Origin of the sequence: Duncaniella muricolitica, assembly GCF_910574735.1 — a bacterium.
Taxonomy (GTDB): Bacteria; Bacteroidota; Bacteroidia; order Bacteroidales; family Muribaculaceae; genus Duncaniella; species Duncaniella muricolitica.
This window is the reverse complement of the sequence record NZ_CAJTCF010000009.1, coordinates 1-57,671: the sequence shown is the minus strand read 5'-3', so window position 1 is coordinate 57,671 and position 57,671 is coordinate 1. Positions and strand designations below refer to the sequence as shown.

Sequence of the window (57,671 nt, the reverse complement as noted above, 5' to 3'; positions counted from 1 at the left end):
AGCGCGCCCATAAGCGACGTCTTGCCCGTGCCCGCGTAACCGTTGAGTATAAACACTCCGTCACCGGCCACCGAGCAGAAACGAGCCAGCGCGCCTATCAGCAACTCCTGCTGACGGTTAGGCGCGTAACTAAGATTACCTCTCACATCGGCCGCAAACTCTCCTACTGTCATATGTGGTAAAATATTGCACAAATTTACACTTTTTTCTTAACTTTGCCCCCATAATTCATCCAATCATCAATACAACAAACAACAACACACTCTACCTATGTCTACATACACAGCATCAGACCCGCGCAAGGTCACGACACGACGACTCATCGAGATGAAAGCCAAGGGCGAAAAGATAGCTATGCTCACAGCCTATGACTACTCCATGGCCACCCTCATCGACCAGGCCGGCATGGACGCCATACTCGTGGGCGACTCTGCCTCAAACGTTATGGTGGGCAACACCACAACCCTCCCCATGACTCTCGACCAGATGATATATCACGCCAAAAGCGTGACCAACGGTGTGAAACGCGCACTCGTGGTGTGCGACCTCCCCTTCGGCACCTATCAGGGCAACTCCATCGAGGCTCTCTCGTCGGCTATACGCATCATGAAGGAGAGCAACGCCGAGGCTGTAAAGCTCGAGGGCGGCGAGGAGATTATAGAGAGCGTGCGACGCATACTCTCGGCCGGCATACCCGTCATGGGTCACCTCGGCCTCACCCCGCAGTCAATCAATAAATTCGGCACCTACAACGTGCGCGCACGCGAGGAGGCCGAGGCGGCCAAACTCATAGCCGACGCCAAACTGCTCGAGGAGGCCGGATGCTTTGCCATCGTGCTCGAGAAGATACCCGCCCAGCTCGCCACACGTGTGTCGGCCGAGCTGACCATCCCCACCATCGGCATCGGAGCCGGCAACGGATGTGACGGTCAGGTGCTCGTGATGCACGACATGCTCGGCATCAACCAAGGCTTCTCGCCCCGCTTCCTGCGCCGCTACGCCGACCTCGCCACCACCATCACCGACGCCGTAGGCTCATACATAACCGATGTAAAATCGTCTGACTTCCCCAACGAAAAGGAGTCTTACTGACCCACACTCATCCGAACCTACTCCAAATGGAATACAATAGAAAACCCAATCCCTTCCTGACCTTCTTGTCATCCTCGGCCGGAGACATATGCCTGTATTTCTTCGTCCTCAACATCACCTCAGGACTGACATTTCTATTGTATTCCCCCTCTTTCATGACAGGCGCGACCGTCGCCGCCTTAGGGATGCTTGTCGCCTGGCTGTCATCCGTGATATGCAGGGCGGTGTCGGGCTGCCGGCCTGTCTACAGGTTGACGGTCATCGCATTGGCCATCCTGTTTAACATCGCGATTGTCCTTGACTATTTCATGATAATAAATTTTCATGGCATATTCAATCAGGACGCTGTCGATGTGATCACCGACACCAATCCCGACGAAAGCAGCGGCTTCATACGCAGCTATCTTTCCCCGTCCAAACTGCTCCTCTGGGTATCGGCAATAGCCGCATATAATATATTGGTGTGGAAGGCATGCCGTATATGCGGCAGATCAGTCATCGTCAAAAGAGCCATACTTCTCACCGTGTTTGCGGCCATTGCCATCTCGGGCTATTGCGCGCTTCACTATGTGAGATACGGCAGCGGCATGTCGGTCCCCCAGTGCAACACTCTGGTCCGGGCCACATATGCACTCCATATCGCCAACAGAAATCTGGCTGTCCATAATGACATCTTAGCCCGATGCAAGTCAGCGGAAGCAAGCTCTTTGACAGACGTCCGGCCCGACATAGTTGTCATAATAGGCGAGAGCCATTCGGTATATCACTCTCAGCTATACGGCTACCGGCTATCTACCGAGCCCCGCATGCATGAGCTGTCACTTGACAGCGGCATGACTGTGTTTCGCGATGCTGTCTCTCCGTGGGATCTGACCATAAGGGCCATGCAGTCAGTTTTTTCGGTCGCAGGAGCCCAACACGGGCTCACCGCCGCCCCGCTGTTTCCGGCACTGTTCAAAGCAGCCGGCTACCACACCGTAATGCATGACAACCAATATCTGGTGAGCGGCGGAGTGTCGGTTCTAGCCGACAGCAATCTGTCAGAAGCAATGTTTGACGAGCGCAACGACCGCAAATTCAGATATGACTCCGAGATGTTGTCATGCCTGACCCCGTCGGCTCACCCGTCACTGTATGTGATACACCTGCAGGGACAACACTACACTTATGCCGACCGATACCCCGAAGAGCAGCGCGTATTCTCTGAAAAAGATTATCCTTCTGACATCCTGCCTGAAAAGCGTAAAGTCATGGCTCATTACGACAACGCGACCCACATGACCGACCGCAACCTCAGGAGCATCATCGACAAATTTCATGACAGAGACTGCGCCGTCATATATTTCTCCGACCATGGAGAGGAGATATATGAATATGACGACATGGGACACGGCTTTGCCGCCGAAAGCAAAAACCCGGAAATCCAACTGCGGGTGCCATTATGGATATGGCTGTCGCCCGCCTACCGGGCCAATCGCCCCGAGATAGCCGGCAATGTATCATCCTCAGCCCTCAGACCGGTGACTACCAACGATATCAGCCACGTAATCCTTGAACTGGGCCGGATACAATCACCGTTTTACAATCCCCGCAGGAGCTTCATCTCACCCGACTATGACGAAGACAAGAAACGCATCGTGCTTAACACTCTTGACTTTGACAAGATAAAGCCACGAAAGGATGCAGCTCCCGTCTGCGACATGCCAATCTCACCCTGACATGAAAATACTGTATTGCATAAACACTATCGGAGTCATTGGCGGCACCGAACGCGTGACAATAGTCAAAGCCAACGCCCTTGCCGACATCGACGGCATGGAGATCGGGATATGCTTTACCGACAGGGGAGATTATCCCCATACAGTACATCCCCTGAGCCCGAAAGTAAAGATATTTGACCTCGGCACTCCCTACTGGGAGCTGGACTCGTTATGGAAGGTAGCCACGGGGTATCTCCGTAAAGTCTATGACGGACATCGTGCTCTTAGCAAAGTCATCGACAATTTTCAGCCCGACATACTCGTCACCACCGGCGGTAATGAACGCCATTTCGTGACACTGACTTCACGCAAAGTCCCCTATCCGACAATATTCGGAGACCACAGGCTACGCAAAATACGCGAATTTCATTTCGCCAGCACATACGAACTGCTCGAGGCCACCGGCCCCGTATCATGGGTTAAAGCGCAGGCCAACCGTCTGATTCAGAAACATATCGTCTCACGGTTCTTTGACAAGACCTATCTTCTGACCCGTCGTGACCTCGACACCAACTTCAAGGGCTGTCCCCGTTATGACAGCATGCCCAATCCGTCGACCTATCCGCCTGTCGGACATATGTCTGACTCAAAAGGCCCCATAGTGCTCGCCATAGGACGCATATCTTACCAGAAAAATTTTGAAAGCCTCATACGCGTATGGTCAGCAGTCGAGCCGCAGGCCCGGGGCTGGACTCTTAAAATACTCGGAGGGCCCGACCACGCTGCACGCCGGCTGTATGAATATGCCCTGTCAAAAGGGTGCCGGCATGTGGAGTGTCCCGGATGGTGCGACAACATCCCGGCCGAACTCTCCAAAGCCTCGATACTGTGCATGACAAGCCGCTTTGAAGGTATGCCCCTCGTGTTGCTCGAAGCCATGAACGCAGGAGTCGCCCCGATAACGTTTGATTACGAATTTGGCCCCTCCGACATCATCACCGACGGGGTCAACGGCCTGCTTGTCACAAACAGAGATGAAAACGAGATGGCCGACAAGCTGCTCGACCTCATCAAAAACGACGACATGCGTCACTCCATAGGCTCGGCAGCCATGGAGCGCATCAGCGACTACTCGGCCCAATCGATAGCCCGCCGATGGATTGAAAAATTCAACAGCCTATCGTAGACGGTTTCTCATCGTTTTTAAGACGTCTGTAAGCATCAACCATTGAGACAGGAGTACAATTGACGATATCAGCCCCTATCGAACGGGCATAACGCGCCATTATTTCATGTCCTCTGAACAATTTTAATTTATTCTCCAGATATTCACTCACTGTGAACGTACGCAAATCCTCCTCCTTTACATTATCTCTAATCATATATAAAGGTTTCAGATTCTTGTCAGAGCCATAGTAATGGCTATCCTTAAAACACAGTCTATTGTCATCATCAACTGCCAGATTATCAAAATACGTATGGTCAATACCATACATATTTATCCTTTTATAACCGATAACCAGAGCTGCATACAACGAGTATAACACAACGCTGCCAAACTCGCCATTACCCCAACCTTTGTTGTAACTCCAGTTTCTCCATTTTTCCAGGCCTTGATAACTTATTGAATGAACACCTATTACTTTTATATTACCATTATTCCCAAGTATCCCGAGAAAATCTGACTTCAAGTAATTTCGCGGTACAAACAAAATCATCGGCCATGTAACATTGTCGGCAAGAGCAGTCATGACGGCCCGTCCTCGGTCTTTATAGACCGAGTCACAAAAAAATATACCGTCACTAAGACTATAGTATTTAGGCTTTAAAACTGTAAAATGAGAATCATGTACAAAAAAATTGGAAGCAAAATAATCTACATCCGAATATATGGCCTTGCCCTCGTCATATTCTTGAAGGAAACTATTAAATGACGGACCGGCACCTAACACATAAGCCCTCATGTTTTCATTCGGTTGTTTTATATTTTTGAAGGGGTTGTCAAGCCCCTCTCGTATTTTCAACCATACGATATACAGGACAGTTCTGAATGCGCCGGAAAGCACACCTGTACACATTAATATCAATGATACGATTCTTATCATAAATCTCTGATTAATCCGGCTTCTATCCTTTGCTGATTCGCGGCAATATGTATGGCAGAAAGATGTGACGATAGGCGCGGCGCAGAAGGGGGAAGAGCAGAGGGGTGGAAAAAATGAGATTGACATACGTGTCAAATCTGAATTTTACCTTCAACGGCATCACTCCCGCATCCTCGAGACGTCGGCCAAGGGCAGCAAACTCGCTTCGTGTCATGTCGGACGACAGTATGCGCGACGTGAACGGCACCATCTCGCAATGTATCAGTGTCTCAAGACCGCCGGTCATCGCAGGGTAATCGGCTACCGCGGCGGCCGCGCCTGTAAGAAGCCGCTCATATCCGGCCACGGCCTCCCTCATACGACGCGGGCTGCGATTGCCGATGGCCGAGCCGGGCCTTATCACATAACGATATAAAGAGCAGTCGGTCAGAAGGATGCCTGGATTTTTCAGTGCGAAGTCAAGGTTGAATTTTATATCCTCTCCGATGCGCATCTCCGTGTCAAACTCCATGTCGGCTATCACCGATCTCCTGTATAGTCCGACCACTATGAGCGAGAGATATTTATTGCCTTGATAGAGAAGTCTGACATCGCCGTCAAACACTACTTTGCCCGACGGGTCGTTATGCTCCACAAACCGACGCCGGGCCACGTCGTCGAGTGTCACTGAGTAAAAGCCCAGATAGTCGACCCGCCGGCCGCCGGCAAGGAAATTGTCGCGCAAAAAGGCATAGCCGCCGGCTATCATATAGTCGTCAGCATCCATGAAGTGGACATATTCGCCACGGGCCATGCGTATGCCGAGATTGCGGGCCGAGGATACACCGCCGTTTGACTTGTGAAACACACGTATCAACGACTGACAGCGGGCCGCATACTCGTCACATATCTCTCCCGAGCCGTCGGTCGAGCCGTCGTCAACGAGCAATATCTCATGCTCGCCCTCGCGCAATCCCTGCTCCAGAAGCGAGTCGAGACACGCACGGAGATACTTACCCACGTTATATACAGGTACTATCGTAGTCACTAAAGGCATAACAGTAATATGTCAGGTTGAGAAACAGGCTGTGATGAAGAGAGGTCGGAGAGAGGGGGACGGAAGCGGGCGGTTCCCGTCTATTCGTCGAGAAGATCGGGACGCAGGAGACGCGTGCGGGCGAGGGCCTGCTCGTGCTTCCAGTCGTCTATCCTGGCCTTGTGACCCGAGAGGAGCACGTCGGGCACACGCCATCCGTTATATTCGGCCGGACGGGTATATACGGGGGGCGCGAGAAGATTGTCCTGAAACGAGTCGCTCAGCGCGCTCTGCTCGTCACCGATGGCTCCGGGTATCAGACGCACCACCGCGTCGGCTATCACCACGGCCGGAATCTCGCCGCCGGTGAGCACATAGTCGCCGATGGAAATCTCTTTGGTTATCAGATGCTCGCGTATGCGGTAGTCGACCCCTTTGTAGTGTCCGCAGAGTATGATTATGTTCTCACACAGCGAGAGCGAGTTGGCCATAGGCTGGTCGAAGGTCTCGCCGTCGGGCGAAGTGAATATCACCTCGTCATAGTCGCGCTGCTCCTTGAGATGGGCTATGGCACGGTCGACAGGTCCGATCTGCATCACCATTCCGGCCTCGCCCCCAAAGGGATAGTCGTCGACCTTACGGTGCTTGTTGGTGGTGTATTCGCGGAGATTGTGCACGACTATCTCCACAAGCCCCTTGTCCTGCGCGCGCTTGAGTATCGAGCAGTTGAGAGGCGAATCAATCATTTCGGGAAGTACGGTAAGTATATCTATTCGCATAATGCAACGGAAGTTTTTTAGTGGGGTGTTTCTGGCAAAACGAGTGGTAAAAACGGGGGGATTTATATTCTCAGTTTCCACGCCGGCGGATAGAGCAAATTGGTGCGGTTGCCGAGGTTTTTGACCAGTCCGAGCGGACAGCCGTCATAGTCGAGCACAACAAATCCGCGCGGAGCAGTTTCGGGCAGAGACGGCGACTCGCCACGCAGATAACGCAGAGCCGTCGCCCTGTCTATATCAACGTGCGGGAAAGCCGATTTATTGAACGCCCGCGACATTACCAGCCCGTGGGCCGGAGCATAGTCGCGCCCCTTGAGTGTGGCCACATGCACGCCGTCGTGTATCACATCCGTGACACGACGCACACGCTCCAGCTCCGGCATCCACCGCGCCGGGAAAGCGTTGACCCTGTCACCGTCGGCATAGAGCTGATAGGCCGACGGCATGTCGAGCCAGCCCGACAGTTCGGACGGCACCTTTACGACTGACTGAGCTCCGCCTTTGCTTTTCTTGTCTTTGCGGCCCTTCTTGTCCTTACGGCCGGGTGAGGTCTCCATGAAGTCGCCTGAAAGGCTTCCGCCCGTCATCTCGCAGTCGCGAGTCTTGCGTATCACGGACACAAAGAGTCCTTCGCCCCGCGTGCGGCCGGGCACGAAACGATAGGCATGTATGTCAGGTTGGCCTATGGCCGGCGTGATGCCCCAGCCCTCGCCGACAGGTATCTCCACACTCTCGCCCCCCAGTTCGCCGATGATGCGCGCCACGTTGCGCTCGTCTTCCTCGAGATTGAAGGTGCATGTGCTGTAGACCATCACGCCACCGGGGCGCAGGGTCTCCCACAGGTTGCACACTATCTCCCATTGCAGGGCGGCGCAGTCGCGCACCAGTCCTTCGCTCCACTGGGCCACGGCATCCTCGTCCTTGCGCATCATGCCTTCGCCCGAGCAGGGCACGTCAGCCACCACGAGGTCAAACATCTCGCCGAGACGGGCGAGCGAGGCCGTGTCGCCGCGGGTGACTATCACCGACGGACAGCCCCACTTGACTATATTTTCCTTGAGCACGGCCGCGCGCGAGGGCACATATTCGTTGGCCACTACCAGCGACCCTTCGGGCAGGGCGTCAATCACAGCCGTGGTCTTGCCTCCCGGGGCGGCACATGCGTCGAGCGCGGCCACGGGACCTGTCCATTCACGGCTCAGGCTTCTGACCACATGGCCGACAAACATCGAGCCGGCCTCCTGGACGTAATAACGCCCCTGGTGCCAGCAGGGATCGAGAGAGAACACAGGCCGCTCGCCGAGATAACGGCCGTCCTCACACCATGGCACAATCTCGGCCGAATCGACAGCCGACGGCTTATGACGGTTGACACGCACCGACACCTCGGGCGACCCTTCTGCGAGGGCCGCCGCCGCATCGCCCAGACCTATGTCTGAAAGCATCTTTACAAATCCTTCGGGCAGCAAGATAATGATTGGTTTTTTGGGGTGGATATTCGATTTCGGATTTCTATCGGCCTCTTCAGTCCCGGAGATTTTCTTCATATTGCTTCAGGGCCTCGCGCCACTCGTCGGTGATGCGCACCGAGGTCATGGTCTTGGCATCGAAGCCCGACATGATGGTGCGGCAGCGACAGCGCACACGGCCGTCGGCGGGCGAATACACCCGCTGCTCGAGCGTGAGGCTCTTGTCGCCTATCGAGATCACTGCGGTCTCTACTTCAAGCTCGTCATCAAAAAACGAGGGTGCGCAGAAGTCGCAGTTGACATTCACTATCACGACTCCGATATTGCCCCAGCGAAATTTATCGCCCAGCACGGCCTGGAAATAACGGGCCTTGGCAAGATCCATAAATGTGAAATACACGCTGTTGTTCAAGTGTCCGAGCATGTCGATGTCGTTGAAGCGCATCTGCACGGGCATATGGTGGCGGAAATGCTTTATGCCGCCTTCGCAATAATCACTCATAGTTTTTTACTCGGCCTGCGGCCGAAGGTTATATGGTTATGAGGTTATAAGGTGATGCAGAGAGGGAAATCCGACGGACGGATTTTCCGGCCCATACATTTTTATAACCTCCGGTAATTCGGCCTGCGGCCGAAGGTTATATGGTTATGAGGTTATAAGGTGATGCAGGAAGGAATTTTTATAACCTCTCTAATGAAATACTATCTCAGTGACCACCTCGACACCTACCTGACGGTTGATGGCCTGGATGAGACGGTCGCGCACAAACCCGAGCTCGTTTTTGAGCGGGGCCGAGGTGAGATAGACGTGCAGCACTCCGTGGTCGACATAGCGGCGCGTGGTGTAACGGTTGATGGAGGGTCCCACCACATCGGCCCATGCCGCCGAGGCCCGCTGCTCGTTGAGCGAGTCGGTCAATCCGGCCCTGTCCATGGCCTCGTCGATGATGGCCGCGATATGCTTGGGATAGGTACGCTTCATAGCTGTGAGAAGCCTCCACTCTCCACATTCCACAGGCGGTAGTCGCCACCCGTGCGCCCGACTATCTCGTCGAGGTGCTCGCGGTTGGTGTCGGTAATGAATATCTGGCCGAAACCGTCGCCGGTGACCAGCGTCATTATCCTCTCCACGCGTCCGGCGTCGAGCTTGTCGAAGATGTCGTCGAGCAGCAGCAGCGGACGCATGCCGGTGGTCTCGCGCAGAAAATCATACTGGGCCAGACGCAACGCTATAGTATAGGTCTTGCACTGACCTTGCGAACCGGTGCGCCGCATGGGCATACCGTCGAGCGTCATCTCTATGTCGTCGCGATGCACACCCACCGAGGTGTGCTTCACTATTTCGTCATGGCGTCGCGCCTCGTCCATCAACGTCGCCAGGGTCACACCCTCGCGCTGGAGATGGCTCACATAGCGCAGTCCGGGAGCCTCTGCCCCCTCGCCTGCAATAGCCGCATAATAGCGCGCGAAAATCCGTGTCAGAGCCTCGACCCATGAGGCACGCGCACGGTAGATATAGTCCGCACTCATCTCCATCATGGTCTCGACAGCCCCATAGAGAGCCGGGTCGACACAGCCGTCGCGCAACAGACGGTTGCGCTGCTCGAGCCCCTTGTTATATCGTATGAGAGCATCGAGATAGCGCGTATCGCTCTGCGACACCACCATATCCATCCATCGGCGGCGTTCCTCACCGCTCTCGCGTATGAGGTCGATGTCCTGCGGAGCCACCATCACCAGAGGGAAAGCCCCGATGTGGCCGCTCAGACGTGAATATTCCTTGCCGCCGCGTTTGAGGCTCTTGCGCTTGCCCGCTGCCAGGCCCATCGACAACTCTTCGTCGACATCCTTGCGCACATAGCGGCCCTTGACCAGAGCCCAGTCCTCGCCGCGGCGCAGCAGCATCGCATCGTTCACTCCGGTGAAACTCTTGCAGAAGCTCAGCATATACACCGCGTCGAGCAGATTGCTCTTGCCCATGCCGTTATTACCTAAGAAACAATTCACCTTGCCCGACAGTTCGAGCCGGGCCTCGGTGATATTCTTGAAATTATTTACAGTCAGTTCGCAAAGACGCATTATGGACTATTACATTTGGAATGCAAATGTACAAAAATTTCCCGATAATTCTCCCCGCTATATTATAAATAGGTATCCACCCTCCACCAAGCCACGGGATAGTAAAGGCAGGGGAGATGTGAACATGACACCTTATTGTATTTTCTGTGCCCTATTCCATTTATCTGTCCATAGCCCGAAACGACACCGTCTCATACATTTTCCTCAATGTCTTTAAGCTACTCTTTGCAATAATCCACATTAGTTTTTGCATACCCCTATGTTTCAATGACTTTACAAATGTATCAAATACATTAGATTTCATCAAACCACCAGTTTTGCAAACACATTTTAACAATAAGCGTGGTTTTTTTACATGCTTTAAGCCTACCTTTGACCACGAAACCTTCCCAAAAACCTTCCAGAAATCATTATCAACCCTAAACTTATCATGAACAAAAGTTTACTATTCCTATTATTTCTACTGACTACAACCCTGACATCCTCGGCGGCGCGTGTCTCTGTCGGATTTTCCGGATATGCCGACGGCATGCAATTTGACGTTACATCCGGCACAGGCACGACCGCTACCGTAGGACAAATCGACGGAATCCCCGGCAAAGTCCTCATCGTCGACGTAAAAGACTGGAACCAAGTGCCCGAAGTGACCGTCAATCTCCCCGAAGGGATCACACTTGCACAGTGTTCATCGTTATCGGCCAGAATTTACATCCCCTCATATGACAACGGAGGCTGGCCCAACTACAAAAACATGCGTGTGTACATCAACGACACGCAAGTCTACACCGACCGCAATGAGGACGGCAGCGAAGCCTATCCATTCATCGGCAACACCGACCAATGGGTCACCAAGAGCTACGACACATCGGCTCTCGAACTCACTGATGAGATGAAGGCCCTCAACTCGTTCAAGCTCGGCATAGGCATCAACAACATGCCCGACGGAGGAGGCAGATACATCTATTATGTCAACGAGTTTACCGTCTCCTACGATCTCAATCGCGAACCGCCGGTGATACCCGCCGAGGGAGCCTACTACACAGGCCAATACCGCAACCTCTTCGCCGAGGCCGGATATGACGAAGAAACGGTGCAAAAACGTTTCGACGACCTCTGGGCCACGTACTTTGAAGGAGATGATGACAACGAACGTCTCTATTATCCCGTCAATGGCGGCGACATGGCCTACATACTTGATGTCAACAATAACGACGTGCGCTCCGAAGGCATGTCATACGGCATGATGATATGTGTCCAGCTTGATAAGCAGAAAGAGTTTAACGCCTTGTGGAAATGGGCCAAGACCTACATGCAGCACCCTGAGAGCGATAAGGAAAAGTGGGGTTACTTTGCATGGCAGTGTGGCCGTGACGGCTCGCAGAAGGACGGCAACACCGCCTCCGACGGTGAGGAATACTTCATCATGTCGCTCATGTTTGCCTCCAACCGTTGGGGCGACGGAGAGGGCATATTCAATTACAGCAAAGAGGCCAACCGCATACTTGACGTGGCCGTCAACCGACCCAAAGAGCCCGCCTGGAGCGACTATCAGCCGATCTTTGACAACAAGGAGAAGCAGGTTGTGTTTGTACCCTTTGCCCGCTCGGCCGTGTTTACCGACCCCTCCTACCACCTGCCCGCCTTCTACGAACTGTGGAGCATGTGGGCCGACAAGGACAACTACTTCTACACCGAACTCGCAGCCAAGAGCCGCGAGATGTGGCCTAAATTTGCCGACCCCAACACCGGCCTCATGCCCGACTATGCCGAGTTTGACGGACGACCCAAGCATGAAGGCGAGCACGGCAACTTCTGCTTTGACGCCTGGCGTTGCGCCATGAATATGGCCATCGACTTCGCATGGTTCAAGCCTCAGGGAGTAGACTATCCCGAGCTCCTCGGCCGCCAGCAGAAATTTTTCATCTCCAAGGGTGTGGACAGCTACCACAATCAGTATCAGCTCAACGGCACCGAACACCAGTATTACGGCGGAGCCAAGGAGCACTCGCCCGGTCTCGTAGGCTGCAATGCCTCGGGCACACTCGCCTCCTCAAGCCGCGACGCCTGGAAATTTATCGACAACTTTGTCGACACCGCCATCCCCACAGGCCGTTACCGCTACTATGACGGCTGTCTCTACTACCTCAACTGGCTCAACTGCGCCGGCCGCTACCGCATCTACGGTCCCGACAACAACACTACAGGCATCGAGCCGATCATAGCCGACCGCACGGCCGTAAGCGTCAGCATAGCCGGCAACCGTATCAATGTCAACGGAGCCGACAGCGGAGCATACACTGTCACTGCACTCCCCTCAGGCATCATCATGGCATCAGGCGAATACACCGACGGCTCGATTCCCTTCTCAGGTCTTGCCCATGGCCTCTATATAATCAGCATAACGTCAGGCAACAACATCAGCGCGACCATAAAAATAAAATATTAATCCTAACACAGTGAAGATTATGAAAAAGATTTACTTTCTGCTCTCGACGGCCTTACTGGCCATCCCGACATTTGTGGCTCAGGCCGCATCGACCAACGGCACTGTCACCGACGGATGGCTCATGGTCGAAGACTTCCAGAACGCCAAGCCCGGCGACACAGTGACCGTTTATGACATATACAACAATCCGGCCGAAGGTACAGGCGAAGTGACATCCGCCCCGGCCGACAGCGACAACCTTGTCGCTGTGTTCAGAGGCGGTAACTACAACACCGTCCTGGAAATCCCCGTCACACTCCCTGCCGGAAAAACAATCTCAGACTACAAATCTATTGCTTTCGATCTGTACAGATACAGCGATGACGACAACTATAAACAGATGTATATAGGCATCGACAACAGCGAAATCTATATTGACACAGATTATATCGAACAGGCACCCGAGACCACATGGACCGTGAAATCATATGACATAACTGCTGTGACTACATCCGGAAACGCCATATTGTTGCATATCGGCATCAAAAGCAATAATGCCCACTATGCTATCGACAATCTGCGTCTTGAGATGAAAGATACAAACACCCCCGTAGAGCCCGGTGACTATTATGAGACAGCCAACGGCAATGTGACCGACGGAGTGCTCATGCTCAACGACTTCCAGCACCACGGCGCGACAGATGTCACCCTCACGGCATGGAACCGCTGGGGCGGCGAAGCTGCCGGTGAAGTAAAGACCGCAGCCGACCCGACCGATGCCAAAAACATCGTGGCCCGGTTCTCAGGCACAAGCGACTACAACACCGTCCATGAAATCAACGTGACCCTCCCTGCGGGCAAGACTCTTGCCGACTATACGGCCATCAAGTTTGACCTCTACCGCTATGCCGATGACGCCAACTACAAAAGAATGCGCGTACAGGCCGACGACCATGTGATATTTTACATGGATGAGGGCGGATATGAAGAACAGGCTCCCGAGGGCACCTGGACCGAGAAATCATATGCTATTGACAAGACCAACACCGTGGGCAACAGTTTCAAACTGCGTCTCGGCATAGAGAGCGACGCGCCCAACTATCTCATCGACAACGTGCGTCTCGTCGATGAAACCACTACTGGAATCACCGACATCACCATCGCCGACAACGGCGTGAGCGTCATCCCCTCTGCCGGCGGCATCTCCATAACAAGCGAGGCCCGCACCGAAGCCCGCATCTACGCCATCGACGGCAAGCTCGTATGCAGCACTGTCGTTGACGGCTCAACCGAAATAAACCTTGTGAAAGGCGTATATATAGTAGCTATTGACACTTACATAGTGAAAATGATTGTTAATTAATCAGATAGTAGCCGATTGACGCGTCAGGGCAACCAACGCGATAGCAGACCGCCACGTTGCCCTGACGTTTTTTGATTTCTTTGGACTTAACCTTCATATCGACATTAATAATGAAACCCAAAAACACATTTAGCCTCCGACACCCGATGACAGCCGGCGTGCTTATGGCACTGGTCCTCTCGGCCTGTCAGAGCGACAGGCTAGAGGTGCCCGACAGGCAGGAACTTTACAACCGCGAGTTTATCAAAAAGTTTGGCATATCGTCACTCGACCACGAATGGAATATCGCAGTGCGCATACATGCCGACATCGAGAGTTCGCTGCTTACCAAAGCCTCCACCGTCAACGTCTATACTTCCTGGCCGGGCAATCCGGCCTGTGCCGTTGTAGCCTCATATGAAGCAGGCTTGGCCTCATCGATAGAATTTGACTATCCACAGGGTCTCAAAAAAGCCTACGTGCAGATACTCGATGACAAGGGCAAGGCCATCTATGCCCAATACACTCCAATCAACAACGGCCGCATGGCAATAGGCTCACGCGGCTCACGCACCGAAGCTACGACCGCGCCGGTATATGCCTGGGACATAGGCGAGAACCGCGGTCTCGGCTCCATGCCCGTCGACCGTGACTACAACTCTGACTTCTGGGGCAAATTCATCACCAATGACGGCAACCCGCTCGGCATCAAAGATGTCAATGTCAAATATAAAGAATACTCCCCGCTGACAGTCAAGGAGGGTGCCGACGGAGACGGCAATCCGGAAATCAAGGCTGAAAACGGATACACATTCGGGCCGGAATGGAACGTCAACGCACACATCGACGGAGGTCTGCCCTCCGACATGGTGAGCAACTCCGCGGTTTTTGAGCTGACATATTCCACACCTGCCGACCTCGATGCCGATGTCAAGTCACAGATGAAGTGGTCGGACTACAACTGGACAGGCTATCAGTTTACAGGCGCGGACGGACTTATACTCGATCCTACCGGCGGTGAAAAAAGGACTGTCGAAATCACAGCCAGAGGCATCAACAACCTCAAGGGCAACCTAATACGCATACAGGGTGTAAATTATACCATCTACAGCCTGCGGTTCAAAGGTGCAACCAACAATGTCGCATACATCAACAACATCTTCAAGCTATACGGACTCGCCGAAAGTCCTGTAACCGATTTTGAGAGTTATCGTCAAAGCTATCTCAAGCCCGAGAATGCAAGCGAGGATCAGGCCTACTCGGCCGGCGATCTCGTGCCGTTTGTAGGCAGCACCGGTGTATTCCATGAAGAAATCAACAAGGGCGACGGGCAGTGTAACCTCGAGAAATATCGTGACAGACTGCACATTGACGACCGCATGGACTTCATCGTAGCCGAAGACCGGTCGGAGGTATCCGTCGACTACCTGTTTGGCAGCACCAGTTACTATAACTCGTTTGGTTATTTCTACTACACCGACGCCGAGGCCAACCTTCCCGAAGAGCAGCGTATAGCCTTGCTGCTCAAGAAGCCCAAGTTCATACTTATGTATGACGCGTGCCCCTTCTCCAACCTGTTGTCGACTAATCCCAGAGATGGATACACCGATTGGGACCGGCTCTCCAACGGCCTTGTGGCCGGCACTGCGTCCAACGGTGACGCTCTCGGCATTATCCGCCCGGGGCAAGGTCATGAGGAGGGTAAAAACAATACCTGGGACTGGAATATGTGCAAGCGGTTTGCCGACTATGTAACATATGCTGAACAGAATCCCGACGATACAGGCAACATTGCGGAATTCCGCTCGGCAAAATATCGCCTGGTGTATTACGCTCCCGACCAGTTTGACAGCCACAACGAGCTGAAACCCGGAGCCACGGGAAGTTATAAATTCCCTCTTGGCACACACATAGCGTTCTTTGTCATCACAAGCGGCCAATACATCTTTGAGAAAGGCCTGGATACATCCATGAAGATTGACAACCGCCGCATACAGTTCTCCGTGCCACTCATGAATAAATATATGGGCAACACCATGAACCACGGCCACTCCCACCGACCCATCGGCGGACAATTTGATTCAGAGATGACCACCGGCGGAGGCTCGCCCGAACCATGGACGCCATTTGTGGCTTATCAGTGGAACGGTGAGACAATCATGGGCGTCGAGGACGGATATGCCGAGACCGAAAACGGTCTCAACGGCAGCGACCATGACATGAACGACATGCTGCTGAGAGTCAACGGTAGCTTTGTCGATGATCTCGAGGAACTGAAGCCCGATGATAAACCGGCGGCGCAGGGCTGGATCATAGCCTGTGAAGACCTTGGCGGCAGCCTTGACTTTGACTTCAACGACGTGGTGTTCGGCATAAGCCATGTAGCCGGTGAGACCACCGCACGTGTCACAGCTCTCGCAGCCGGCGGCACGCTTCCGGTGTTCATCCAATCAAAATACCCGATGACCGGCTCGCCCGACAACCCCGACTCTGACGGCTACTACACACTGAAGCCCGAAGGCAGCGACGGAGAGTTTCACAGATGGTGGAATCCCGACAACAGCCACTCGACTCCTATCAATGCTTTCGCGTGGGGCGGAGCCGGCAAGTATGTGACCATAGATGTGCCCGAAAACTTCACCCTCTCCGACAAGGCTGAGCTTCCCGGAGCGGAGGGCAACATGGGCGGCTTCAGAGTTATCGTCCATCAGCCCGACGGCAAGACCTCAGCCATAACGGCCCCCGACCCCGACAAAGGCACACTGACTCCGCAGATGTTCCTCGCTCCGAGAGCCTGGCTGTGGCCCCGCGAGACACAAAGCATCGACGGAGTATATGGTGGCTTTATCCCATGGTATGAAAAATGGTGGGAGACCCGCGACGGAGCCAATGCCTCTAACGTAGTGCTGCACACCTGGCGTCCCATACATGACTGAAAGTTTCCAAATAATTATATTCCTTACCTATATCCTGAGCCGGTGACCGGCCGATATAGAAGTCGCATCCTTTAAAAGCGACATCCAAGCCCCGCGGTATGGCAACAATCCGCGGGGCTTTCATGCTTCAAACATGGAATACCGTCTGACCTATAGGGATTGTCTCGGCAATTTTTACTAATTTTACAGCATAAATCAGTAATCTTATCCGACACACCATGAAACGTGTTCTTGCCGTCACCCTGTCAGCATGCATAGCAACAATCAATGCCTCGGGCGAGGCATTTACCGACACACCTTATGACGAGACGTGGGACAGGCTACTCCGCATCGCCAACATCGCCTATTGCCGCGGCATCAACGAGTTTGCCGTCTGCGCCTCATCCTATCAGCCGTGGGACGACCGCAAATATGACGACTCGGCCAGCAGCCATCCCTATGTGTTTCACCGCCACCATCCCGAATGGGGCAACACTGGCCGCTTCTGGGACTATCAGGCACGATGTGCCGCCCTGCTCCGCAAAGGCTCGCCAGTGGTCGATCTCTGCGTCTACATCGGGGATGACGCTCCGCTGAAAACTTTCAGCTACAAACTTCCCGAGATACCCGAGGGATATAATTTTGACGTATGCACATCCGACGCGCTTCTAAACCGCATGTCGGCTGCCAACAGACTCATCAACGTGACAGGAGGCATGAGCTACAAGGCCATTATCGTGCAGGACAGGACTCGCATCTCGCCTCAGGCCGAGAACAAACTCCTACAACTCAGTGAGCAGGGCGCGACCGTCATATGGTGCAACAAGGGCGAGACTACGGAGGACGCACTGGCAAAGGCCGCAATCGCTCCCGACATACATATAGCCAGCGACAATCTTCCCGACAGCAAAGTATTGTTTTTCCACCGCACGACCCCCGACGAGGAGATTTACTTTGTCTACAATCACAGCGAATCGGCCTACAGCAAGGAATCGCGCGTGCGTGCCCGGTTCAAGACTCTTGAATACTGGCGACCCGCCACTCTGGAGCGAGAGACTATCGCAACCGATGATAACGGGACATTCTCTTTAAATCTCTCGCCCTACGAAAGCACGTTCATCATCGCCCGCCGACGCTGAGCAAGAGGCCGGAGCAAGTATATGACATAGTGCCAGACATCAAAATCCGGAATTTATCTGTTATATTAATATAAAATATTACGATGGCAAAAATCAACCCGCGTCAAAAAAAGACACAGATCAACAAGGTGACACTGATGGATTTCAGTGCCACACACTTCAAAGGCATAAGGTTTGAAAGCGACTCATTCTACACATCGCTCTCCAACAGACTGTATGACATAATACAACAGGCGATTGGCGGCAGCATGGCTCCGGAATACATCAAACGTCTGGCCATCAACCTGGCCTGCTATGTCGAGGACCTTGTGTCGGGCTGCGGTGTATGGTCAGCCTTCACTTCGCTTCACGAGAAGAAATATGGCAGAAAGCTACCGTTTTTCAATCTTGACAAACCGGCCATCCCCGTCCCCTATGACGATGAACTGCCTTCGCTGCATGCCGTGCAGTTTCTCATCTGGTACACGCTCAACGGTGCGAAACCCGACACCGTGATGAGTCCGCTCAATCCTGCATTGTCCATGCTGTCGATACGACTTATGCCCGAACTCACCGACGCCTATGAGAATGCACCCGACTCACCCGCCCGTCCGGCCATCATGCCCGAGGAAGAGGCGGGTGTGCCCCTGTTCTTTCAGATACGCAATCTTTGCTCCTGGCTCTGCACCCGCTGCTATCTGACAAGGGTCAACGACATGCAGTCAGTGTCAGCGGATTACAAAGCATTTATAAGCCATCTGCTCGACAATATCAAATCTCCCGACAAAAAAGGCCAGACGGAATATGCCGTAGAGTCGTTCGTGCCTATGAACGCCCACATCGGACCACTCGCCATTCCGGCCTATGAATGGCTCGCCGAGATTGTAGACCTCTATCACGAGGAGGAAGAAGAACAATATCTGCCGCTGCTGCGCGAGATAAAGTCACTCCCCTATCAGTATTACAAATACAAGAAAGTCGACACACAGACAGCCATATTGGTCAGCCTCGAAGGCCAAGAGATGTCAATGTCGGCAACAACTCTTCCGGGCGAAAAATTCTCGTCTGAAGTCAAAGAGGGCATGTCGGCATTGATGTCGCTGGTGTGGTTTGACGGGGCCTGGGTCATGAACAGCATCGGCCTTCAGGCTCTCCCTGAGGAGGCATATGACACGGCTCTGAAAAATTACCGGGAGAAACAGGATAATGACAACAACACGTATCATTATCTGATGAAGAATCTTAAAAACAAACGCCTCGGAGTGTATGCCGACTATAAGGAATATATGGCCAAAGCCTATCCCGACAAGCCGCGCAATGAAAATATCCCTCCGGAAATCATCCGGGATCTCGAGGAGTGTGACAACATGGTGTATTTCATCAACTCGGACGGCACCACAACAATATTGCCGGGATGGGCAACATGCATAAAGCTACGCGGCAACAAGTTTTATGACAAAGCCGAGGCCACAGACGACGGCATCTCGCTCATATGCAACCAAAGCATGACCACCCCCGAGATGCGCCAATATATGATTGACAACAAAATGCTTGCCGACGCGGCGATGAAATCGGTAATATCTGAAACCGCCGGGCGACGGCTGTTTCAGGAAAACATCCGCTTCTTCAACGACTACTACTCGCGCGATTCAATGAAATATTTCATCCTCTGACCCTTACAGCCGTCAGAATGTGAACCTTATAACTCAGGCCGGCGTTATCTCTAAAGGAGATTGCCGACGGCCTGAGCGGCATAAATGTGTCGCATTGACAGCCGATAGCACAGGTTTTTTAACTTTTTTAATTAAAAATAACCTGCAACCTTGACAAAATCGCTTACCTTTGTAGTTTGTTAGCATCTCCTCAACGTTTTACTATAAATATGACTAACTTTATTTAAATCATGGACAATAAAGAACTTGACCGCATCAGCTATGCTCTCGGACTGAGCATGGGCAACAACTTCCGCGCAAGCGGCATACAGACAATCAACGTCGAGGATTTTGCCGACGGTGTCGCAGCCGTATTTTACGGAGCCGAACCCAAGATGACCTATGACGAAGCCAAGGCCGAGATTCAGAAATTTTTCGAGGGCATGGAAGCCAAGCAGAAAGCCGAAGCCGAGAAGATGGCCGAAATCAATGCCCAAGCCGGCAAGGCCTATCTCGAAGAGAACGGCAAGCGTGCCGAGGTCAAGACCACACCCTCGGGCCTGCAGTATGAAGTGCTCGTAGAGGGCGACGGCCCCACCCCCAAGTCGACCGACCGCGTAGAGGTGCACTACACAGGCAAACTCATCGACGGCACCGTGTTTGACAGCTCTGTCGACCGCGGCGTTCCCGCCACCTTCGGCGTCACCCAGGTAATCCCCGGATGGGTCGAGGCACTCCAGCTCATGAAAGCCGGTTCGAAGTGGCGTCTCCACATCCCCTCACAGCTTGCCTACGGCCCCAACGGAGCCGGCGGCGTCATCGGCCCCAACGCCACCCTTATCTTTGACGTGGAGCTTATCAAGGTGCTCTGATCGGAAAACATCATTAACACAAAATACACTTAACCACACAATGAAAAAAATCTTAGCTGTCTGCGGTCTCACCGCAGCATTGCTCGGAGCCAGCTCATGTAGCAACAGTGGCTCGACCGGCGCGGCCGACCAGGGCTTTGCCGACTCACTCTCCACCTATCTCGGTGCGACCAACGGCATGCGTCTCGCAAGCGAATACAACACCATCCCCGAAGACCAGAAGCAGGCCCTGAGAAAGGATGACATCCTGCGCGGTCTGAAGCAGGTGATCATGACCGACACCACCCAGCAGGGCTATCTGACCGGCCTGTCGTTCGGTCTGCAGCTCGCAGGTCAGCTCTACCGCTACGAGCAGGCCGGCATCTCGGTTGACCGTGCTAAAATATATGAGGCATATGCCAAGGCCTTCAACACCGACTCGGTAAGCATCGAGGAGATGCGCGAGGCCCAGACCACATTCCAGATGCTCGCCCAGCAGGCTCAGCAGAAGATGATGGAATACTACCAGGCTCAGGAAGAGGCTGCCAAGGCCGCCAAGGAAAACTCTCCCGAGGCCAAGGAAAACAAGGAGAAGGGTGCCGCCTACATCCAGGACGCTATCAAGAACGACCCCTCCATCAAGACCACCGAGTCAGGTCTGGCCTATAAGGTAATCAACGAGGGCACCGGCGAAGCTATCGGCCGAACCGGCAGCGCGGTTGTGAAATACAAGGGCCAGCTCATTGACGGCACCGTATTTGACAGCAACGACGAAGGCGCAACCCTCAGCCCACGTGGCACAGTGCCCGGCTTTGCCGAAGGTCTCGCCATGATGAAGAAGGGTGCCAAGTATGTGCTCTATATCCCCGGCGAACTCGCTTACGGTGTTGACGGACAGCCCCAGGCCGGCATCGGCCCCAACGCCACTCTCGTATTTGAGGTGGAGGCTGTTGAAGTTACCCCCGGCAAGTAATTCTTAGAGTTAAGAAAGTAATAAGTTAAAAAAGTCAAGATAATAGTGTGGAGGACAATATCACCTCAACTATTATCTTGACTTTTTTAACTTATTACTTTTTTAACTATAGGATTATAATGAGCTCAGAGCGTGGAGCTGCTCGAGGATATCGAGGCGGGAGAGCGTGCGGCGGGCGGCCAGTGTAGAGGCAAAATCATGGGCCACAGCCTGGACTCCGCGATGGGCAAACACACGGCGCAGATAATTGTAACTCTTGTCAAAGAGACGGTCTATCTCGTCATCCTCAAGCGCGCATGCTACGGCTCCTTCCTCATGGGCCAGAGCCTTGAGCTCGAGAGTGAGATTGGCCGGCACATCATGGCCGGAATGCACCATGTGGCGACACATCACATTGGAGATGAGCATGGCCACTCCGAGATTGAAATTCTTGACCAGTTGTGTCCAGGCCGCTTTGGCCGAAACCCCGGGATTGCCGGCAAAAAAGAAATCGGGCGAGAGCGTGAGTATGTCGGCCGGCTCCGCATCAAGATCTATTGAGTATAGAATGTCGTCACCGTCATAGACCACAAGGCCTATAGCCATACCGGCAGCACCATAGGCGCGGTCGGAATCGTCGGCATATCGAAATTTTTCCATATATGTAGTATCTTCTAAGTCTTTATATACTAAAATATAACGCGTGCGACTGACTATTAGTTGACCACCATAATCTTTGCAACTACATCGCCTGCCGATGTCGAGGAGTAGGACGAGTCGCCCTGACTGGAGGACGCAAGCACATAGTAGACACCGCTGCGCACACGCGAGCCGTTCATAGAACAGCCGTCCCACAGGGCCGTGCCTCCCTCCGACGTGGTCTGATAGACGAGATTCATCGACGAGTCAACTATCTTGACCAGCGAGTTTTCCATAAGTCCGGCTATCGTAATCCATCCCGAATAGTCGGGCGTCACAGGATTGGGATAGGCATAGACCTCGGAATAGTCATCCTTGGTCGGGCCCGATGAAGAAGAGTATTCATAGAGGCCGGCAAGAGTGCCGACAAATATCGAGTTGCCTGTCGGGTCGGCATGAAGGGCGGTGATGGTGTTGGAGGGAAGCGGAGAGTTGGTGGTGGTGAAATGCGAGATTATATGGTCGCCGTCCTCACTGACCAGAAAGAGGCCCGAAGCGGCTGTAGCTATCCACTTGCGGTTGGAGTTGTCGACGGCCATGGCTACAATCTTATCGCTCTCCAGGAGATAGTCGGCCAGACCGGAACCGTCGTTGCGCGGCACCTTGATACGGTTGATGCGAAAGTCGCTGTCGCATGCCTTGGACGGATTGGTAATCGAAATAACTCCCGAGGTAGAGCCCATCCATACATGTCCGCGCTTATCCTCGATCATGCAGGTCCATAGCATTGGCTTGAACGACTTACCGTCCTGGTCGATAGGTTCGCTGTTGACCAAGGCAATGTCGTCGGACACATTACCGGGAGTGCCTCGCCGGTCGACGGCCAGAAATCCGCGGTTATTATCACTGTCTATTGCAAACAGCATGGACGAGCGACGGCAAAAAAGCAGTTTGATGTCGCGCGAATGGATAAAATCGGCATAATCGGGCACAATCCAGTCATCGCTCTTGAGCCCGCTCAGATCGGCGGCTCTCCGCTTGGCGGCCGGAAGCATGATTATTGATTTGTCAGGAAGCGCGGTCATCGAAGCGACCCAGAGATTGCCTTCACTGTCGATAGTTACAGCCATGGTGCCCCAATAATAGTTTCCATAGAGTTTCATCGGAGCGTTGTTTCCGTCAATCTTCAAGACCACCTTGTCGCCCTCCACGACATAGAGACCCTCGTTGCCGCTGCCGATAAAGAGACGCTCGGGATAGTCTGGGTCTTCGGCTATCTGGGTCGGAGAATATATGTAATCTCCGCCACGGTTAATGGCATTGTTGCCCGGACTCGTATTGCCTGTAGCTCCGGTAGGATTTATGTTTGACACCACCCCTTTACCGACCATGTTAAGATACAGACGCTTGGTGTAGAACTCACTGCTCCCGACAGGGTGAATCTGGTTCATACCGAGATTGGCTATGTAGAAGCGCGAGGGGTCATTGGAGGGAAACATGTTGCACACCTCATTGAAGGTGATGGCATCGGACGGCACCGACTTGTCGCGCAACACGGTCACACTACCGTCGGAAGCCACAGAGTAGTTGCCGAGGCCGCTCTCGTCGGCAAGCCATATAGACGATAGTCCGTCATATGCGGCAAACAGATTGCCCTTGAACTCGGCGGGGAGCGACATATCGACAGTCACCGAGTTATACCCGGTGAAATGACATATGCGGCCTTCGTCCGAGATAAAGCATGCCACCCCATCTTTATCGGTTGTAATAGCCGACAGCTTATAGTCACGTGTGTCGCTGTCCTGTATCATGACCGAACCGTCATCCCTGACCTCAATAGTCCCGGCGTGATTATAGCGTATGGTGGCAAAGAGCGTGCGCTCCTCGTTCATAGGCACCGCCTGTCTGAACAGGTCATAATATTCGGCTGTCACCCTGTAATTATCATAATTGTTGATGGGGCGGCCGCGTTCGATACACATAAGTTTGTATTTCCATTCGACATGGGCCGAGGGTGCGAGCAATATGTGACGCGGAGTGACAATGACTGTGCTTATGTCACGGTTATATATACCCGACTCCCTTACCTCCAGACGGTCAAGGTCATAGATAACGAGGCCGAAAGCTGTGGCAACAAACATGTCGTTGCCGTCAAACACGATGTCGTTGAGGCTCTTCTCCACATTGGCTGTCGCGTCCTTAATCTCCGGAAGGTTCACTCTCGAGCCGTCAGGCAATATCATGTCGATGTTGCCGTTGCTGTAAGCCACGGCAAGCATGTCGCGCTCTGAGTTATAACGGACAAACCTGATGGTGAAGTCCGACAGCTCCTTGCCTCCTTCATAAAACCGTGTCTCGTCGTCTTTCTTGTCGTAGTAATAAAGACATCCGCCGGTGACATACCACACCCCCTTGCCTGTGTCTATCAGGTCGGAAAACTCTCCGTGCACGGGATACTGCCGCCAACTGCCGGTGGCAATCTGGGCATGCACAGGCAGTAATGCCATAAGAGACAACAATATATATATTATTCGCTGTTTCATCATAGTCAGTCCATCGTGTCGAGATATTTCATAAGTGCAGCCGTGGCCCGTCCGCGGTGGCTGATGGCGTTTTTGGCATCGGCACTCATCATGGCAAACGACAGTTGGCCCCCTTCGGGCCGAAACACGGGGTCGTAGCCAAATCCGCCCTCACCCTGGGGCTCGGTAAGTATCTCACCTTCCACTCTACCCTCAAAGGTCAGTTCACAGCCGTTGAGTATCAGCGCGATGACTGTGACAAAGCGTGCGGAGCGGTCTGTGACGCCCTTCATATTGTCAAGCAGCAGACGCATGTTTGCCACACTGTCGTGGCCCGGGCCGGCATAGCGGGCCGAATAGACACCCGGCGCGCCGCCAAGCGCATCGACTATAAGCCCCGTATCATCAGCAAAGCAGTCATAGCCGTAATGCTCCTTGACATAGCGAGCCTTCTGAAGAGCGTTGCCTGCAAGAGTGTCGGCCGTCTCGGGGATGTCGTCATGACATCCGATGTCAGACAGCGACAATATGTGAAATCTCTCCCCGACGATGCGACGCAGCTCGGAGAGTTTATGCTGATTGTTGGTGGCAAATACTATTTCCTGCATAGAGTGTTGGATAATGCGTTAATAGATATAACGTTCTTATAGGCGATTTATTGAATAGCACGGCAATTATCAGTCTCTGCAATCGGGTGACACCATGATTCGCAGCGGAATGTCGCCCAACACTGCGGCAAGGTCGGTAAAAGAGCTGTAAAAGCTGCCGAGAATCCTGCTTGTCGACGCGAGAGCCCACAGGTCGGCCGTGGCATGCATCATCCCACGCAGTGTGTCGCGGCTCACATTGTCGTCGCCACATATGATTTTGTCGCCAAACCGGCCGGTGAGTTCTCTCATGACTCCCGCATCGTCGGTGGCGAGAAAAAAACGTGTCAGCGGCTCTTGCCGCAATATCCGCTCCATCTCACCGACAAACAGGTAGAGCGGACTGTCCTCGATTGACCTCACATTGTCGGTGCGGCGTATGTGCACCCCTACCGTATGGGCGTCAAACCGTGACGTGCGGCTTTCTATAATCCTTGCCACAGCCTGAGAGGGCTTGAACATCATACGCATGCGCTCTGCATCGTACCCACCTATCGAAAGGCCCGAAATAATGAGTATATTGCCTTTCATAGAGCATATTTCCTGCCGCAGAGCCTCGTCACGGCCGCAATATCTGATGAGATTGGACGTGTCGGAATACACCGCCTTATAGGCGAGGGTCTGATAGAGGGCTGACGCATACAGATTTTTTTTTCGCGGCATCTCCCACTTCAGAGCATACTCGACATCCGACGGCTCATAGAGCGTTATATCGTCAGGCAGAGGACAGAACAGCTCGTTGAAGGGGGCCCGCAATTCGTCATTGCTGTGCCATATGACTCTGAGCCGGCGATTGGATGCCGACGCCAGCCTGCATGCGGTGGCTATGGCCCGCATGCGGTTACACAACCCGCCTATGGCGTTGATGTCTAAGTGATCTGTCATATAATGCAAAATTACAGCTAAAAATATATATGACAAAGACGCGTAACGACAAAAGTCACACAAGAAGCATGGTTTTTAACATGTCTCTCGTGTGACTTTTGTCGTTACACGCCTCTTGGAGGAAGTGGCGGATGTCAGCCGGAAGTGGCTTTGATATATTCTCCGTGATATTGGTCAAGGATGTGGCGGATGGCGGTGCCGATGCTGAGATAGGCGTCGCGGTCGAGGTTGGCCAGCGAGGCGCGCACCGACCACTTGGGGCCGTCAAAACCGTCTCCGTTAAGAAGCACGATGGCCGTCTGGTTGGCCATACGTATCACAAAGTCAATCGGCTCGTAGTTTTTATCGAGATAATCGGCAAACTCCTCGCCATAAAACTTTTTGGCCCACACCATGAGGTCAATTTCGCTGTAATAGCCGGCACGGTTGGGGTCAGGCAGCAGGGTGAAGCCGGTTGTGCTCCAGAGGTCGTGCAGACGGCGGTGTATTATCTCTATGAGTTTGGGCTGCAGCTCGTCGGCATGCAGATAGGCCATGGCCGAGAAGAGAGCCATCTGCACCTGCTGGGGTGTGGAGAGTCCGGCCGTGTGGTTGAGCCCCACGAGGCGCGAGTCGGCCACGAGACGGTCGATAAACTTCAGCCCCGAGGGGTCGAGCGTCAGTGAGCTGTAACGGCGGGCGAGGATGGCTTTCTTGTCGTCGGGAAGCTCGGCAAGCAGGTCGTCAAAGACATTGTTGCCCTGACGGAGAGCCATGGCTGCGACTCGCCAGCCCGTAGCTCCGAAATATTTGGAGTAGGAATAGAGGCAGAGCGTGTTGTAGGGGAGCACATACATCAGCGAGCGAAATCCCTTGATAAAGGTGCCGTAGACATCGTCGGTGATAATCATGAGCCGCGGGTTGTCTTTCTTCACCACTTCCACGAGCCGCTCGAGCACCTGGGTGGAGAGACACACGCTCGGCGGATTGGAGGGATTGGTGATGCACACGGCCTTGACAGCGGGGTCGCGCAGCTTGTCGATCTCCTCGGGCGGGAACTGCCAGTCATGATAGCCATACTGCTTCACCTTGTTGGCACTCACGGTGACGACTTCGAGACCAAACTCGTCGAGACGCGGTATCTCGAGATAGGGCGTGAAGCAGGGGGTGAGAAGTGCTATCTTGTCGCCCCGCTGCATGAGGAAGTTGGCCTGGAGAGTGTTGAACACATAACACATTCCTGCCGTGGAGCCCTCGGTGGCAAAGAGGTCATAGATGGTGGTGTCATCGCCTCCGCCCATGGCCCAGCGCAGATAGTCGCGGGTGATGAGCTCGGTATACTTCAATATGCGCGGAGGGGTGGGATAATGGTCGCCAAGTATGCCGTCGACCAGCTCAAAGACGAGTTCGTCGGGGTCGGCCTTGTGGGGCTCGCCGGTCATGTAAGTGTAATAGTGGCGCAACACGTGCGAGCCCTTGTCGTCGGCATGGGCGTCGAGAAAATCAAGAAAACGTCGGGCCACACCGTCCTGTAAGGGCGACGAGGCTATGCCGATGGGCTCGTCATACATGCGTCTCTCCGACTCGCTGACAGCAAACTGTCCGAGAAGAAAGAAAGCCTTTCGCGGAAACGACAGGAGCCAGTTGGGATTGCCGCGGCCGGCGTTGAGAAATGTGGCCGTGGAGCATCGGGCATCCTTTTGGGCAAGACTTATGAGTGTGCCTTTGATTTCAAACGGACTCATCTCTGAGAGCTTACGCTCAAAGTTACGGTCCTCGGGATTTACGGGTAATGACATATGAAAAAAAATTCGATAACCGTTAGACTTTAACTTTCTAACAGTCATCGAATGTTGAATGTTTATGCCTCGGGGGATACAAATGTTTTGCAAATAATCCGCAAACCTATTGTCCACCCTTTTGTATCCTTATCCCTCACTGCTGCTTCACCAGCCCGACATAGTCGGCATATCCGGCCGCAGCCATCTCGTCGAGCGGGATGAAACGCAGGGCTGCCGAGTTGATACAGTAACGCAGTCCGCCGTCGTCCTGCGGTCCGTCGGTAAAGACATGGCCAAGATGCGAGCCCGAAGAGGCCGAACGCACCTCGGTGCGCACCCGTCCGTAGGAAGTGTCAAGGTGACGGTCTATGAGAGCGTCATCGATAGGACGCGAGAAGGCCGGCCAGCCGCAGCCCGAGTTGTATTTTCTTGTGGAGACAAACAGCGGAGTGCCGTCGACGATGTCGACATATATGCCCGGACGAAACTCGTTGTCATACTCGTTGACATAAGGCTGCTCGGTGGCCGCATGCTGCGTGACCTCCCACTGGAGCGGTGTAAGACGCGCCTTGAGAGCCTCCTTGCCGGCGGCCCCGGCGCGTGGTTTCATCTCGCGAGCCTCCTTGAAAAGGGCCGGGTCGACGTGACAATAGCCGTCGGGGTGCTTGTAGAGATAGTCCTGATGATACTCCTCGGCCGTATAGAAGTTGTGCAGCTGACCTGTCTCCACAGCAAGCGGCTGAGTGTTGCGCCGCTGTATGGTGGCCATCTGGGCATCTATGACAGGGCGGTCGGCCGGGTCGGTGTAATAGATACCGGTGCGGTATTGCGTGCCTGAGTCGCCCCCTTGCCGGTTGAGCGACAGCGGATCAATGCTTCTGAAATAGAGACACAGCAGGTCGGTGAGGCCTACGATAGCATCATCATAAGTCACTTCGACAGTCTCGGCGGCCTGAGTGCGGCCGGTGCAGACCTCTTCATAGGTCGGTGAGGCCACGACACTGTTGGCATAGCCCGCACGGGCCGACTGCACTCCGGGCACGAGCGAAAAGAGATGGGCTGTGCCCCAGAAACATCCTCCGGCAAGATATATGGTCTTAATCATAAACTGATATTTTTATTGCCGGCAAATATAACTAAAAACCTCCGTGAAACAAAAGAAAAACGGATGATAAGAGAGTATTTAACAACACCCTCTTATCATCCGTTTTATCCGTTTGGGCCACTATCCTATCGGATAACGACTTTGCGTGAGGCGGAGCCCCGGCGTTCGATATAGATGCCCGGGGTGACGGGTGACCCGAAGAGCCTTATGCCCTGAAGAGTATAGTAACTGACAGGCGCGTCCGTGTCAGAGACGCCGATCGAGATTTCATCAAAGCCCGAAGTGAGGCCCGAGCCAGTCATTGAGGCAAGGTCGACGTCGATGGAGGCGGCATAGACGCGCTCGGGATCATAGTATTCGGCGCAACTGTTGACCATATCGGCGAGATTGGGCTGAAGCACTCCGCGGAAGAGTTCACGTCCGTTGACCGTAAGCACCACTTCCTTGCCGAGCTCCACGAGCTTGTCACTGAGATATATCCTGAAACGTCCCTGCGTGGCCGGCGTGTAGGTCTTGTGAATCCTGATCGGGAGGGTCGCGGTGTATTGTGTGAGCCACTCGTCCACCACAGTGCGGGCCACCGACACCTTCATGTCTATGTTGTTGCCATTGATGTCCATCTCGTAATAGGTGCGCTCATAGTCGGAGTCAGCCGAAGCCGACTCGCTGCGCTCTATGACATGAAGGTTATAGAAGCCCGTACGGAAACGTCCGTCCATCGCATAGTTCTCCCAGCGCACATGCTTTGGATTGGTGACACGGGTGCGCTCGGCCAGCAGATGGGAGATGCGATAGTCGCCTCCGAGGTTATGGCCCACGCCCGGGACAATGGTGACATTATGGGCATACCCTTCGGGGTCGCTATGCTGAAGAGCATTGAGATACTCGTCTGCATAGGCTGTGAGTGTCGAGCGTCCGTAGGTGGTGTCGAGCTGGCCGGTGCGTATGGCAAAATAGATGTTGCGGAGATTTTCGGCAGGCGCGTTGACCAGAGGCTCGCCTCCGGCCATCGGACCGACACCGGCAAGATAGTCGGCATAGAACGATGCGAGACGCTGAGTGCCGTAAGCTCCCTCGGAGACACCCATAAAATAGAGGCGGTCACTGTCGATGTCGCTGCGCAGAAAAGCCTGACGGATTACTTTTTCCCACACCCACTGCTTTGATTTAAAAAACCAGCGATACCAGTTTTGTATACCGTTGGGGATACGGGGCACAAAATATATGCTCGGGTCGTCATGACCCTGCGCGGCCACCACCTTCATGTTGGCGATTTCGCTCGACACCGGGCCTGAGCCGTGAAGGAGTATAAACATTGGCATCGGACCCGAAGGGGTGCCCTTGGTGCCTATGTTGTATTGCATCTTGGCATCTGGTCCTTCATATTTGTAAGGCTCGTTAGGCTCATTGAAATACGGCTCAAGCGAGGTGGGTATGGTGTAGGAGACGAGATTGCCGGGAAACGGCTTGAGCGAGCGGCGCAAATCCTGCTCTTTCTTGTCGACGACAGTAAACTTGTTGTTGGCCTTGGCCCATTCCTCCCATATGCGTGCTGTGACTGCCGCCACATCGTCATGAGCTATGGTGTAGTCGCTCTTGTAAACGGCCGGGGCATATACGCCGTCAATCTGGCCTTCGAGACACTCGATAAAGTGATTGGTTACGGCTGTGTAGTCAAAGTCGGCCGGAAGCGGAGCCGGATCGGCGGCCATGGCGGGCAATGCTAACGCGCCGGTGATAAGCGGAGTGATAAGTCGTTTCATTAATAGAGTAATTAACAGACTGGTATATTTTAATACGTTGAGAACGGGAGCAGTTACTTAAAATGTCCACCTCCCGTTCTCTGCGTCCTCTACAGGACTATGTCAGTCGCTGATTAGCGGATGACTACTTTCTGAGTCTTGTCGCCCTGACGACGGATGTAGAGCCCCTGGGTGGGATTCTCCACACGCACGCCATGAAGATTGTAATATTCCACCGGGGCGTCGTTGTCGGCCGTGATGTCAGTGATTGCTGTCTGGTCACCGTCGCCTTCCCCGTCGGCGGGATAAGAGAAGACAAGCATGTTGTAGGGAGCGGGATATTCGGCATACTCATAACCCTCGCCCGAGTCAATCCACTGTGCCACCGAGTCAAACTCAAAGACAAACTTGTAACCGCTGCCCTGCTTTACAGCATAGGTGCGCTTGATCATGTTGGGAAGAGCGGCATCAGTAGTGTATTCGGTAATGCCCCACATCGCGGGCTTTACAAACTGATAGGAATCCTCGCCGCCGGAAACAACGCCCGAACGAAACGCATTGTCCTTAGGATTGTCAGGATTTTCCGGATCCTCGGGATTCAGAACGAAATCGACCTTATTCGAGCCGTTGGTCTTGACGATGCTGCCTTCAGCCGGCTCGGTATCCGCAACATATTCAATGCCATAGCGGGTAACACCGCCACACACTACTTTCTCGCTTTCAAGAACTTTGAATACCACGTTAGCCTTGTCATAGCCGAGGCAATTGGTGATGGTGTATTGCTTGGTGCCTTCATCATAGCTCACAGGGCTTGTGATGTAACCGACAAACGCACCGGGCACGAATCCGTCGGTCAGCTCTCCCGAACGCTCATAGACTGACATCTTGACGTCTTCGGCCGAAACGACAGGCGCGGCCATGGCTGCTGCGATAATGAGGGTAAAGATTTTTTTCATAATCGATTGATTTATTTATAATGGTTAATAAATTGGTCTCTGTCAGTCGGGAAACTGAGAGGCGATAAACTCGCGGAGCCTCTCTCCACGCAGACCTTCGGAGATGATGCGGTTGTTCTCGTCAAGGATGAGCATATAGGGAATACCATACACCTTGTAGACATCGCGTGCGGTGTTGCCCTTGTCAAGCTCGGAAGCATTGTGCCAGTTCATGCCGTCCTTCTCAATAGCCTTTATCCATGCGGCCTTACTGGTGTCGAGCGATACGCTTATGACCTCGAGCCCCTTGGAATGGAAGTCGTCATATATGGCCTTGACATTGGGTGTCTCGGCACGGCAGGGGCCACACCATGATGCCCAGAAGTCGAGAATCTTGACTTTGCCCTTGATGCCGTGAAGGGTGATGGGCTTATCGTCGGGAGTGAGCATTGTGAAGTCTGGAGCTATGCCGCCGACCGAAATCTGTGATGATAGTTCGGCTTTCTCCTTGAGCATCTTTCCGCGCTCCGAAGCAAGAGCGTTGGGGCCGAGAAGGGAATACTTCTTGTGGAGAGTCTTGTTGCGCGTGAGGGTGTTTATTCTCTGGGCTATTACGGACGCGCTGACCATGTTGTCGTTCTTTGACAGGAAATCATCCTCCGCAGCCTCGAAACGGTCGTTCTCCCGCTGGAGCGCGCCTTTGAGCTGCACTACCCAAAAGTAGTCGTTGAGGTCATAGGTGGTGCGATAGTAATTATTGACAGAGTCACGACGTGCAGCGGTCTCAATCTCGAGATTGTTGTAGGCATTGCGGCACTGCTGAAGCGCACCGCCACCGGATGTGCGCACAAGACGGCTGTCAGTCTTGGCGTCAACTTTTATATCGGCACCGTTTTCGATAAACACCGGTATATCTACCTGAGTGCCCACAGCTATAATCTTGGCCTCGAATGGAGCGGTAACGTCACCGGTAAATTTGAAGGACCCGTCGGATGTGACAACGTTGGCCAAAGTGTCGGCCTTTTCGAGTGATGTGGGACGGAGAAAGAGTATACGTCCGCCGTGTCCGCTGATATTACCGCTCACGGTATAGCCAGCCGAAAGAGAAGACACACCGACAGCAGCGAGGAGTGCTGTAATGGCTATGCTTTTAATGTTCATGTTTTCTACTGTATTTATGTTGTTATTTTGCAGGTTCCTTATATACAATCTCGACAATGCGTCCGAAACCGTCAAACTCCTTCTTGAGAGTTATAGCACCGGTATATAGTTCAGGGATATTGTAGAAGCGCACGATGCCACACTCGCTATCGTCCTTACCCTGAACGTTTGAACCGATCACAAGGTCATATTCACGGTTGCGCTGCCAACGCTTGTAGGAGGGATAGTAGAACGGGTTGAACTTAAGTTCGGTAATCTCTTCACCCGGGAAGTCGAGCACCTGAACGGCTGGAACCGACGGGTTAGTTAGGTCAAACTTGTAGACCTTGGAGCCGACACTGTAGAAGAGATAGTTCCACATGTGATGGAAAGCGAAATGCTCGGCACGTTCAACGCCGGGACCTATAATCTGGCAGTATCCTTCCTGGCATTGATAGTTTATGGTAGTCTTTTTGCTACCCTCGGTGACCTCCTTGGTGTAGAATCCGATGCCGTAATAGAACATTTCATTGGTTGCAGGATCCCGGAGCACGGACGAAACTCTATTGAGCTGGCTCACCGGCTCCATCCACACCATTGTGCGACCACCCGTGGGATTCTCGAAGAGATTGTTGTTTTCAAACGTCATGACTTCGGGATATACGGAGTTGTTGGTGAGTACGAGAAACTGCGAGTTGGTCTCGTCGTAGAGGAGGAACGGATTTACCTCAAAACGTCCGCCCATCGCCCACTTGGGATGTATGCCGATGAAAGGGGCCGGCTTGAACTGCTCCTTGCCTTCGATCTTGGTCATGGGATAGAGAAATACCGCACCGCTCTCAATAGTGCCGTCGTCGGTGACGAGTGTGAGGGTGTAAAGCTCGTCATTATCGTCAATAACCGCCCACACCTTCTTCTTAGCAAGATGGGAGATGGCCGAAGCCTTGATTTTGAGCTTGTCGGGGGTCAGACCGAAGTCCCATGCGAGACGGTTGTCATCACCGGCGTGCAGGTCGTCGGAATCAAGACAGTAGGTGTCCTTGTCGGTGACGAGCAGGGTGGGACGACGGTAGGTAGAATAATTGTAGAAGAGTCCGAGAGGCTTGCCGGTGTCGAAGTCGAAGTCAGCAAGCATATCGCGGAAGAGCATGTCTTCGGTCTCGGTACGGTTGAATATTATGTCAAGACGGGTCTTGTCACCTACGTCACACAACACGAGCCAACCCTCGTTGGTGGCCGAGGTGACTATGATTTTGAAGGGGACGGTCCATGTGACGCTTGTAGACTTATCCTTGGCACTGAAATAACAGTTGTATTTCCCGGGACGCAAAGCAACGAGATAATTGATTTCGCGCTCGCGGCACACTACAACTTCCTCGGGGTCGATGTCTTCCGACAGAGCGTCATTAGGGATTATACGCCACTCAAAGTCATAGGACGCATCGTCGGTGATGCCGAGCGAAGACTCTAATTTCGGAGAGAAGCGCATATAATCGGAGTGGGCCATGTAGGTATATGTCTCACCGCGCACCAACTCGTCGCCATATGCCACATCTACCTCATTGACGGGGGTATAGGTATAGTTGCCAAGATCGTCGGAGCAGGCCGGGGCCGCCATGGCCATTGCCGCTGTGACGATGAGGCCATATATGTGATTGCGTTTCATTTATTATACGTAATTACAATTTAACTGTTAGAGGTTGTCAGAGCTGCGACTCGGGCCCCATCACCATTTCTATAGGGTCGCCGTTAGAGTCCTTCTCGTCTTCGTATATAGTGTTGCCGGCAAGTTTCTGCTCGTCGAGATACTTCTGCATGTACTGTCCGGCAAAACGCAGGTAACCTACCTGAAGCTCATCGGCCATCCAACGCTCGCGGTCGATGTTCATTATGTCACATATGAGCATGGCCTTTTTCTGCGACCATTCACCGAAGTATGGTTCACCGCGTATGCCCCACCATGTGGGTATGGGGAATGACTCATCCATGCGTATGATGCGCTGGAAGTCCATGGGACGCCATGAGAGATTGCCGTCCACGTCATACTCGGGGAGACTGCGGGAGAAAAGGAATTTGAGCGAGGTATTCTCTATGAGTCTTACCTTGAAACTGCGCTTGCATAGATGCAGGTCGTCACGACGCATAAGCGTGATGGGTATGGACACCTCCGCGGCCCCTGCAGGCATTACGAAAGTCGTGCCTGAAATCACATAGTCGATGCCTGGCTCAGCCTTATCGGTAGGTATTTCCGGCTCTACATCGAGAGGCTGTGGGTTGACGGCCTCCTCCACCTCCTCCCCGTCACCGGCGGAGGGCTTGTATTGGCTGACATAGGTAGGAGCCTCCTCGATTACTATCTCAAATGGCCTGTCGACCGAAGAGATATTACCGAAAAGCTTTACCACCAGCTCGATCTCCTGTGTGTATACTGAGGAGTTTTTCATGCCCCATGGCACGTCGATGGTGTCGGTGAACGTCTCGGCCCCTTTCCAGAAGGTGTCGAAATACATGCCGTTCTCACCTTTGTAAGTGTCGAGCTCCTTCTCGCAGGAGGTAATAAAGAGAGTGGCGGCGAGTGCTATACTGGGTAATATCTTATAAAGACTTTTCATATCTTTAATAGCTGAAGATTAGTTATACTTTGTCTCGGCATCAGGTATCGGGATGACGTATTTAGACGTTGACGCCACATAGAACGGGGTTTTGTTTTCGGGGTCGTTGGCCGAACGCATGCCCAGACTGCCATGGCATTTGTACCAGAAGAAAAGCTGACCCTCACCGATGAATTCCTTGATCCACTCCCTGTCGAGCAGAGTGTTGTGGCGAAGATCATCGTGAGTAAGCTCGTTGATGTCGCTTGTACGTTCCGATATGCCCCGATGCTCACGGAATGTATTGAAAAGCTCAAGACGCTCCCCTTCCTCCGGGCCGATCTCTGCGGCAATAAGATATGCCTCGGAGATACGTATCATCGGTATCATCTGGGCGTAGAGCGAATCGGTGCCCTCGTATTTGGTGAACACTCGATAGGGGGTGGTGCCGACCGACACCGTGTTGGGGAAGTTGGCTCGGTAGCGATAGTCCTGTCCAGCCTTCGAACCGCCGAATATCTCGGTGATTACGTCATTGCGGCATCCAAGTAGAGCGGCCGGCTTGAGATTATTGGCATTGAAACAGGAGTTGTAGAGCGATTCGCGAGAGAGGTTTTGGAGAGCAAACATCACCTCAGAAGAGAACACGTGGTCTATGACTGTGGATGTAAGAGCATCAGTGGCGTTGACCCAGGGGAAGTATGTCTCCTGAATGTCTATTACCTTCTTGGCATACTCATATGCCAGCCTCTTGTATTCGGCATTACCATCTTCGAGGCCGTCGGGCTGACATATATAGTAATATACGCGGGCCATGAGTCCCTGCACGGCATAGAGGTTCAGACGCAGGTTGCGGTAGGAAAGAAACACGTCCTTGGGATTGCCTGCGACACCATAACGTATGATGGGGTCGTTCTGTAGCTCCTGCTCAGCGATGGTGAGGTCGGCGATGACCTTGTCCATGAACTCATTGGAAGGAAGTGACGGATTAACGTTGAGTGAGAATGCCTCGTAGTAGGGTATGGCAGTTGACGATGAACTGCTGCTGTAGGCGTGACAGAACAGCCTGTATAGGTCAAAGTGGAGATAGGCGCGCAGAGCGTAGGCCTCACCCTTGATTATATGATAGTACTCGTCGGGGAGCACGGCACGGTTTTCCTCACAGTTCTTTATTATCAGGTTGGCATTGGCTATAAGATTGTAGGCTTTGCCCCAGATTGACTCCGTTATTGACTGAGCCGTCGAACTGCCGAAATTAAGGTTCATAATCTCGGTGGCCGACTTGTTTTCAGCAAATACGGCATAACGCTGGGCCATTGTCTCAATAAATTCGCACGAAAGCGAGCGTCCGTAGAGTTGATTGGAGTTAAGCTCTACGTATATGCCGTTGAGAGCCTGACGGAATCCGGCAAGCGAGGAGAAATTGACGGTCTCGGATATACGGTCGCTTGGCTTTACGTCGAGATAGTCGGAGCAGGAGGTTACCGACAGCAGAGCGATAGCGGCTGATATTATATTCTTGATTTTCATATGTATCTTTATATAAAGATTAGAAGTTAAGCCCCACTGCGACAGACATGCTGCGGGCAAACGGGTAGGATGTGCCTCGCTCGTCCTTTATCGTGGCCCAGCGGGCTATCTCGTTCATGTAGGCATTGATTGTCATGCCCTGCGCGCCTATGTATCTCACCCACTTGTAGGGCAACTCGTAGCCTATGCGCACTGACTCGAGAGTGATGTAATCGTTATTTTGGACGAAGCGCGATGACATGGGGTTGCTCGAATAGTGCTCGCGTATGCCCTTGAACTGGGCTATGTCGCCCGGCTGCTGCCAGCGGTCATACAGGGCTCGCTTGTCCTGGTTGTTCTGTAAGGCGGTAGCCGAGAGGTTCTCCACCTTCTGATAGAGTGTCGTATTGAATGCCTTGCCTCCGAGACTGTAGCGCACATGGACGCTTGCCGAGAAACCTTTCCAGTAGAAGGTGTTTCCGAATACACCTTCTATGTCGGGGCGGGTGTCACCTACCACCACCTCGTCGTCATAGTTGTGTGAGAATGTGTAGGAACCTCCTGCGGTTATGAATATCTCCTTACCTGAGGCAGGGTCTATGCCGGCCGAACGCACAGCGTAGATTGCCGTCGGAGAACCGCCGTCGCGGTAGCGTGTGAAGGTTTTGGTCATATTCTCACGGTTGTACTGACTGAGCTTGGCACCGATCTTGCGGTATTCGGCCCTGTTGGTCGCACCCGAGAGGCTCATTGTCCAGTTAATGCGCTGCTTGGGTTTATAGATTATGGCATAGCGCAGGGTTCCGCTCATACCGGTGTTAATCTGCTGTCCGATGTTCTCAAGACGCTGCGAGATGCCGACGGAGAGTGGTATTCCTATATTAGCGAGAAGCGGGTCTGTGTTCTTGCGGTAGGCGTCGAGGGTGAGGTGCAGACGGTTGAACATACTTAGGTCGAGACCGATGTTAAGGTCGATGGTCTTCTGCCAGTCGAGGTCGGGGTTGCCGAAAGCGTCGATAAGCACACCGGTACCGAAGTTGTTGAGCATCCAGTTGTTGTACTTATAGGTCGTGATCGAGTTGAAGGAACCGAACGACTGGTTACCAGGGTTACCGATGGAGCCACGTATCTTCAGCATGTTGAATATGTCGGTGGCGTTCTGTATGAAAGCCTCGTTGGCGAGGTTCCATCCGAGACCAACGGCCCAAGTGGTGGTAAACTGACGGTTGGAGCCGAACACCGAGGAGCCGTCCAGACGGTAGTTGACATCAAGAAGATATTTGTTCTTATAGGCATATCCACCGTTGAAGTAGAAGTTGACTCCGCGACTCTTTGCCTCCGTATAGGATGGCTTGCCGCCCTGTGTATACTGGTTGGCAAATCCGGGTGTGGTGAAGTCGCCTTCGGGGAATCCCTGAGCCGAAAAACTTTTCAGCTTGCTCTGATTCTCACGGATTGAGGCACCGACTACGGCATTGACCTGATGTGACTGACGGAAGCTCTTACCGAATGTTACGGTAAAGTCTCCGTCGTAGGAGAAGTCGTCGGTACGGTTGTCGGAATATGAGCCTTTCTTAAGGAGTTCTGTACCGTTGAAGCGGGTGTCCTGTGGTGAGGTAAACACTTCAGTCTCGTCCGTACCCTTGCTTACGCTGACACGTGCACGCACCATGAGCTCATCGATAGGACGCCACTCGAGGTTGAAGTTATTGCGTACGTTAAGAGAATTGCCGCGGTTGTAAGAGTTGAGCGAAGCGTTCCAGAGAGGATTGCCCACCGAGGGGGAGGCAGAAGTGAAGCCCTCCATATCGGGCGATTCAAGCCACTTCTCCACACTGCCGTCGGGATTGCGCTTGGGATAATAGGGGTTGGCGTTGGCATATTCGGAGAAGGCCACTATAGGATTATGATTCTCCATATAGTCGACGGTGAGTTTATTCATGAAGCGCAACGAGCCGAGACGGTAGGTGATGTCGAGGTAGCCGCCGCCGGTGGTACGGTCGGAGTTTTTCATCACACCCGTAATCTTGTTGAGGTTGACGCCGAGACCGAAACGGAGCTCGTTGCTACCGCCTTCGAGATATATGTTATGACGTTGGTTGAGCCCGTCACGCAGAGGCTCGGAAAGCCAATAGGTGTCGACTCCTCTCTTGACGTTGGCAAGGAGACGGTTGTAACGCATCACCAAAGCCTCTTGCGAATCCGCGTTGGTATGCTCGAAGTTGCCGGAGAGACGTTCAAACTCGAGCTTCTCGGCTGCGTTCATAAGATTATAATCGGTGAGGTCAGCCCAAGAGCACTGGAATGTACCATTGTAACTCATCTTGAGACGACCCATTTCGGGTGCTTTCGTCTCGACCACAATTACACCGTTGGATGCCTTTGATCCATAGATGGCCGTAGAGGCTGCGTCCTTAAGAAGCGTCACTGACTGTATGCGGTCCATCGAGAGGTCCATAATGGTCTGTAGCGTCGACTCGAAACCGTCAAGGATGAAAAGAGGCTGGTTGGGATCTTCGCCAAACTCCTCCTTGAGTCCTACGATGGAGCTTTTGCCTCGTATCTCGAGGTCAGGCAGACGGTTGGGGTCGGAACCGAAATCATTGCTTTCCAGCACCGTAAACGCAGGGTCGAGAGTCTTGAGCGACTGTATGATATTCTGGCTGCCAACCCCCTTGAGCTCCGAGGAGTCAAACGTCTTGGACGAACCCGTGAAGCTCTCCTTGTTGCGCGAGTAGATACCGGTCACCACCACTTCGCTGAGTTTTGACTCGTCATCCTCCATGATGATTTTGACAGGCTTGCCGGGAGTGACATTCATCTCTACAGGCTTCTTGCCGATGTAGCTCACGGCTATGCGGGTCGAGCCGGAGACGGGCATACGAAATTTACCGTCAATATCGGTGATACATCCGGCCGACTTTGACTTGACGTTTCGGATGGTCACACCTGCAAGCGGCTCACCGTCGGTGTCAAACACTTGTCCCGAAACCACTGATGCTTTAGTCTGCTGCTTAGACCCTTCGCCACCCACAGCGACTTGCGCTCCAAGGTGTAATGGAGATATAGCCAGCATAAAAAGGATCATGAAAAGCCCTATGATTCCTTTCTTTTTCATAAAATTACTGGTTTATTTAATGATTGGTTACTATTGTTTTCTATGCGCTTTTCCCATAAATGTTCTCAATACAGGCGTTGAACGGTTCGTTCACATATTTGAAGTTCCATGGTTTGCCGTGTTATCAATAAGGAGGGGGCACTGCAAAATTACTAATTAATTTTTTTTAAAAATATCCCCCCCGATTTTTAACTGTATTTAACTTGTTTTGTCGACGTGATTTTTGCAAAAGACTCTGCATGACAATAGGTTACTAAGAGAGGAGAAACATATGTTAAAATCAGGCAAATCCGAGCAATTTGAGATATTTTCGTTAAGAAAATACTATAAACGGGAAGATATATAGAAGTTTTTGCCATGATTTTGCCAAACAGCCAACATATCTTACCTATGACATTATGAGGGGAAACGCGAGCGTCACGCCTGTTAACATTTATTACGGATTGACACTGATAGAAAGATGATTTTCACGACCTCTTTATCACCGCTACAGCGTGACGCAAACCGGCCCTGCGTTTGCATTTGTAAACCTTTTGAGCCTCATTTTAAGGGTTCGTGGCTTTATGTTAATAACTTTTTATATAATGTATGACTTCTTTTCTGTTTGCTTTTGCAAATTTTTAGTAATTTTGAGGTCTAATAAAAAACGACTATGAGCGACCAGCCCTATCACATCCCGGCCTTGCTGCCACAATGCCTTGAAGATCTGGACATAAAGCCCGGAGGAATCTATGTCGACGCCACTTATGGCGGAGGCGGTCATTCGCGTGCCGTCATCGAGCGTCTCGATGACGCGATGGGCGGACACCTGTATTCGTTTGACCAGGATATGGATGCCGTGAGCCGGGCCCCCAAGGATGACCCGCGCTTCACGATGGTCTACAGTAATTTTCGCTTCATTACAAACTTCATGCGCTATTATGACGTTGATGGAGTGGACGGCGTGCTGGCCGACCTCGGTGTGTCGTTTCATCACTTCGACACCCCCGAGCGCGGCTTCTCGTTCAGAGCCGACGGACCGCTCGACATGCGCATGAACCGCTCGGCCTCGCGCCCGGCCTCGCGTCTGCTGGCCGAGACCGACCGCGACCGTCTGAGCGACATCCTTAAAATCTACGGCGAGCTGTCACAGGCCCGCCGCATGGCCGACGCCATCGTCAGAGCCCGCGAGGCCGGCAGACCGCTCGACACCGTGGGACAGCTCATCGACATCGTGAAGCCGCTCATCGACCCGCGCAAGGAGAAAAAAGAGCTCGCCCAGCTCTTCCAGGCCCTGCGCATAGAGGTCAACGACGAGATGGGCGCGTTGCGCGAACTGCTGGAGGGCGCGCTCAAGGTGTTGCGTCCCGGCGGACGTCTGGCCGTCATCACATATCATTCGCTTGAGGACCGCATGGTCAAGAATTTCATCAAGACCGGCAATGTCGAGGGGCGTCAGGACAAGGACTTCTTCGGACGCGTCAACGCCCCGCTGCGCCCTGTCAGCTCACGCCCCGTAACCCCCGACGACGAGGAGGTGCAACGCAACCCGCGCTCGCGCTCGGCCAAGCTGCGTGTGGCCGTGAAAATATAGTGTCAAACGGTTAGAGTTGAGAGTTTATATGGCAAAAGCTAAGACGACTACAGCCAAGAAGAAGTCGCCATACATATTCAAAGTGTTTCGCGGGCAGGTGATTTCGAGCGATTTTTTCGCACGTCACTGGCTGCCCATACTCATCTTCATCATTGTGATAATGGTGTATATCACCACCAAGTTCACCTACCGCACCAACATAGAGAAAATCGAGGCTCTACAGAAACAGCTCGAAATCGTGCAGAACGAAAGCTCGCGCGAGCGCAGCCTCTTCATGAGCCGCATACGCGAGACCTCCATGCAGCATATGGTCGACTCGCTCCACCTCAACCTGCGCGTGCAGCCCCAGCCGCCGTTCACAGTCAAGAAGTGAGCATGACAACAGTCATAACATACACACAAAAGAAACGTCGATAGTTTTATGGCAATGAAGAATGACAATCGGAGCAACATACTTTTTCGCTACGGATTCGTAGTGTTCTGGATACTTGTGCTGTCAGGTCTCATATCCATAAAGCTGTGCGAGACCACAGTGGTCAACGCCGACAAGTGGAACCACAAGGCCGACAGCCTCATGTCGCTGTCGCAGGACATCATACCCCACCGCGGCAACATACTCGCATCCGACGGCTCCGTCCTGGCCACCAACCTCAGCTACTACACGGCCCGCATCGACTATCGCGCCGAGAAATTCAACGTCTCCAAACTCCTCGAGACCATCGACGAGCTGGCCGAGGCCATGGCAGCCAACTTTCCCGAAAAAAACGCCGCCCAGTGGAAAACCTATCTGCTCAAACCGCTCGAGAAGGAGCATAACAAGCGTCCCAGAGCCTATCGCATACTCACCAACCTCTCCCACTCCGACATGGAGCTGATGAAGACTCTCCCCTACTTCAAGGGCAACCGCAACCGCACCGGGCTCTACTTCGAGAAAAACATGCGCCGCTTCAATCCCTACGGCAACATGGCCCGCCGCTCCATCGGCGGTGTGGGACAGACTGCCGAGAGCAAGGAGATACACGGCATCTCGGGTCTCGAGAAAGCTCTCGACTCGCTCCTCTACGGACGCACCGGCACCACCGCCAAGGTCAATCTCACCAAGGACATCGCCGACCTGGCCAAGATACCGGCCATACCCGGCTGTGACATCGTGACCACCATCGACATCAACATGCAGGACATCGTGGAGAGCGAGCTCAACAATGTGCTCGACACCTGCGGTGCCGACTGGGGCGTGGCTGTGCTCATGGACGTGAAGACCGGCGACATCAAGGCCATATCCAACCTCGAGCTCAATCCCCACGGCCCCGGCTACATCGAGGCCCGCAACCGCGCCGTGATGGGCTATGAGCCCGGCTCGGTAATCAAGACCCTCTCGATGATGATAGCCGTGGAGGACGGCATACTCACCGACTTTGACCAGATGCTCCCCACCGGCTCGGGCTGGGCCTATGCCGGCGGACGCCCCATCACCGACTCTCACCACTCGACGGCCATACGCGCCGGCGACGTCATCGAGCAGTCGTCCAACATAGGCATGGCGCGCATCATCACGTCGAAATACGACTCTCACCCTGGCGGATTCTATGCCCGCATCAAGCAGCTCGGATTTCTCGAGCCGCTCAACACCGGCATAGCCGGCGAGGTGATACCGCGCATCGACTCGGTGCCCTCCGACCGCGGCGGACGCATAGCCCTCTCGCGCCAATGTTACGGCTACGCCACCGAGATACCGCCACTCTACACCCTCGCGCTCTACAATGCGATAGCCAACGACGGAGTGTTCGTGCGCCCGCGACTGGTCAAGGAGCTGCGCGGATCGGTCGACTCGGTGCTTCCCCCCTCCTATCTCGGCAACGGACGCGCATGCTCGCCCAAGACGGCCGAGATTATGCGCGGCATGCTCACCAATGTGGTGTGGGGCGAGCACGGCACGGGACGCTTTCTGCGCAACAAGGTGGTGCGTATCGCGGGCAAGACCGGCACCTGCTACATGATTGAGAACGGACAATACAACACCGCCAAGAAGCGACTCGCCTTCTGCGGATTTTTCCCCGCCGAAGCTCCCCGATATTCATGTGTGGTGCTCACGTGTCACCCCACCAGAAATTTCTTCGGTGCGGCCACCACGTCGGGCCAGGTGATGCGCAACATCGCCATGAAGCTCTATGCCCGCGGGCTGCTGGGCAACAGTTCGGACTACGAGTCGGCCTCCCCCTCCGACATCGGCCCTACATTCTATGCCACCACCGGGGCCGACCCCTACAAGAAGGTAAGGTCGCCCTTTGCGATGCCCAACCGCAAGACCATCAAGGGGCCGTCGGCAAGGTCAGGCTCGGGACTGCCCGATGTGCGCGGTCTCAGCGCGCGTGACGCCGTGGAGGTGCTTGAGACAGCGGGTTATGACGTGACTCTCTCGGGCACGGGATTTGTTCACACGCAGACCCCCGCGCCACGCACTCTCATCGACCCGGGCCACACGATACACCTGACGCTGACGCGTTAGATGAGTTTAAAGTCAAAAAAAGTTCAGAGTTTAAGAGTTAAGTTTAATTATTTGCTGTTATGCGACTCAACAGGATAATCTCTCCCGTAGAAATCACCGAGATAATCGGTGAACAGGACAAAGAAATCACCGCCATCACCTCCGATTCGCGCCGCGTGGAGCCGGGCACACTCTTTGTGGCCGTGCCGGGCGTGAGCGTCGACGGACATGACTTCATACACAAAGCACAGGAGGCCGGAGCCTCGGCCGTGGTGTGCGAGCGTCTGCCCGAGCAGCTCTCGTCGGCCGTGACCTATGTGGTCGTACCCTCGAGCGCGATAGCCCTCGGATATATGGCCTCGGAATGGTGGGGCAACCCCTCGCGTTCGCTCCGTCTGGTGGGCGTTACCGGCACCAACGGCAAGACCACCACCGCCACACTCATCTATGAGATGGCCCGTCTGCTCGGCCACAAGGCCGGACTGCTGTCCACCGTGTGCAACTATGTGGAGACCACCCCCTACCCGACCGACCATACAACCCCCGACCCGCTTACCATCAACGAGATGTTGCGACGGATGGTCGACGCCGGATGTGAATACTGCGCCATGGAGGTCAGCTCTCACGCCGCCCATCAGCACCGCATAGCCGGACTGCATTTCGAGGGGGGCATATTCACCAACCTCACACGCGACCATCTCGACTATCACAAGACCGTCGAGGCCTATCTGCAGGCCAAGAAATCGTTTTTCGACCACCTGCCCTCAACCGCTTTCGCCCTGACCAACGCCGACGACAAGGTGGGCGACGTGATGCTCCAGAACACCGCGGCCTCGCGCCACAACTACTCGCTGCGCTCCGAAGCCGACTTCAAGGGGCGCATCGTGGAGCAGCGTCTCGACGGCACTCTGCTGAGCCTCAACGGACACGAGGTGGAGACACTCTTCACCGGCCGCTTCAACGCCTACAATCTCACCGCCGTCTACGGAGCCTCGATACTCCTGGGCTGGGACAATGAAGAGGTGCTCCGCGCCATCTCGGCCCTCGTGCCTGTGGCCGGACGCTTCCAGGCGTTCCATTCAGCCAAGGGGGTGACCGCCATAGTCGACTATGCCCACACGCCCGATGCCGTGGTCAATGTGCTTCAGGCCATACGCGAAGTCATCGGCCCCAAAGGCGAAATCATCACCGTGGTCGGAGCCGGCGGCAACCGCGACAAGGGCAAGCGTCCCATCATGGCACGCGAGGCCGCGGCACGCTCGCAGCGGCTCATACTGACCTCCGACAATCCCCGCTTCGAGGAGCCCGAGGACATACTCGCCGATATGGAGGAGGGACTTGACGAGGAGGCCCGCACACGCACTCTCCACATCACCGACCGCCGCCAGGCCATACGCACGGCCGTGGCCCTCGCTCAGCCCGGCACCGTGATACTCATCGCCGGCAAGGGCCACGAGGACTATCAGGAAATCAAGGGTGTGAAACACCATTTCGATGACCGCGAGGTGGTGAGAGAGTGTCTTGAGTCAAACGCATGAAATAAGGACAACCAATGTTATATCATTTAGCCGAATATCTTCAGCAGACATCCGGAGTGCCCGGAGCGCGACTGATGACCTACATCACATTTCGCTCGGGAGCGGCGTTTCTGCTTGCATTGATCATAGCCCTCGTGATAGGGCGCAAGATTATCGACCGTCTGCAGTTGATGCAGATAGGCGAGACCATACGCGACCTCGGCCTCGAAGGTCAGCTCAAGAAGGAGGGCACCCCCACCATGGGCGGCGTCATCATCATACTCTCGCTCATAGTGCCCTGTCTGTTAGTAGGCAATCTCACCAATATATATATGGTGCTGATGCTCATAGCCACGGTGTGGTGCGGCACCATAGGCTTTCTTGACGACTATCTCAAGATCAAGAAGCACAACAAGGACGGCATGAAGGGCAAATTCAAGATTGTCGGCCAGGTGGGCCTCGGACTGCTGGTAGGCCTCACCATGTGTCTGAGCCCCGACATCACCCAGCGTCAGGTGACGGTGAGCGACTCGTCGACCCGCATCGAACAGACCGGTGAGCACCCCGAGACAGAGTTTGCCGAGGTGTCGGAGTTCACACAGTCGCCCGACGTCAAGTCCACCCAGACCACCATACCCTTTGTCAAAGGCAACAACTTTGACTATGCGTCACTCACCTCATGGATGGGCAAGTATGCCCAGACCAGCGGATGGGTGGTGTTTGTGATAGTTGTGATAGTCGCCGTGACCGCCACAAGCAACGGAGCCAACCTCACCGACGGCCTCGACGGCCTGTGTGCAGGCATCTCGGCCGTCATATGTGCGGCCCTGGCCATCATGGCCTATCTCGGCGGCAACGTCATCTACTCGACATACCTTAATATAATGTATATACCCGGGTCGTCTGAACTGGTAGTGTTTATCTCGGCACTCATGGGCGCGCTCATAGGCTTTCTATGGTACAACGCCAATCCGGCACAAGTATTTATGGGCGACACCGGCTCGCTCACCCTCGGTGGCATCATCGCCGTGTTTGCCATCCTCATCCACAAGGAGCTGCTCATACCCCTGCTGTGTCTGATATTCTTTGCCGAAGACCTCTCGGTAATCATCCAGACTGGCTACTTCAAATATACCAAAAAGAAATACGGAGCCGGCCGGCGCATCTTCCGCATGGCCCCGCTTCATCACCATTTCCAGAAAGAGGGCATCCCCGCGCTCATCAGCCTGCCGCGCAGAGCAATGGCCGAGCCAAAGATTGTCACCCGATTCTGGATCCTCTCGATACTCTTTGCGGTACTTACATTCATAACACTCAAAATAAGATAACACCAGCCCCCCGTGGGGGAATTAGCAATTAGTAATTAGTAATTAGTAATTAGCAATTAGTAGTTACTGACAAATCGGTTGAAACAACCCGTTCACTCAAATTACTAATTACTAATTGCTAATTACTAATTGAATACATATGGACACTCTTGTAATACTCGGCGGAGGTGAGAGCGGCGTAGGTGCCGCCATCCTCGGAAAGACCAAAGGATTCAACGTATTCCTTTCCGACTCGGGCCAGATACCAGAACGATACCGCACGCAGCTCGATGAAGAAGGCATCGAGTGGGAGCAGGGCGGCCACTCCATGGACCGCATACTTCAGGCCGACGAGGTGGTCAAAAGCCCCGGCATACCCCCGACAGCCCCCGTCATCGAGGCTATCGTGGCCAAAGGTATACCCGTAATCTCGGAAATAGAGCTCGCCGGACGCTACACCGACGCCCGCATGGTGTGCATCACCGGCTCAAACGGCAAGACCACCACCACTCTGCTCACCTATCACATACTCAAGGACGCCGGCGTCAACGTGGGCCTGGCCGGCAACGTGGGCCGCAGTCTGGCCCTGCAGGTGGCTCGCGAGCACCACGACGTGTATGTAATCGAGCTTTCGAGCTTCCAGCTTGAAAACATGTATGATTTCCACGCCAACATTGCCGTGCTCCTCAACATCACCCCCGACCATCTCGACCGCTACGACTACGAAATGCAAAACTATATCAATGCCAAGTTCCGCATCCTCAACAACCTCACTCCACGCGATGCCTTCATCTTCTGGCAGGACGACCCCGTGATACGCCGCCAGCTCGAGCGCGTAACCACCGAGGCCTCGATGTATCCCTTTGCCGAGCGCAAGGAGGAGGGTTCACGCGCATGGGTCGACGAGGAGGAATGTCTCGTTGTGGAGACTCCCGAAGAAAATCTGCGCATGCCTCGCGCCGATCTCTCGCTCAACGGCCTGCACAACCTCTACAACTCCATGGCCGCTGCTCTCTCGGCCTGCATACTCGACATTGACAAGGACGACATACGCAAGGCTCTGAGCGACTTTGAGGGCGTCGAACACCGCCTCGAGCCGGCCGGCACCGTCAACGGCGTAAGATATATCAACGACTCCAAGGCCACCAATGTCAACTCCACATGGTATGCCCTCGAGTCAATGCCCCGCGACACCGTGCTCATACTCGGCGGCAAGGACAAGGGCAACGACTACTCCGAGATACTCCCGCTCGTCAAGGAGAAAGTCAAGGCCATCATATGCATGGGCAAAGACAATCACAAACTGCTCGACTTCTTCACCGGCCAGGTGCCCGCCATATACGACACCCACTCCATCGAAGAGGCCGTAACCACAGCCGCCCGCATCTCCGTGAGCGGCGACACCGTATTGCTCTCGCCCTGCTGCGCCAGCTTTGACCTCTTCAAGAGCTACGAAGACCGCGGCCGCCAATTCAAGGCTCAGGTCAACGCTCTTAAAGTTGAAAGCTGAAAGTTTAGAGTTTAACCAACCTCACCGCCCGGCATGTCATGAATTGCCATGAATCGCCAACTAAATAATTACTAATTACTAATTGCTAATTACTAATTAACCAAAAGTGGACATCGCCAAACCCAAGGCCATCGCCAAGGCCGACAAACACATCTGGGGCATATTCATAGCCCTCTGCCTCATATCGGTGATAGAGCTTTACAGCGCGTCGTCGCGCGAAGTGGCCAGCTCGTCGCTCGGTGTGATAGGCCCCATCGTGCGCCACCTGTTCATGCTCGCCCTTGGCGTAGGCATAACTTGGATACTATCCAAACGGCATTACAGCGACTTCGCACTCTTCACCATATTGTTCTCGATACTGAGTGCGGGAGCCATGATATATGTAATGTTTTACGGCAACTATGTCAACGGCGCAAGGAGGTCGTTCTCGTTTCTGGGCATAGGCATATTCCCGGCCGAGATGGTCAAAATCTCGGCCGTACTCCTCGTAGCCCTCATCATGACCCTCAACCAAGACCCTCACGGTGTCGGCATCACCAAAAAGGGAATGCTGTGGTCGGGAGCCGTCATAGCATTCTTCTCGGCACTGCTCATAGAGCAGGGACTCACCAACACCCTGTTGCTTATGGCCATCACCTGCTCGATGATGATTATAGGTGGAGTGAAATGGAAACATCTGTTCAGCGTAGCAGGCATCATCATCGTGCTCGGCGGAGCAGGATATATATATCTTAAATATTTCTATACCGAGGACGAATCAATCCCCGCCGACGAGTCCCAACGGTCTGAAATGGTGACCGACGGCAAAAAAGCATCGTCACGCATAGCCACCTGGCGTGCCCGCATATTCCGCCACAACAACGACTCGATACCCAAATGGGAAATCGCACCCACAGGCGAATACCGCCAGGAGATACTCGGCTACATGGCACAGGCCAACGGCGGCATCTATGGCGTCGGCCCCGGCAACTCGCGCGAAGCCGCACGTCTGCCCCTCGCCTTCTCCGACTACATCTTTGCCATCGTGGTCGAGGAGCTCGGCCTGATAGGCGGTCTGGCCGTGCTTCTACTCTATCTCTGGCTGCTGGCACGCGCCGCAGGTATAGCCTCGCGGTGCACCATCACCTACCCCGCCCTCATAGTCATGGGCATGGCCGTGATGCTGGCCTTCCAGGCCCTGTTTCATATGGGCATCGTCACGGGAGTATTCCCCGTGTCGGGCCAGCCGCTGCCGCTTATATCCAAGGGTGGCACATCGATAATTGTCACGTGCATGGCCTTCGGCATAATGCTCTCGGTGAGCCGCACCGCCTCGCGTCACGGCAACAAGAAGCAGGACATCACCGAAGAAAAAGAGTCGCTCCCCGAGCAGCTCCGCGACGAAAACAAAATGCAGTTAAACTAATCCGCTAATTCAGCAACAATGAAAGTTCTTATCTCGGGCGGTGGCACAGGCGGCCACATCTTCCCGGCTCTATCAATAGCAAACGCCATACGCCGACGTCAGCCCGACGCCGAAATCCTCTTTGTCGGCGCGCTCGGACGCATGGAGATGGAGCGCGTGCCGGCGGCAGGCTACGACATAGAGGGTCTGCCCGTGGCCGGATTTGACCGCAAACGGCTGTGGCGCAACTTCGGTGTGCTCTGGAAGCTCTGGAAGTCCATGCGCAAGGCGCGCCGCATAGTCCGCGACTTCAGGCCCGACATTGCCATAGGCGTGGGCGGATATGCCAGCGGACCGGTGCTCAAGCAGGCCCAGAAACACGGCATCCCCACGCTCATACAGGAGCAGAACTCCTATCCGGGTGTCACCAACAAGCTCCTTGCACCCAAGGCCAAAGCCATATGCGTGGCCTACGAGGGTCTGGAGCGGTATTTCCCGGCCGACAAAATAATTATGACCGGCAATCCCGTTCGCAAGGATCTCGAGGAGTGTCCGCTCTCGCAGCGCGAAGCCAAGCGCGAACTCGGCTTTGACCCCGACCGCCCGCTGGTGCTCTCGGTGGGCGGAAGCCTGGGCGCACGCACTGTCAACGAGGCCATAACCGCATCGCTCGCCACGCTCCGCGACAAGGGCGTGCAGCTCTTGTGGCAGACGGGCCGCTACGGTGCAGACCGGTTTCAAGGCATAGCCAAGGATTATGACAACGTGCAGGCCACCACATTCATCACCCGCATGGACCTCGCCTACAAGGCCGCCGACCTCGTGGTGTCGCGTGCAGGTGCCGGCACCATCTCCGAGCTCCAGATACTCGGCAAACCGGTCATACTCATCCCCTCGCCCAACGTATCGGAGGACCACCAGCGTCACAACGCCGAGGCTCTCTCCACCCGCGGGGCGGCCGTGATGATTCTCGACAAGGACGCCGTCGGACAACTGTCCGATTCCATAGTCAGCCTCATCGACAACCCTGAGGCCCGCGAAGACCTCTCGGCCAAAATCTCCCGGATGGCCATGCGCGACGCCGACGACAAGATTGTCGACCTTATAGTCAAAGCCGTCGGCAACGACCGCTGACCCCCCCACATATCAACACCTCTTCACACTCAAAAATACATTATAAGCCATGGCGAATAACATATACTTCATCGGAGCCGGCGGCATAGGCATGGCCGCCCTCGAACGCTACTTCCTGGCCAAAGGCAAGAAGGTGGCCGGATATGACCGCACATCCACACCCCTCACCGACGCTCTCGCGGCCGAGGGCGTGGACATCTCGTTCAGCCCCGAGGCCGACACCATACCCGCCGCTTTCCGCGACCCCTCCGACACTCTGGTGATATACACCCCCGCCGTGCCCGACGACCTGCCCATACTCACCTACTTCCGCGACGGAGGTTTTGAAATCATGAAGCGGGCCAGGGCCCTCGGTCTCATCACCCGCGACAGCAAAAGCCTCTGCTTTGCCGGCACCCACGGCAAGACCACCACATCGTCGATGGCCGCCCATATACTCCACTGCGGCTCTATTGGCTGCAACGCCTTTCTCGGCGGTGTGCTGAAAAACTATGACAGCAACTTCCTGTTGCGCCCCTCGTCGCCTTACACTGTCATCGAGGCCGACGAGTATGACCGCTCGTTTCACCATCTCTCCCCGACCGTGGCCGTCATCACCGCCACCGACCCCGACCATCTCGACATCTACGGCACCGAAGAGGCCTATCTCGAGAGCTTCGCTCATTTCACCGAACTGATACAGCCCGGCGGCACACTCATCGTGCACGAAGATCTCAAGCTCAAGCCGCGTCCGGCCCAAGGGGTCAAGGTCTACACCTACTCGCGCGACAAGGGCGACTTTCACGCTTCCTACATACGCCGCGACACCGGTTCAATAACTTTTGACATCGTGACACCCCGCGGCACCATACGCAACGTAAACCTTGGAGTGCCCGTAGAGGTTAATATTGAAAACGCCATAGCCGCAGCGGCGGCTGTGTGCTGCACCGAGGCCTTCGAGCCCGAGGTGATACGCACGGCTCTCTCGTCATATCAGGGCACCAAACGACGCTTCGAGTCGTGGCTCAAGGAGCGCAACGGCAGCGGACGCGTCATCATCGACGACTATGCCCACCACCCCGAAGAGCTGCGCAGCTCCATCGCCTCGGTCAAAGCCCTCTATCCGGGACGTCACCTCACCGTGGCTTTCCAGCCCCATCTCTACAGCCGCACACGCGACTTTGCCGACGGTTTTGCCGACGCTCTCTCGGCCGCCGATTCGGTGATACTCCTCGACATATATCCCGCTCGCGAGGAGCCTATCGAGGGCGTGACGTCCGACATTATTTTCCGAAATGTTAAATCGGCCGATAAGATATTAATAACCAAAGAAAAATTGGTGGAAACGCTCAAAAATCGTAACTTTGACATCCTGTTGACCGCCGGAGCCGGTGACATATGCAATTACCTCCCCGACATCGTGCGCAACATTACAGAGTAAGAAAGTTTAAAGTTTAGAGTTTAGAGTTTAGAGTTTAAAAGTTTTCTGACAGCCCTTCGGGCCCAGTTAAATGAACCGATATTTACAGATAGCCTTCTCACTTATGCTCGTCACCTACCTGGTGGTGGCCCTGACCATGACGGCTCGCGAAAGCGACGACGCCATGTGTACAGGCATGACCATCACCGTGGAGGATGCCGACGGCGACAAGGGTGCCCGGCGTTTCGTCAGCCCGGCCGAACTGGCTCGCGAGCTCGACAATCTCCCCGACAAGGCCAAAGGTATAGCTCTCTCCAATATCAACACTCAGGACATACGCCTGCGCCTGCTCGACCTCGACAAAATCGAGGACGCAAGCGTGCTGCGCTACACCGACGGCAGCATACGCATCAAGGTGACCCCCATAGTGCCGGTGTTGAGAGTCTTTGACGGCAACGAGAGCTATTATGTCAACCGCGCAGGCAAGCGTGTCAAGGCCTCAGCCCGCTACCATAAGAATGTGCCGCTGGTCCAGGGACATTTCAATCCCTCCGACTCATCCTTCACTCCCCTCTCGCTCATGCCTCTGGTAAGCTATATCAGTTCCGACTCGATATGGAGCTCCTACATAGGCATGATCAAGGTCAAGAGTCCGACCGACATTCTGCTCATACCCAACATACGCGAACACGTGATCAATCTCGGCTCGCTCGACCGGCTCGACGACAAGATGGAGCGTCTGCGCACATTCTACTCCAAAGTGCTCGTCAAGCAGGGCTGGGAGAAATATGACACCTTGACTCTGAAATGGAACGGTCAACTCGTGGCCACCAAGCGTCACCGCCGCCCGCCGGATGTGCCGGTAATCTCAGGCGAGGATGACGAGACCGTGCCCATCGACGCCATGCTCGCCGGCGACAACGTGGCCCCCGGCCAGACAGTCCCCGGCGTCAAAGCCCACTCCGAAAAGCCAATTCCTGCCAAGCACTCCAATTGAGCAAACTCAATTGAAAGGTTATAAGGTTATGAGTTTATAAGGTTAAGACAAGCACTATCAACAACCGACACAAATACATGGATTATTTTTCTTTTGAGAATCTGAGAGCATACAAAGCCGCACGAAGCCTGGTTAAAGATGTCTACACAGTCATCGATACATTTCCGGCCACCGAGCGGTATTCCCTATGCGACCAGCTCAGAAGAGCGATAATATCAGTCCCGTCAAATATAGCCGAAGGCAGCGGACGGAGGTCCATAAAAGAAAAGATTCATTTTCTTGAAATCTCATTCGGCTCACTGATGGAAGCCTACTGTCAGTTGGAGATAGCACTTGATCTTGGATACATCACAACTGAAACTCATAGCTCCATCAAAAATAAATTTTATGATGTCTCAAGACTGATAAACGGACTCAGTTCTCACTTTGAGCAACAAATCAACAATCACACCAAAACAAATCCAGCCTCTCCTCATAACCCATAAAAGCAAAACCCGGGCAAAGCCGCCCCCCTCATAACCCATAAAAGCAAAACTCGGGCAAAGCCGCTCCCCCCTCATAACCTTATAACCTCATAACCTCATAACCTTTAATTTTCGCAGAAAATTAAGTAAACATGGAAGAAAAAGTCATCATCGCTCTTGAAATAGGTAGCTCGAAGATTAAAGGAGCTATCGGCACCGTGAGCCCCGACGGAGCACTCAACGTCAAAGCCGTTGAGGAAGAACCCATCTCCGACATCGTGCGCTACGGATGCATACGCAACATCGTGGAGACCGAGCGCGCCGTGCGCAACGTCATCAACAGCCTGGAACTGCGCGAGACACCACGCAAGATTCAGGGAGTGTATCTCAGCGTAGGCGGTCGCTCTCTCACCTCTCAGCCTGTAGAGATCGAGCGACGCCTGCCCTCCGAATCGATTATCTCCGAAGAAATCATCCAAGACATCACAAGAGAGGCTCTGGATGTTTCCCTCAACGAGCGAAGCATTGTCACGGTGACTCCGCGCGAGTTGCTCGTCGACAATGAAGTGACTCCGCGTCCCATAGGCGTGATGGGTTCCCATATCATGGCGCGCCTCAATCTCGTGAGTTGCCGCACTCAGCTCTTGCGCAATCTCTCGGTGGTGATTGAGGAAAGACTCGGGCTTAAGATTATGGACACTTTTGCCCGCCCCATCGCGCTGGCCGAACTGGTGCTGCTCAACGAGGAGAAAAAACTCGGCTGCATGCTTGTCGACTTCGGTGCCGAGACCACCACTGTAGCCATCTACAAAGGGGGTGTACTCATGCATCTTGCAGTGCTCCCAATGGGGTCGCGCAACATCACCCGCGACATCACCACCCTCAATTATCTCGAAGAACAGGCCGAGGAGCTTAAAAAGACCGGCGGCTCGGCGTTCCCGACACTTGACGCGCCACATGCTTTGGGACAACCCGATTTCTTGACCATAAACAACTACGTCTCGGCGCGTGCAGGCGAGATTATAATCAACATCACCGAGCAGATAAAATATGCGGGACTCACACCCGAAAAACTCCCCGAAGGCATAATCATCGTGGGCAACGGCGCGAAACTCAACGGATTCAACCAGCGTCTCGAACAGATATCAGGCCTTAAAGTACGTCTGGGCGCACCGGGCAACCGTCTCCGCATCCTTGACGGTCGCATCCACTCAGTCGACTCGGTTGACGTGCTCTCGATACTCAACACCGCGTCACGACAAGACCCGCAGGAATGTCTGAGCGAGCGTCCCGCCCCGGTTGTACAGACGCCTCAGCCGTCTGTAGTCGAGCAGCCCGCAGCGACACCTCAGGTCACCCCGCAGCAACCCATACAGCAGCAACAGCCCCAGTATCCTCAGCAGCATGTCGGCGGAAGCACCTCTGTGCCTCGCCCCACCCCCACAGGTACGAACACACCGCCAAGACCGGTACCCCCCGTTGTGCCTACAGCCACCGAGACATCCGCCAACACCGGCAAAAAGAAAACCAACATATTCAAACAAGGCTACAACAATCTCGTAAACCGCGTGGCCCGAATAATCTCCGACGGTTTTGAAGAGGAGGAAGACGAAGAATAACTTTGTAAAGGGAGACCGATAATCCCCCCGTTTTACAGTTTTAAAAATTTAAACACAAAGAAAGATGATGGACAACCAGAATATAGACGACGTATCAGCATTCACCACTCACCGCATGGAGGAACCCGAAAAAATAATCATCAAGGCCATCGGTGTGGGCGGTGGCGGTAACAACGCCGTCAACCACATGTATCGCGAAGGCATCAAAAACGTATCGTTCGTCAATATCAACTCCGACTCGCAGGCCCTGCGCCACTCCGAAGTGCCCAACATACTCGAGATCGGCGACGGTCTCGGAGCCGGCAACAAACCCGAGAAGGCCAAAGCATTTGCCGAAGAAGCCACCGAGGAAATCAACCGCCTCTTTGACGACGACACACGCATGGTGTTTGTCACCGCAGGCATGGGCGGCGGCACAGGCACAGGCGCGGCCCCCGTCGTGGCCCGCGTAGCCAAGGAGCGCGGCCTGCTCACCGTAGGCATCGTCACCATCCCCTTCCTCTTTGAAGGACAGGTCAAAATCAAAAAAGCCATCGCCGGAGCCGACGAAATGGCAAAATATGTCGACGCACTGCTCGTTATCAACAACGAACGTCTCACCGAGATATACGGCGACCTCGACTTCATCAACGCCTTCGGCAAGGCCGACGATACTCTCTCGATAGCCGCACGCTCAATCTCGGAACTCATCACCCACAACGGCAAAATCAACCTCGACTTCAACGACGTCGACACCACACTGCGCAACGGCGGTGCGGCCATCATTTCGACAGGTTACGGTGAAGGTGAAGGCCGCGTGACAGCAGCAATACAGGACGCCCTCAACTCGCCCCTGCTCAAAAACCGCGACATAATGGGCTCGAAGAAACTGCTCTTCTGCCTCTTCTTCAACCCCAACGCCGAGGACAAATTCCTCATGAGCGAGACCAAGCAGCTCACACAGTTTATCGGCTCAATCAACACCGAAGTCGACGTAATCTGGGGCGTGCGTTATGACGAGTCGCTCGGCAACCAGGTAAAAATCACCATCCTCGCAGCCGGATTTGACATCACACTGCGTGGTGAGGAGGACCAGATAATCAACGGCGAGAACGGCAACAACGGCCCTCAATTTGATTTCGGAGGCCGCAGACAGACAGGGACATCACCCGCACCCAACGCCCCGCTGAAATTTCAAGTGCCTGCATCACAGCCCCGACAGGTAGCCGAAACACCTGTAACACAGGCTCCCAAGGTAGAGAAACCTGAAGAAAAAATCTCCGACAAACGCATCAGCGAGGAGTATGGCTTCGATAAACTCCAGAACCTCAGCCAGGACCGAACAGCTATAATACTCGGCCCCAACCAGCTCGACGACGATGCTATATGCGATGCCATCGAGAAATATCCCGCCTACAAGCGCGACCGCCGTATCATTGACGACATACGCAACGGAGCCTATGATGCCGGCCATCAGCCGAAACCCGTCTCACCCGCAGGACAGGGACAGACATTCTCATATTACTCATAAACCATAAACCATCGGTCACAAGCATTTGTATATATAAAGAAAATCCGTATCTTTGCGCGAATTTTCAGAACAACAAGTCATAAACAACAAATAAACAAAATAACGACATGTACTGGACACTTGAACTCGCCTCCAAGCTCGAGGACGCACCCTGGCCCGCAACACGCGAGGAACTCATCGACTACGCCATGCGCTCAGGCGCACCTATGGAAGTAATCGAAAACCTCCAGGAGATGGAAGACGAAGGCGAAACCTACGAATGCATCGAAGACATCTGGCCCGACTACCCCTCCAAAGAAGACTTCTTCTTCAACGAGGAGGAATACTAAGCAACAAATTTACATAAACACCTGATAATCAATGGTCAAGAAATAAATAATTTTCTTGGCCATTGCTGTTTTATCCCGTTTTACCCCATAGCTTTCTTGGCCAAAATCTATTTTCTTGACCAGCTTCAGCGATATTCTTGGCTAAAATCCGACAGTCCTCGGAGGTTTGTGAGTATCTTGTGATTGACAACGAAGCCCAAATCTCATTGGTAATTTAACGTGAGTTCGATATAAGCAATCAGAACAAAGTTAGCTGGTTATCTGTCACAAACTCCAAAGAGATAGACGGTTTCTTTGGGAAAAAGCAGTAAGCAGCGATAGCACTCAAGGCATTGGTGATAAAATTAGCGAAAGAC

Annotated in this window: 45 protein-coding genes and 1 pseudogene (1 of these 46 running past the window's edge); 24 read left to right on the top strand and 22 right to left on the bottom strand. The window is 53.8% G+C overall.

Features of this window, described 5'->3' with window-relative positions:
- Positions 1-173, bottom strand: partial view of an ATP-dependent DNA helicase gene (locus QGT73_RS03470; RefSeq protein WP_280121429.1) — the start only. 1,240 nt of this gene lie to the left of the window's left edge; 173 of the gene's 1,413 nt are visible here — the first part of the coding sequence; the start codon lies at positions 171-173; its stop codon lies off the left edge, out of view.
- A gap of 97 nt (positions 174-270) precedes the next feature.
- On the opposite strand from QGT73_RS03470, the gene panB reads away from it, so the two are divergent.
- The 3 genes from panB to QGT73_RS03455 are packed head-to-tail and all read left to right on the top strand — an operon-like array spanning position 271 to position 3,978.
- Entirely contained in the window at positions 271-1,092 is an 822-nt protein-coding gene (panB, locus tag QGT73_RS03465; protein ID WP_123616681.1) for a 3-methyl-2-oxobutanoate hydroxymethyltransferase, read from the top strand.
- Positions 1,093-1,118: 26 nt separating this feature from the next.
- Complete coding sequence (locus tag QGT73_RS03460) at positions 1,119-2,810, top strand: phosphoethanolamine transferase (protein WP_280121428.1); 1,692 nt, start codon at positions 1,119-1,121, stop codon at positions 2,808-2,810.
- Between the two features lies 1 nt (position 2,811).
- Complete coding sequence (locus QGT73_RS03455; RefSeq protein WP_280121427.1) at positions 2,812-3,978, top strand: glycosyltransferase; 1,167 nt, start codon at positions 2,812-2,814, stop codon at positions 3,976-3,978.
- Here QGT73_RS03455 and QGT73_RS03450 read toward each other — a convergent pair.
- The 7 genes from QGT73_RS03450 to recF form a co-directional block, all read right to left on the bottom strand.
- A complete protein-coding gene (locus QGT73_RS03450; protein WP_148070497.1) occupies positions 3,962-4,897 on the bottom strand; it encodes a hypothetical protein in 936 nt (311 codons plus the stop codon). The genes QGT73_RS03455 and QGT73_RS03450 overlap by 17 nt on opposite strands.
- Before the next feature lie 22 nt (positions 4,898-4,919).
- Positions 4,920-5,933 (bottom strand): glycosyltransferase, encoded by a 1,014-nt coding sequence (locus QGT73_RS03445; RefSeq protein ID WP_280121426.1) that lies wholly within the window; start codon positions 5,931-5,933, stop codon positions 4,920-4,922.
- Positions 5,934-6,013: 80 nt separating this feature from the next.
- Positions 6,014-6,691, bottom strand: a complete 678-nt coding sequence (gene trmD / locus QGT73_RS03440; RefSeq protein WP_280121425.1) for a tRNA (guanosine(37)-N1)-methyltransferase TrmD — start codon at positions 6,689-6,691, stop codon at positions 6,014-6,016.
- 62 nt (positions 6,692-6,753) lie between these two features.
- Positions 6,754-8,238, bottom strand: coding sequence for a methyltransferase RsmF C-terminal domain-like protein (locus tag QGT73_RS03435; protein WP_280121424.1), 1,485 nt, complete (start codon positions 8,236-8,238; stop codon positions 6,754-6,756).
- Positions 8,216-8,662 (bottom strand): acyl-CoA thioesterase, encoded by a 447-nt coding sequence (locus tag QGT73_RS03430; RefSeq protein WP_123616674.1) that lies wholly within the window; start codon positions 8,660-8,662, stop codon positions 8,216-8,218. The genes QGT73_RS03435 and QGT73_RS03430 overlap by 23 nt, the downstream gene beginning before the upstream one ends.
- A 189-nt stretch (positions 8,663-8,851) precedes the next feature.
- Positions 8,852-9,142 carry a DciA family protein gene (locus QGT73_RS03425; protein WP_123616673.1) on the bottom strand — a complete coding sequence of 97 codons (291 nt, stop codon included), beginning with the start codon at positions 9,140-9,142 and terminating at the stop codon, positions 8,852-8,854.
- Positions 9,139-10,239, bottom strand: a complete 1,101-nt coding sequence (gene recF, locus QGT73_RS03420; protein ID WP_280121423.1) for a DNA replication/repair protein RecF — start codon at positions 10,237-10,239, stop codon at positions 9,139-9,141. Before recF ends, QGT73_RS03425 begins: the two co-directional genes overlap by 4 nt.
- Positions 10,240-10,669: 430 nt before the next feature.
- Between recF and QGT73_RS03415 the strand changes: the two genes are divergently transcribed.
- From QGT73_RS03415 to QGT73_RS03385, 7 genes are all read left to right on the top strand, one after another.
- Entirely contained in the window at positions 10,670-12,685 is a 2,016-nt protein-coding gene (locus tag QGT73_RS03415) for a family 8 glycosyl hydrolase (RefSeq protein WP_280121422.1), read from the top strand.
- A gap of 19 nt (positions 12,686-12,704) precedes the next feature.
- A complete protein-coding gene (locus QGT73_RS03410; RefSeq protein WP_280121421.1) occupies positions 12,705-14,027 on the top strand; it encodes a DM13 domain-containing protein in 1,323 nt (440 codons plus the stop codon).
- A gap of 110 nt (positions 14,028-14,137) precedes the next feature.
- Positions 14,138-16,942: a hypothetical protein gene (locus QGT73_RS03405; protein ID WP_280121420.1), complete on the top strand. Its 2,805-nt coding sequence runs from the start codon at positions 14,138-14,140 to the stop codon at positions 16,940-16,942.
- A gap of 218 nt (positions 16,943-17,160) precedes the next feature.
- The gene (locus QGT73_RS03400) at positions 17,161-18,060 is read left to right on the top strand and encodes a glycosyl hydrolase (RefSeq protein WP_280121419.1); all 900 of its coding nucleotides are present in this window, start codon (positions 17,161-17,163) and stop codon (positions 18,058-18,060) included.
- Between the two features lie 83 nt (positions 18,061-18,143).
- The gene (locus tag QGT73_RS03395; protein WP_280121418.1) at positions 18,144-19,712 is read left to right on the top strand and encodes a DUF3843 family protein; all 1,569 of its coding nucleotides are present in this window, start codon (positions 18,144-18,146) and stop codon (positions 19,710-19,712) included.
- A gap of 230 nt (positions 19,713-19,942) precedes the next feature.
- Complete coding sequence (gene bamJ, locus QGT73_RS03390; RefSeq protein ID WP_280121417.1) at positions 19,943-20,563, top strand: BamJ family beta-barrel-assembly machinery protein; 621 nt, start codon at positions 19,943-19,945, stop codon at positions 20,561-20,563.
- Positions 20,564-20,603: 40 nt separating this feature from the next.
- Entirely contained in the window at positions 20,604-21,515 is a 912-nt protein-coding gene (locus tag QGT73_RS03385; RefSeq protein WP_280121416.1) for an FKBP-type peptidyl-prolyl cis-trans isomerase, read from the top strand.
- Between the two features lie 114 nt (positions 21,516-21,629).
- On the opposite strand, the gene QGT73_RS03380 is transcribed toward QGT73_RS03385, so the two are convergent.
- The 13 genes from QGT73_RS03380 to QGT73_RS03320 form a co-directional block, all read right to left on the bottom strand.
- The gene (locus QGT73_RS03380; protein WP_123616664.1) at positions 21,630-22,154 is read right to left on the bottom strand and encodes a hypothetical protein; all 525 of its coding nucleotides are present in this window, start codon (positions 22,152-22,154) and stop codon (positions 21,630-21,632) included.
- Positions 22,155-22,210: 56 nt separating this feature from the next.
- Positions 22,211-24,640: a type IX secretion system anionic LPS delivery protein PorZ gene (gene porZ, locus QGT73_RS03375; RefSeq protein ID WP_280121415.1), complete on the bottom strand. Its 2,430-nt coding sequence runs from the start codon at positions 24,638-24,640 to the stop codon at positions 22,211-22,213.
- 41 nt (positions 24,641-24,681) lie between these two features.
- On the bottom strand, positions 24,682-25,263 hold the full coding sequence (locus tag QGT73_RS03370; RefSeq protein ID WP_280121414.1) for a non-canonical purine NTP diphosphatase: 582 nt from the start codon (positions 25,261-25,263) through the stop codon (positions 24,682-24,684).
- A 69-nt stretch (positions 25,264-25,332) separates the two neighbouring features.
- On the bottom strand, positions 25,333-26,187 hold the full coding sequence (locus tag QGT73_RS03365; RefSeq protein WP_280121413.1) for an O-fucosyltransferase family protein: 855 nt from the start codon (positions 26,185-26,187) through the stop codon (positions 25,333-25,335).
- A 134-nt stretch (positions 26,188-26,321) separates the two neighbouring features.
- Positions 26,322-27,965 (bottom strand): bifunctional aspartate transaminase/aspartate 4-decarboxylase, encoded by a 1,644-nt coding sequence (locus QGT73_RS03360; protein ID WP_280121412.1) that lies wholly within the window; start codon positions 27,963-27,965, stop codon positions 26,322-26,324.
- Between the two features lie 136 nt (positions 27,966-28,101).
- Positions 28,102-29,052, bottom strand: coding sequence for a peptide-methionine (R)-S-oxide reductase MsrB (gene msrB / locus QGT73_RS03355; RefSeq protein ID WP_280121411.1), 951 nt, complete (start codon positions 29,050-29,052; stop codon positions 28,102-28,104).
- A 125-nt stretch (positions 29,053-29,177) separates the two neighbouring features.
- Positions 29,178-30,815, bottom strand: a complete 1,638-nt coding sequence (locus QGT73_RS03350; RefSeq protein WP_280121410.1) for a hypothetical protein — start codon at positions 30,813-30,815, stop codon at positions 29,178-29,180.
- Positions 30,816-30,928: 113 nt separating this feature from the next.
- Positions 30,929-31,750 carry a hypothetical protein gene (locus tag QGT73_RS03345; RefSeq protein WP_280121409.1) on the bottom strand — a complete coding sequence of 274 codons (822 nt, stop codon included), beginning with the start codon at positions 31,748-31,750 and terminating at the stop codon, positions 30,929-30,931.
- A gap of 42 nt (positions 31,751-31,792) precedes the next feature.
- Complete coding sequence (locus tag QGT73_RS03340) at positions 31,793-32,890, bottom strand: TlpA disulfide reductase family protein (protein ID WP_280121408.1); 1,098 nt, start codon at positions 32,888-32,890, stop codon at positions 31,793-31,795.
- 22 nt (positions 32,891-32,912) lie between these two features.
- A complete protein-coding gene (locus QGT73_RS03335) occupies positions 32,913-34,535 on the bottom strand; it encodes a PKD-like family lipoprotein (RefSeq protein ID WP_123616655.1) in 1,623 nt (540 codons plus the stop codon).
- 37 nt (positions 34,536-34,572) lie between these two features.
- Complete coding sequence (locus QGT73_RS03330; protein ID WP_280121407.1) at positions 34,573-35,481, bottom strand: DUF4843 domain-containing protein; 909 nt, start codon at positions 35,479-35,481, stop codon at positions 34,573-34,575.
- Between the two features lie 18 nt (positions 35,482-35,499).
- A complete protein-coding gene (locus QGT73_RS03325) occupies positions 35,500-36,990 on the bottom strand; it encodes a RagB/SusD family nutrient uptake outer membrane protein (protein ID WP_280121406.1) in 1,491 nt (496 codons plus the stop codon).
- A gap of 19 nt (positions 36,991-37,009) precedes the next feature.
- Positions 37,010-40,087: a SusC/RagA family TonB-linked outer membrane protein gene (locus QGT73_RS03320; protein WP_280121405.1), complete on the bottom strand. Its 3,078-nt coding sequence runs from the start codon at positions 40,085-40,087 to the stop codon at positions 37,010-37,012.
- 652 nt (positions 40,088-40,739) lie between these two features.
- On the opposite strand from QGT73_RS03320, the gene rsmH reads away from it, so the two are divergent.
- The 14 genes from rsmH to QGT73_RS03250 all read left to right on the top strand — a co-directional run bounded on the left by rsmH (position 40,740) and on the right by QGT73_RS03250 (position 57,315).
- Positions 40,740-41,660, top strand: coding sequence for a 16S rRNA (cytosine(1402)-N(4))-methyltransferase RsmH (gene rsmH / locus QGT73_RS03315; RefSeq protein WP_280121404.1), 921 nt, complete (start codon positions 40,740-40,742; stop codon positions 41,658-41,660).
- A 28-nt stretch (positions 41,661-41,688) separates the two neighbouring features.
- On the top strand, positions 41,689-42,033 hold the full coding sequence (locus QGT73_RS03310; protein WP_123616649.1) for an FtsL-like putative cell division protein: 345 nt from the start codon (positions 41,689-41,691) through the stop codon (positions 42,031-42,033).
- 48 nt (positions 42,034-42,081) lie between these two features.
- Entirely contained in the window at positions 42,082-44,166 is a 2,085-nt protein-coding gene (locus QGT73_RS03305; RefSeq protein ID WP_280121403.1) for a penicillin-binding protein, read from the top strand.
- Between the two features lie 59 nt (positions 44,167-44,225).
- Entirely contained in the window at positions 44,226-45,683 is a 1,458-nt protein-coding gene (locus QGT73_RS03300) for a UDP-N-acetylmuramoyl-L-alanyl-D-glutamate--2,6-diaminopimelate ligase (RefSeq protein WP_280121402.1), read from the top strand.
- A 14-nt stretch (positions 45,684-45,697) separates the two neighbouring features.
- Positions 45,698-46,990, top strand: a complete 1,293-nt coding sequence (gene mraY, locus QGT73_RS03295) for a phospho-N-acetylmuramoyl-pentapeptide-transferase (protein ID WP_280121401.1) — start codon at positions 45,698-45,700, stop codon at positions 46,988-46,990.
- Positions 46,991-47,129: 139 nt separating this feature from the next.
- Positions 47,130-48,479, top strand: coding sequence for a UDP-N-acetylmuramoyl-L-alanine--D-glutamate ligase (murD, locus tag QGT73_RS03290; protein WP_280121400.1), 1,350 nt, complete (start codon positions 47,130-47,132; stop codon positions 48,477-48,479).
- Between the two features lie 106 nt (positions 48,480-48,585).
- A complete protein-coding gene (locus QGT73_RS03285; protein WP_280121399.1) occupies positions 48,586-49,884 on the top strand; it encodes an FtsW/RodA/SpoVE family cell cycle protein in 1,299 nt (432 codons plus the stop codon).
- An 18-nt stretch (positions 49,885-49,902) separates the two neighbouring features.
- Positions 49,903-50,997, top strand: coding sequence for an undecaprenyldiphospho-muramoylpentapeptide beta-N-acetylglucosaminyltransferase (gene murG / locus QGT73_RS03280; RefSeq protein WP_280121398.1), 1,095 nt, complete (start codon positions 49,903-49,905; stop codon positions 50,995-50,997).
- 49 nt (positions 50,998-51,046) lie between these two features.
- Positions 51,047-52,417 (top strand): UDP-N-acetylmuramate--L-alanine ligase, encoded by a 1,371-nt coding sequence (locus QGT73_RS03275; protein ID WP_280121397.1) that lies wholly within the window; start codon positions 51,047-51,049, stop codon positions 52,415-52,417.
- Between the two features lie 70 nt (positions 52,418-52,487).
- A complete protein-coding gene (locus QGT73_RS03270; RefSeq protein WP_280121396.1) occupies positions 52,488-53,393 on the top strand; it encodes a cell division protein FtsQ/DivIB in 906 nt (301 codons plus the stop codon).
- A gap of 77 nt (positions 53,394-53,470) precedes the next feature.
- Entirely contained in the window at positions 53,471-53,878 is a 408-nt protein-coding gene (locus QGT73_RS03265) for a four helix bundle protein (RefSeq protein ID WP_280121395.1), read from the top strand.
- 131 nt (positions 53,879-54,009) lie between these two features.
- Positions 54,010-55,476, top strand: a complete 1,467-nt coding sequence (locus QGT73_RS03260) for a cell division FtsA domain-containing protein (protein ID WP_280121394.1) — start codon at positions 54,010-54,012, stop codon at positions 55,474-55,476.
- Between the two features lie 64 nt (positions 55,477-55,540).
- On the top strand, positions 55,541-56,986 hold the full coding sequence (gene ftsZ, locus QGT73_RS03255; protein WP_425278377.1) for a cell division protein FtsZ: 1,446 nt from the start codon (positions 55,541-55,543) through the stop codon (positions 56,984-56,986).
- Positions 56,987-57,093: 107 nt separating this feature from the next.
- Positions 57,094-57,315 (top strand): DUF2795 domain-containing protein, encoded by a 222-nt coding sequence (locus QGT73_RS03250; protein ID WP_123616638.1) that lies wholly within the window; start codon positions 57,094-57,096, stop codon positions 57,313-57,315.
- Positions 57,316-57,553: 238 nt separating this feature from the next.
- Here the strand turns inward: QGT73_RS03250 and QGT73_RS03245 are convergent.
- Positions 57,554-57,671, bottom strand: a pseudogene (locus QGT73_RS03245) (IS982 family transposase); the annotation flags it as partial.

Bases quoted from the DNA above. Each gene is read 5' to 3' on its own strand.
- QGT73_RS03370 (WP_280121414.1), bottom strand. From the start codon at position 25,263: ATGCAGGAAATAGTATTTGCCACCAACAATCAGCATAAACTCTCCGAG.
- QGT73_RS03250 (WP_123616638.1), top strand. From the start codon at position 57,094: ATGTACTGGACACTTGAACTCGCCTCCAAGCTCGAGGACGCACCCTGG.
- bamJ (WP_280121417.1), top strand. From the start codon at position 19,943: ATGGACAATAAAGAACTTGACCGCATCAGCTATGCTCTCGGACTGAGC.
- QGT73_RS03335 (WP_123616655.1), bottom strand. From the start codon at position 34,535: ATGAAACGCAATCACATATATGGCCTCATCGTCACAGCGGCAATGGCC.
- QGT73_RS03410 (WP_280121421.1), top strand. From the start codon at position 12,705: ATGAAAAAGATTTACTTTCTGCTCTCGACGGCCTTACTGGCCATCCCG.
- QGT73_RS03270 (WP_280121396.1), top strand. From the start codon at position 52,488: ATGAACCGATATTTACAGATAGCCTTCTCACTTATGCTCGTCACCTAC.
- QGT73_RS03460 (WP_280121428.1), top strand. From the start codon at position 1,119: ATGGAATACAATAGAAAACCCAATCCCTTCCTGACCTTCTTGTCATCC.
- QGT73_RS03415 (WP_280121422.1), top strand. From the start codon at position 10,670: ATGAACAAAAGTTTACTATTCCTATTATTTCTACTGACTACAACCCTG.
- murD (WP_280121400.1), top strand. From the start codon at position 47,130: ATGGACACTCTTGTAATACTCGGCGGAGGTGAGAGCGGCGTAGGTGCC.
- QGT73_RS03330 (WP_280121407.1), bottom strand. From the start codon at position 35,481: ATGAAAAGTCTTTATAAGATATTACCCAGTATAGCACTCGCCGCCACT.
- QGT73_RS03340 (WP_280121408.1), bottom strand. From the start codon at position 32,890: ATGAACATTAAAAGCATAGCCATTACAGCACTCCTCGCTGCTGTCGGT.
- QGT73_RS03350 (WP_280121410.1), bottom strand. From the start codon at position 30,815: ATGAAACGACTTATCACTCCGCTTATCACCGGCGCGTTAGCATTGCCC.
- recF (WP_280121423.1), bottom strand. From the start codon at position 10,239: ATGCGTCTTTGCGAACTGACTGTAAATAATTTCAAGAATATCACCGAG.
- QGT73_RS03275 (WP_280121397.1), top strand. From the start codon at position 51,047: ATGGCGAATAACATATACTTCATCGGAGCCGGCGGCATAGGCATGGCC.
- QGT73_RS03360 (WP_280121412.1), bottom strand. From the start codon at position 27,965: ATGTCATTACCCGTAAATCCCGAGGACCGTAACTTTGAGCGTAAGCTC.
- QGT73_RS03380 (WP_123616664.1), bottom strand. From the start codon at position 22,154: ATGGAAAAATTTCGATATGCCGACGATTCCGACCGCGCCTATGGTGCT.
- QGT73_RS03325 (WP_280121406.1), bottom strand. From the start codon at position 36,990: ATGAAAATCAAGAATATAATATCAGCCGCTATCGCTCTGCTGTCGGTA.
- QGT73_RS03405 (WP_280121420.1), top strand. From the start codon at position 14,138: ATGAAACCCAAAAACACATTTAGCCTCCGACACCCGATGACAGCCGGC.
- ftsZ (WP_425278377.1), top strand. From the start codon at position 55,541: ATGATGGACAACCAGAATATAGACGACGTATCAGCATTCACCACTCAC.
- QGT73_RS03385 (WP_280121416.1), top strand. From the start codon at position 20,604: ATGAAAAAAATCTTAGCTGTCTGCGGTCTCACCGCAGCATTGCTCGGA.
- rsmH (WP_280121404.1), top strand. From the start codon at position 40,740: ATGAGCGACCAGCCCTATCACATCCCGGCCTTGCTGCCACAATGCCTT.
- QGT73_RS03320 (WP_280121405.1), bottom strand. From the start codon at position 40,087: ATGAAAAAGAAAGGAATCATAGGGCTTTTCATGATCCTTTTTATGCTG.
- QGT73_RS03345 (WP_280121409.1), bottom strand. From the start codon at position 31,750: ATGAAAAAAATCTTTACCCTCATTATCGCAGCAGCCATGGCCGCGCCT.
- QGT73_RS03425 (WP_123616673.1), bottom strand. From the start codon at position 9,142: ATGAAGCGTACCTATCCCAAGCATATCGCGGCCATCATCGACGAGGCC.
- QGT73_RS03445 (WP_280121426.1), bottom strand. From the start codon at position 5,933: ATGCCTTTAGTGACTACGATAGTACCTGTATATAACGTGGGTAAGTAT.
- QGT73_RS03265 (WP_280121395.1), top strand. From the start codon at position 53,471: ATGGATTATTTTTCTTTTGAGAATCTGAGAGCATACAAAGCCGCACGA.
- QGT73_RS03310 (WP_123616649.1), top strand. From the start codon at position 41,689: ATGGCAAAAGCTAAGACGACTACAGCCAAGAAGAAGTCGCCATACATA.
- QGT73_RS03365 (WP_280121413.1), bottom strand. From the start codon at position 26,187: ATGACAGATCACTTAGACATCAACGCCATAGGCGGGTTGTGTAACCGC.
- mraY (WP_280121401.1), top strand. From the start codon at position 45,698: ATGTTATATCATTTAGCCGAATATCTTCAGCAGACATCCGGAGTGCCC.
- QGT73_RS03305 (WP_280121403.1), top strand. From the start codon at position 42,082: ATGGCAATGAAGAATGACAATCGGAGCAACATACTTTTTCGCTACGGA.
- QGT73_RS03435 (WP_280121424.1), bottom strand. From the start codon at position 8,238: ATGAAGAAAATCTCCGGGACTGAAGAGGCCGATAGAAATCCGAAATCG.
- trmD (WP_280121425.1), bottom strand. From the start codon at position 6,691: ATGCGAATAGATATACTTACCGTACTTCCCGAAATGATTGATTCGCCT.
- panB (WP_123616681.1), top strand. From the start codon at position 271: ATGTCTACATACACAGCATCAGACCCGCGCAAGGTCACGACACGACGA.
- QGT73_RS03450 (WP_148070497.1), bottom strand. From the start codon at position 4,897: ATGATAAGAATCGTATCATTGATATTAATGTGTACAGGTGTGCTTTCC.
- murG (WP_280121398.1), top strand. From the start codon at position 49,903: ATGAAAGTTCTTATCTCGGGCGGTGGCACAGGCGGCCACATCTTCCCG.
- QGT73_RS03260 (WP_280121394.1), top strand. From the start codon at position 54,010: ATGGAAGAAAAAGTCATCATCGCTCTTGAAATAGGTAGCTCGAAGATT.
- QGT73_RS03430 (WP_123616674.1), bottom strand. From the start codon at position 8,662: ATGAGTGATTATTGCGAAGGCGGCATAAAGCATTTCCGCCACCATATG.
- msrB (WP_280121411.1), bottom strand. From the start codon at position 29,052: ATGATTAAGACCATATATCTTGCCGGAGGATGTTTCTGGGGCACAGCC.
- QGT73_RS03455 (WP_280121427.1), top strand. From the start codon at position 2,812: ATGAAAATACTGTATTGCATAAACACTATCGGAGTCATTGGCGGCACC.
- QGT73_RS03300 (WP_280121402.1), top strand. From the start codon at position 44,226: ATGCGACTCAACAGGATAATCTCTCCCGTAGAAATCACCGAGATAATC.
- QGT73_RS03400 (WP_280121419.1), top strand. From the start codon at position 17,161: ATGAAACGTGTTCTTGCCGTCACCCTGTCAGCATGCATAGCAACAATC.
- porZ (WP_280121415.1), bottom strand. From the start codon at position 24,640: ATGGCATTACTGCCTGTGCATGCCCAGATTGCCACCGGCAGTTGGCGG.
- QGT73_RS03395 (WP_280121418.1), top strand. From the start codon at position 18,144: ATGGCAAAAATCAACCCGCGTCAAAAAAAGACACAGATCAACAAGGTG.